59 protein-coding genes and 1 pseudogene (1 of these 60 only partly in view) are annotated in these 56,116 nt (G+C 59.6%); 25 read left to right on the forward strand and 35 right to left on the reverse strand.

The window, feature by feature from the left end:
- The 3 genes from V1290_RS01230 to V1290_RS01240 all read left to right on the forward strand — a co-directional run.
- Positions 1-400: the 3' portion of a DUF1236 domain-containing protein gene (locus V1290_RS01230; protein ID WP_334362604.1), read on the forward strand. 374 nt of this gene lie to the left of the window's left edge; the window shows 400 of its 774 coding nt (coding positions 375-774); its start codon lies beyond the left edge, outside the window; it ends in the stop codon at positions 398-400.
- A gap of 188 nt (positions 401-588) precedes the next feature.
- The gene (locus V1290_RS01235; RefSeq protein ID WP_442895042.1) at positions 589-759 is read left to right on the forward strand and encodes a DUF72 domain-containing protein; all 171 of its coding nucleotides are present in this window, start codon (positions 589-591) and stop codon (positions 757-759) included.
- Between the two features lie 81 nt (positions 760-840).
- Positions 841-2,445: an FAD-dependent oxidoreductase gene (locus tag V1290_RS01240; RefSeq protein ID WP_334362606.1), complete on the forward strand. Its 1,605-nt coding sequence runs from the start codon at positions 841-843 to the stop codon at positions 2,443-2,445.
- A 210-nt stretch (positions 2,446-2,655) separates the two neighbouring features.
- Here V1290_RS01240 and V1290_RS01245 read toward each other — a convergent pair whose 3' ends face one another.
- Positions 2,656-3,351: an HAD family hydrolase gene (locus V1290_RS01245; RefSeq protein WP_334362607.1), complete on the reverse strand. Its 696-nt coding sequence runs from the start codon at positions 3,349-3,351 to the stop codon at positions 2,656-2,658.
- A gap of 597 nt (positions 3,352-3,948) precedes the next feature.
- On the opposite strand from V1290_RS01245, the gene V1290_RS01250 reads away from it, so the two are divergent.
- Both V1290_RS01250 and V1290_RS01255 read left to right on the forward strand, forming a co-directional pair.
- Positions 3,949-4,527, forward strand: a complete 579-nt coding sequence (locus V1290_RS01250; protein WP_334362608.1) for a diguanylate cyclase — start codon at positions 3,949-3,951, stop codon at positions 4,525-4,527.
- Positions 4,524-4,790: a DUF2269 family protein gene (locus tag V1290_RS01255; RefSeq protein ID WP_334362609.1), complete on the forward strand. Its 267-nt coding sequence runs from the start codon at positions 4,524-4,526 to the stop codon at positions 4,788-4,790. The genes V1290_RS01250 and V1290_RS01255 overlap by 4 nt, the downstream gene beginning before the upstream one ends.
- A gap of 262 nt (positions 4,791-5,052) precedes the next feature.
- On the opposite strand, the gene V1290_RS01260 is transcribed toward V1290_RS01255, so the two are convergent.
- From V1290_RS01260 to V1290_RS01305, 10 genes are all read right to left on the reverse strand, one after another.
- The gene (locus tag V1290_RS01260; RefSeq protein ID WP_334362610.1) at positions 5,053-5,667 is read right to left on the reverse strand and encodes a hypothetical protein; all 615 of its coding nucleotides are present in this window, start codon (positions 5,665-5,667) and stop codon (positions 5,053-5,055) included.
- Between the two features lie 419 nt (positions 5,668-6,086).
- Positions 6,087-6,455 carry a hypothetical protein gene (locus tag V1290_RS01265; RefSeq protein WP_334362611.1) on the reverse strand — a complete coding sequence of 123 codons (369 nt, stop codon included), beginning with the start codon at positions 6,453-6,455 and terminating at the stop codon, positions 6,087-6,089.
- Positions 6,431-6,643: a hypothetical protein gene (locus tag V1290_RS01270; RefSeq protein ID WP_334362613.1), complete on the reverse strand. Its 213-nt coding sequence runs from the start codon at positions 6,641-6,643 to the stop codon at positions 6,431-6,433. The genes V1290_RS01265 and V1290_RS01270 overlap by 25 nt, the downstream gene beginning before the upstream one ends.
- 816 nt (positions 6,644-7,459) lie before the next feature.
- A complete protein-coding gene (locus V1290_RS01275) occupies positions 7,460-8,530 on the reverse strand; it encodes an ROK family protein (protein ID WP_334362614.1) in 1,071 nt (356 codons plus the stop codon).
- Positions 8,531-8,608: 78 nt separating this feature from the next.
- A complete protein-coding gene (locus V1290_RS01280) occupies positions 8,609-8,965 on the reverse strand; it encodes a hypothetical protein (protein WP_334362615.1) in 357 nt (118 codons plus the stop codon).
- Positions 8,966-9,101: 136 nt separating this feature from the next.
- Entirely contained in the window at positions 9,102-9,584 is a 483-nt protein-coding gene (locus tag V1290_RS01285; protein ID WP_334362616.1) for a DUF3147 family protein, read from the reverse strand.
- The gene (locus V1290_RS01290; RefSeq protein WP_334362617.1) at positions 9,581-9,928 is read right to left on the reverse strand and encodes a DUF3147 family protein; all 348 of its coding nucleotides are present in this window, start codon (positions 9,926-9,928) and stop codon (positions 9,581-9,583) included. The genes V1290_RS01285 and V1290_RS01290 overlap by 4 nt, the downstream gene beginning before the upstream one ends.
- Entirely contained in the window at positions 9,925-10,530 is a 606-nt protein-coding gene (locus V1290_RS01295) for a cupin domain-containing protein (protein WP_334368903.1), read from the reverse strand. Before V1290_RS01295 ends, V1290_RS01290 begins: the two co-directional genes overlap by 4 nt.
- Before the next feature lie 129 nt (positions 10,531-10,659).
- A complete protein-coding gene (locus V1290_RS01300) occupies positions 10,660-11,562 on the reverse strand; it encodes a YihY/virulence factor BrkB family protein (RefSeq protein ID WP_334362618.1) in 903 nt (300 codons plus the stop codon).
- A 538-nt stretch (positions 11,563-12,100) separates the two neighbouring features.
- Positions 12,101-13,090 (reverse strand): ABC transporter substrate-binding protein, encoded by a 990-nt coding sequence (locus tag V1290_RS01305; RefSeq protein WP_334362619.1) that lies wholly within the window; start codon positions 13,088-13,090, stop codon positions 12,101-12,103.
- Positions 13,091-13,527: 437 nt separating this feature from the next.
- On the opposite strand from V1290_RS01305, the gene V1290_RS01310 reads away from it, so the two are divergent.
- Positions 13,528-14,499, forward strand: a complete 972-nt coding sequence (locus tag V1290_RS01310; RefSeq protein ID WP_442894956.1) for a Bug family tripartite tricarboxylate transporter substrate binding protein — start codon at positions 13,528-13,530, stop codon at positions 14,497-14,499.
- Between the two features lie 175 nt (positions 14,500-14,674).
- On the opposite strand, the gene V1290_RS01315 is transcribed toward V1290_RS01310, so the two are convergent.
- From V1290_RS01315 to V1290_RS01335, 5 genes are all read right to left on the reverse strand, one after another.
- The gene (locus tag V1290_RS01315) at positions 14,675-16,441 is read right to left on the reverse strand and encodes an adenylate/guanylate cyclase domain-containing protein (RefSeq protein ID WP_334362621.1); all 1,767 of its coding nucleotides are present in this window, start codon (positions 16,439-16,441) and stop codon (positions 14,675-14,677) included.
- Positions 16,442-16,864: 423 nt separating this feature from the next.
- Positions 16,865-17,143 (reverse strand): DNA -binding domain-containing protein, encoded by a 279-nt coding sequence (locus V1290_RS01320; protein ID WP_334362622.1) that lies wholly within the window; start codon positions 17,141-17,143, stop codon positions 16,865-16,867.
- 985 nt (positions 17,144-18,128) lie between these two features.
- Positions 18,129-18,941, reverse strand: a complete 813-nt coding sequence (locus V1290_RS01325) for a hypothetical protein (protein WP_334362623.1) — start codon at positions 18,939-18,941, stop codon at positions 18,129-18,131.
- Positions 18,942-19,024: 83 nt separating this feature from the next.
- Positions 19,025-19,246, reverse strand: coding sequence for a hypothetical protein (locus V1290_RS01330; RefSeq protein ID WP_334362624.1), 222 nt, complete (start codon positions 19,244-19,246; stop codon positions 19,025-19,027).
- A 320-nt stretch (positions 19,247-19,566) separates the two neighbouring features.
- Positions 19,567-19,761, reverse strand: a complete 195-nt coding sequence (locus V1290_RS01335; RefSeq protein ID WP_334362625.1) for a DNA-binding protein — start codon at positions 19,759-19,761, stop codon at positions 19,567-19,569.
- Between the two features lie 192 nt (positions 19,762-19,953).
- Here V1290_RS01335 and V1290_RS01340 point away from each other — a divergent pair, with 192 nt between their 5' ends.
- The 7 genes from V1290_RS01340 (at position 19,954) to V1290_RS01370 (ending at position 24,651) form a co-directional block, all read left to right on the forward strand.
- Complete coding sequence (locus tag V1290_RS01340; RefSeq protein ID WP_334362626.1) at positions 19,954-20,400, forward strand: hypothetical protein; 447 nt, start codon at positions 19,954-19,956, stop codon at positions 20,398-20,400.
- Positions 20,401-20,431: 31 nt separating this feature from the next.
- Positions 20,432-20,698 carry an Arm DNA-binding domain-containing protein gene (locus tag V1290_RS01345; RefSeq protein ID WP_334362627.1) on the forward strand — a complete coding sequence of 89 codons (267 nt, stop codon included), beginning with the start codon at positions 20,432-20,434 and terminating at the stop codon, positions 20,696-20,698.
- A gap of 151 nt (positions 20,699-20,849) precedes the next feature.
- Positions 20,850-21,599 (forward strand): tyrosine-type recombinase/integrase, encoded by a 750-nt coding sequence (locus tag V1290_RS01350; protein ID WP_334362628.1) that lies wholly within the window; start codon positions 20,850-20,852, stop codon positions 21,597-21,599.
- A gap of 351 nt (positions 21,600-21,950) precedes the next feature.
- A complete protein-coding gene (locus V1290_RS01355; protein ID WP_334362629.1) occupies positions 21,951-22,709 on the forward strand; it encodes a DNA-processing protein DprA in 759 nt (252 codons plus the stop codon).
- Positions 22,696-23,382 carry a phosphoribosyltransferase gene (locus V1290_RS01360; RefSeq protein WP_334362630.1) on the forward strand — a complete coding sequence of 229 codons (687 nt, stop codon included), beginning with the start codon at positions 22,696-22,698 and terminating at the stop codon, positions 23,380-23,382. Before V1290_RS01355 ends, V1290_RS01360 begins: the two co-directional genes overlap by 14 nt.
- A 122-nt stretch (positions 23,383-23,504) precedes the next feature.
- Positions 23,505-23,747, forward strand: a complete 243-nt coding sequence (locus tag V1290_RS01365; protein ID WP_334362631.1) for a hypothetical protein — start codon at positions 23,505-23,507, stop codon at positions 23,745-23,747.
- A 76-nt stretch (positions 23,748-23,823) separates the two neighbouring features.
- Complete coding sequence (locus V1290_RS01370) at positions 23,824-24,651, forward strand: hypothetical protein (RefSeq protein ID WP_334362632.1); 828 nt, start codon at positions 23,824-23,826, stop codon at positions 24,649-24,651.
- On the opposite strand, the gene V1290_RS01375 is transcribed toward V1290_RS01370, so the two are convergent.
- Together V1290_RS01375 and V1290_RS01380 are read right to left on the reverse strand one after the other, a co-directional pair.
- Complete coding sequence (locus tag V1290_RS01375; RefSeq protein ID WP_334362633.1) at positions 24,608-25,084, reverse strand: DUF488 domain-containing protein; 477 nt, start codon at positions 25,082-25,084, stop codon at positions 24,608-24,610. The two genes, V1290_RS01370 and V1290_RS01375, sit on opposite strands and share 44 nt — an antisense overlap.
- A gap of 119 nt (positions 25,085-25,203) precedes the next feature.
- Complete coding sequence (locus V1290_RS01380; RefSeq protein WP_334362634.1) at positions 25,204-25,407, reverse strand: cold-shock protein; 204 nt, start codon at positions 25,405-25,407, stop codon at positions 25,204-25,206.
- 260 nt (positions 25,408-25,667) lie between these two features.
- Between V1290_RS01380 and V1290_RS01385 the strand changes: the two genes are divergently transcribed.
- Both V1290_RS01385 and V1290_RS01390 read left to right on the forward strand, forming a co-directional pair.
- On the forward strand, positions 25,668-26,081 hold the full coding sequence (locus V1290_RS01385) for a hypothetical protein (RefSeq protein ID WP_334362635.1): 414 nt from the start codon (positions 25,668-25,670) through the stop codon (positions 26,079-26,081).
- 4 nt (positions 26,082-26,085) lie between these two features.
- Positions 26,086-26,703, forward strand: coding sequence for an SOS response-associated peptidase family protein (locus V1290_RS01390; RefSeq protein WP_334362636.1), 618 nt, complete (start codon positions 26,086-26,088; stop codon positions 26,701-26,703).
- 11 nt (positions 26,704-26,714) lie between these two features.
- Here the strand turns inward: V1290_RS01390 and V1290_RS01395 are convergent, their stop codons facing one another.
- Together V1290_RS01395 and V1290_RS01400 are read right to left on the reverse strand one after the other, a co-directional pair.
- Positions 26,715-26,987 carry a hypothetical protein gene (locus V1290_RS01395; RefSeq protein ID WP_334362638.1) on the reverse strand — a complete coding sequence of 91 codons (273 nt, stop codon included), beginning with the start codon at positions 26,985-26,987 and terminating at the stop codon, positions 26,715-26,717.
- 312 nt (positions 26,988-27,299) lie between these two features.
- On the reverse strand, positions 27,300-27,503 hold the full coding sequence (locus tag V1290_RS01400) for a cold-shock protein (RefSeq protein ID WP_334362639.1): 204 nt from the start codon (positions 27,501-27,503) through the stop codon (positions 27,300-27,302).
- Positions 27,504-28,749: 1,246 nt separating this feature from the next.
- Between V1290_RS01400 and V1290_RS01405 the strand changes: the two genes are divergently transcribed.
- Positions 28,750-29,037 carry a DUF3551 domain-containing protein gene (locus V1290_RS01405; RefSeq protein ID WP_334362640.1) on the forward strand — a complete coding sequence of 96 codons (288 nt, stop codon included), beginning with the start codon at positions 28,750-28,752 and terminating at the stop codon, positions 29,035-29,037.
- 60 nt (positions 29,038-29,097) lie between these two features.
- Complete coding sequence (locus V1290_RS01410; protein WP_334362641.1) at positions 29,098-29,475, forward strand: hypothetical protein; 378 nt, start codon at positions 29,098-29,100, stop codon at positions 29,473-29,475.
- A gap of 365 nt (positions 29,476-29,840) precedes the next feature.
- Here the strand turns inward: V1290_RS01410 and V1290_RS01415 are convergent, their stop codons facing one another.
- Complete coding sequence (locus V1290_RS01415) at positions 29,841-30,269, reverse strand: helix-turn-helix domain-containing protein (protein ID WP_442894957.1); 429 nt, start codon at positions 30,267-30,269, stop codon at positions 29,841-29,843.
- A gap of 328 nt (positions 30,270-30,597) precedes the next feature.
- Here V1290_RS01415 and V1290_RS01420 point away from each other — a divergent pair, with 328 nt between their 5' ends.
- Positions 30,598-30,810 carry a PRC-barrel domain-containing protein gene (locus V1290_RS01420; RefSeq protein WP_334362642.1) on the forward strand — a complete coding sequence of 71 codons (213 nt, stop codon included), beginning with the start codon at positions 30,598-30,600 and terminating at the stop codon, positions 30,808-30,810.
- A 270-nt stretch (positions 30,811-31,080) separates the two neighbouring features.
- On the opposite strand, the gene rocD is transcribed toward V1290_RS01420, so the two are convergent.
- The 3 genes from rocD to V1290_RS01435 all read right to left on the reverse strand — a co-directional run bounded on the left by rocD (position 31,081) and on the right by V1290_RS01435 (position 35,232).
- Complete coding sequence (rocD, locus tag V1290_RS01425) at positions 31,081-32,295, reverse strand: ornithine--oxo-acid transaminase (RefSeq protein WP_334362643.1); 1,215 nt, start codon at positions 32,293-32,295, stop codon at positions 31,081-31,083.
- Between the two features lie 288 nt (positions 32,296-32,583).
- Positions 32,584-34,359, reverse strand: a complete 1,776-nt coding sequence (locus V1290_RS01430) for an adenylate/guanylate cyclase domain-containing protein (protein ID WP_334362644.1) — start codon at positions 34,357-34,359, stop codon at positions 32,584-32,586.
- 300 nt (positions 34,360-34,659) lie between these two features.
- Positions 34,660-35,232 (reverse strand): group I truncated hemoglobin, encoded by a 573-nt coding sequence (locus tag V1290_RS01435; RefSeq protein ID WP_334362645.1) that lies wholly within the window; start codon positions 35,230-35,232, stop codon positions 34,660-34,662.
- 451 nt (positions 35,233-35,683) lie between these two features.
- Between V1290_RS01435 and V1290_RS01440 the strand changes: the two genes are divergently transcribed.
- Positions 35,684-36,529, forward strand: coding sequence for an HD domain-containing protein (locus tag V1290_RS01440; RefSeq protein ID WP_334362646.1), 846 nt, complete (start codon positions 35,684-35,686; stop codon positions 36,527-36,529).
- 248 nt (positions 36,530-36,777) lie between these two features.
- Here the strand turns inward: V1290_RS01440 and V1290_RS01445 are convergent, their stop codons facing one another.
- The 4 genes from V1290_RS01445 to bfr all read right to left on the reverse strand — a co-directional run bounded on the left by V1290_RS01445 (position 36,778) and on the right by bfr (position 44,198).
- The gene (locus tag V1290_RS01445; protein ID WP_334362647.1) at positions 36,778-37,755 is read right to left on the reverse strand and encodes an ABC transporter substrate-binding protein; all 978 of its coding nucleotides are present in this window, start codon (positions 37,753-37,755) and stop codon (positions 36,778-36,780) included.
- A gap of 797 nt (positions 37,756-38,552) precedes the next feature.
- Positions 38,553-41,849 carry a peroxidase family protein gene (locus V1290_RS01450; protein WP_334362648.1) on the reverse strand — a complete coding sequence of 1,099 codons (3,297 nt, stop codon included), beginning with the start codon at positions 41,847-41,849 and terminating at the stop codon, positions 38,553-38,555.
- An 886-nt stretch (positions 41,850-42,735) separates the two neighbouring features.
- Positions 42,736-43,422: an alpha/beta fold hydrolase gene (locus tag V1290_RS01455; protein WP_334362649.1), complete on the reverse strand. Its 687-nt coding sequence runs from the start codon at positions 43,420-43,422 to the stop codon at positions 42,736-42,738.
- Positions 43,423-43,715: 293 nt separating this feature from the next.
- A complete protein-coding gene (gene bfr / locus V1290_RS01460) occupies positions 43,716-44,198 on the reverse strand; it encodes a bacterioferritin (protein ID WP_334362650.1) in 483 nt (160 codons plus the stop codon).
- Positions 44,199-44,836: 638 nt separating this feature from the next.
- Between bfr and V1290_RS01465 the strand changes: the two genes are divergently transcribed.
- From V1290_RS01465 to V1290_RS01475, 3 genes are all read left to right on the forward strand, one after another.
- On the forward strand, positions 44,837-45,586 hold the full coding sequence (locus tag V1290_RS01465) for a cupin domain-containing protein (RefSeq protein ID WP_334362651.1): 750 nt from the start codon (positions 44,837-44,839) through the stop codon (positions 45,584-45,586).
- Positions 45,587-45,698: 112 nt separating this feature from the next.
- Positions 45,699-46,553, forward strand: a complete 855-nt coding sequence (locus V1290_RS01470) for an NAD(P)H-binding protein (RefSeq protein WP_334362652.1) — start codon at positions 45,699-45,701, stop codon at positions 46,551-46,553.
- A 257-nt stretch (positions 46,554-46,810) separates the two neighbouring features.
- Positions 46,811-48,250 carry an IS1182 family transposase gene (locus V1290_RS01475; RefSeq protein ID WP_334362653.1) on the forward strand — a complete coding sequence of 480 codons (1,440 nt, stop codon included), beginning with the start codon at positions 46,811-46,813 and terminating at the stop codon, positions 48,248-48,250.
- Positions 48,251-48,485: 235 nt separating this feature from the next.
- On the opposite strand, the pseudogene V1290_RS01480 reads toward V1290_RS01475, so the two are convergent.
- Positions 48,486-48,909: pseudogene (locus tag V1290_RS01480) on the reverse strand (hypothetical protein).
- 310 nt (positions 48,910-49,219) lie between these two features.
- Here V1290_RS01480 and V1290_RS01485 point away from each other — a divergent pair.
- The 3 genes from V1290_RS01485 to V1290_RS01495 all read left to right on the forward strand — a co-directional run bounded on the left by V1290_RS01485 (position 49,220) and on the right by V1290_RS01495 (position 50,257).
- Positions 49,220-49,390, forward strand: coding sequence for a hypothetical protein (locus V1290_RS01485; protein ID WP_334362654.1), 171 nt, complete (start codon positions 49,220-49,222; stop codon positions 49,388-49,390).
- Positions 49,391-49,690: 300 nt separating this feature from the next.
- Positions 49,691-50,026 carry a hypothetical protein gene (locus V1290_RS01490; RefSeq protein ID WP_334362656.1) on the forward strand — a complete coding sequence of 112 codons (336 nt, stop codon included), beginning with the start codon at positions 49,691-49,693 and terminating at the stop codon, positions 50,024-50,026.
- 27 nt (positions 50,027-50,053) lie between these two features.
- The gene (locus V1290_RS01495; protein WP_334362657.1) at positions 50,054-50,257 is read left to right on the forward strand and encodes a hypothetical protein; all 204 of its coding nucleotides are present in this window, start codon (positions 50,054-50,056) and stop codon (positions 50,255-50,257) included.
- Positions 50,258-50,523: 266 nt separating this feature from the next.
- Here the strand turns inward: V1290_RS01495 and V1290_RS01500 are convergent, their stop codons facing one another.
- The 6 genes from V1290_RS01500 to V1290_RS01525 form a co-directional block, all read right to left on the reverse strand.
- Positions 50,524-51,090: a hypothetical protein gene (locus V1290_RS01500; protein WP_334362658.1), complete on the reverse strand. Its 567-nt coding sequence runs from the start codon at positions 51,088-51,090 to the stop codon at positions 50,524-50,526.
- A gap of 370 nt (positions 51,091-51,460) precedes the next feature.
- Positions 51,461-52,516: a HupE/UreJ family protein gene (locus V1290_RS01505; RefSeq protein ID WP_334362659.1), complete on the reverse strand. Its 1,056-nt coding sequence runs from the start codon at positions 52,514-52,516 to the stop codon at positions 51,461-51,463.
- A complete protein-coding gene (locus V1290_RS01510; protein WP_334362660.1) occupies positions 52,513-53,034 on the reverse strand; it encodes a hypothetical protein in 522 nt (173 codons plus the stop codon). The genes V1290_RS01505 and V1290_RS01510 overlap by 4 nt, the downstream gene beginning before the upstream one ends.
- Positions 53,031-54,593: a GldG family protein gene (locus V1290_RS01515; protein ID WP_334362661.1), complete on the reverse strand. Its 1,563-nt coding sequence runs from the start codon at positions 54,591-54,593 to the stop codon at positions 53,031-53,033. Before V1290_RS01515 ends, V1290_RS01510 begins: the two co-directional genes overlap by 4 nt.
- Positions 54,590-55,291, reverse strand: a complete 702-nt coding sequence (locus tag V1290_RS01520; RefSeq protein WP_212421727.1) for an ABC transporter permease — start codon at positions 55,289-55,291, stop codon at positions 54,590-54,592. Before V1290_RS01520 ends, V1290_RS01515 begins: the two co-directional genes overlap by 4 nt.
- A complete protein-coding gene (locus V1290_RS01525; protein ID WP_334362662.1) occupies positions 55,288-56,058 on the reverse strand; it encodes an ABC transporter ATP-binding protein in 771 nt (256 codons plus the stop codon). Before V1290_RS01525 ends, V1290_RS01520 begins: the two co-directional genes overlap by 4 nt.
- Positions 56,059-56,116: the final 58 nt, after the last annotated feature.

The raw sequence follows: 56,116 nt of genomic DNA on the forward strand, positions 1-56,116 counted from the left end.
TGATCAGAGCACGACACAAGGCCGCGAGCAGACTACGCCTCAGAAGGACCAGAAGGCCCAGGGCAAGGAAGACCGCATGCAGACTCAGACGCAGGGCGGAGCCGCGGGCCAAGACACGACCACGACGGGCCAGGCTGGTGCCGCGGGGAAGCTCTCGACCGAGCAGCGCACCCAGATCACCAGCGCGATCAAGGAGACCCGCGTTGAGCCGGTGACGAACGTGAATTTCTCGATTTCGGTCGGCACTAAGGTGCCGCGCGACGTGACCTTCCACACGCTGCCGGAGCGAGTGGTGACGATCTATCCGGAATGGCGCAGGTACAAGTACATCCTCGTCAAGGAGCAGATCGTGATCGTGGATCCGAACACCTACGAGATCGTGGCGGTTCTGGAGGCCTAAATCCGACGGTTAACTGCGACTCCAGGGCGGGCAGAAATGCCCGCCTTTCGTATAGGGGCATGCCTGCTCAAAACCCCGTATGCTGGCCCGCGGCTTCGATCTGAGGCTCATCCGCTGCGATCAACAGATTGAAATTGTTCTGGACGCTGCACTTGGCAAGCTCCAACGCGATTCCAGCGCCCGTTACGATGGCCCCACGGGACCCAGTGTCGTCCGCGAACCCTTCGGAATGGGCTCGCCGCGTCAGGTCCTGGAAGCGGCAAGGCTGCGACGTGTTTGTCTATCTCGACAACGACCAGAAAAGCGCGGCGCCGGCCGATGCCAGACGCTTGAGCGAGATGACGGGCCGGGCCCGATGACGGCGGAACTAATAGGAACCAGACCACCCGATCGGCCGTTTTGATATTCATGGTCATTGTCGACTGGATCGGGTTTTTAGGATGGTTCCTTTCATCGATCGGCGTAGCCAATCGCTTTGGATGGACATTGCGGTTGCCCCAAACGCGACACGACTCCAGGGCAGCAAGGAATGCGATGTTGCAATCATTGGCGCGGGTATTGCCGGCATTTCCACGGCCTATGAACTTGCCCTCCGAGGTTCGCGCGTCATCGTGCTCGATCGTGCGAAGATCGCGGGTGGCATAACGGCGCGCACCACAGCGCATCTGGCGCCGCTCTGCGATGATCTGACGTCCGCGATGATCGGCCTGCGGGGGGAGGACACATCCCGCCTCTTCTATGAGAGTCAGGCCGCAGCGGTGGATCGCATCGAGGAAATCCAGCAGCGGGAATCCATCGACTGCGATTTCCGGCGCCTGGACGGTTTTCTGTTTCAGGCGCGCGACACCGATGCGAAGATCATCGAGGATGAATTGGATGCGGTCCGCCAGGTCGGCGCGCCCGTCCATAGGCTGGTCGGCGTTCCCCTCGCCCATTGCGCGCAGCAGCACGTACTGCGCTATCCGCGCCAGGGCACGTTTCATCCTCTGAAATATCTCAGGGGTCTTGTCGCGGCCGTCGAGACAAAGGGTGGCAGCTTCCACTGTGACACAGTCGTCGAACGGATCGAGGAGCACGACGGCAAGGTTGTTGTGACGGCCAGCGGCGGTACAGTAACTGTCCAAGCTGCGGTCGTGGCTACAAATGCCCCGATCGTCGATCGATTCGCCCTGCATACCAAAATGGCTCCCTATCGCACCTACGCGATGGCGTTTTCGATCAGGAAGGGAGCTATCCCGGATGCGCTGTATTGGGACACGCTGGATCCCTACCACTACGTACGGCTGCAGCCCGGTGATGATCGAGCCGATTTCCTCATCGTCGGGGGTGGCGACCACAAGAGCGGCGAAGCCGATGACGCCGAGGTCCGCTTTCAGGCCCTTGAAGCCTGGACGCGCAATCTCATTCCAGCCGCGCAAGATGTCACCCACCGGTGGTCGGGACAGGTCCTCGACACCATCGATTACGCTGGCTTCATCGGCAGAAATCCGGGAAGCAACAAAATCTACGTACATGCCGGCGATTCTGGCCAAGGCATGACGCACGGCGTGGTGGGCGCCATGATCAACTCAGCACTGATCCTGGGGCGGGAAACCAAATGGGCCGACGTGTATGAGCCCTCGCGCAAGACGCCCGCCGCGATCGGCAACTTCCTGAGGGAGAATGTAACCGCCGTGAAGAACTTCGCTGAGTACCTCGCGCCGGGCGAACTGACCGATGTCAGCGACCTGAAAGCCGGACACGGCGCCATCATCCGGCAGGGTACAAGCAAGATCGCAGCCTATCGTGACCCTTCCGGCGCGCTGTACGCCCGCTCCGCAGCCTGTACGCATGTGGGCTGCCACCTGCACTGGAATTCCTTCGAGACGTGCTGGGATTGCCCCTGCCACGGATCTCACTTCGCGATCGATGGAACGCCGCTCAATGCTCCTGCCATCGGCCCGCTGGCTGAGGTAAGCATCAGGGCGGAACAACGCGGTGACGACAAGCTGGACAGCGAACCTGGGAACCTCAATCCGTTCGGTAGTCTCAATCGCCTCACCTAGATTGAAGGAGCAGCGGCGGTACACCTCTCGGAACGAGCCGACGCTGCTAGGCACGCGCCCGGTAAGCCGGCCATTCCACCGCCACGCCCGCAATAAAAACGTGACCGGCGGACGGGGCCTCTCGCACAGGCGCGCGGCATGGATGCGCCGCCGACCTTACCAACGCGAGCCACGCGATGCCGCGAAACAGTAAATCATCGGATGCCTGCTCTATGGAAGGCAAACCGGGCTTCCAGAGCCGTCCAAAGAACCTTCATCGCGCATACTTTCCAGACTCGTTAGAAGCTCGGGGAGATCGTCTGCAACGATGGAGCATCCAGCCTCCAGCAGCGCTTCCTTGGCGAATCCGCCAGTAAGGAGACCGGCGGCTGCCACACCGGCTGACCTCGCGGCCTCGGCATCATATGGAGTATCGCCAATCATGATAGCCTGCTTGACCGAGATACCTAACCTTAGAACCGCCAACTCCACCAGCCGAGGGTCTGGCTTGCCATGCTCGACATCGTCCCCACACGCCACACAGGAGATGAGGTCGTCGACATCCAGAAGCGATCGGTAATGTTTGAGTTCTGGACCTTTGCAATCCGTAGCCAGCGCAATTCGTCCGCCAGCCTTGGCTATCGCCTCAAGTACATCACGCACGCCCGCGAAGGGCTTTGCCATTGCCAGATATTTGCCGTCGTAAATTTTCTCCTTGGCTTCAAGCACTCTTTTGCGCTCTTCAGCGCTCATAGCGGGCGCAATGAGCTGAAGCGTCTCGTCGCCGTCCAATCCAGAATAGAGTTGCAAAATTTCATAGGGTACCGTTGCGCCAAAATTGGCCAACGATTCCTGCTGGCTCAGCAAATTCTGGCGCACACAGTCGACTAGCGTGCCTTCCACATCGAATATGTAGCCGGAAAACATACGGCCTCGCACACCTTACACCGCAAGCGCCCTGGATGATAAAGTTGTGCGGTCGAAACGGTTCCTAGACAAATGGCAAAGCAATCGTGTTTCGATCTGATGCGTCTTTTGTCGCGTTAGAGCTTCCGGTTTAGGCGAACCTGCCGCGAGATCAAGGCTCCCGCGGCGAGTCGACGGCCAAGCTCGCAAAACATCGATTGCTCGGTCAAGGCCAACTTTCCAACCTGGCGTTAGACGATTTGGGGTTCTTCAGCGTGGGACCAATGGCTGCTTGTACTCGTAGGTTGCATAGCGCGTTTCCTTCCGCTTTCGCCAATGCAGCGAGCGCGGCCGTCGAAACGACCTGGTTACGGTGCCCGTCAAGAGGGCCGAAACCAACGGTTACGAATTTCAATTCGACCACGGCGAGAACCACTGCTCGCGACCTAATGTTGCCCGAGCGATCACCTGGTATGGATTCGAGGCGGTCCCGCAGGGCGAGAGCCCGCGGAGATGACCGCCGCCTACTTCTGGCGAACTCCAAATGAGTTCCGCCAGAGGAACGTTTGTGGCGGCTGCTGATTTATCCGTACAGATACGTTTCAAAGGAGGTTTGACATGGGGCCCGACGAGGTCCTGCGGGGAATGTTGATGTATTTCGTGCTGCCGCTTTGGCTGGCCGCCGGCTTTGCCGATTATCTATGTCATCGCGCCGGCCATATCGAAAAGACAAGCGGATGGAGGGAATCGGTCCTGCACCTTCTTCAGTTCGGCGAAATGGCTCTTCCGGTGCTGGCCGCGCTTTTCCTTGAAATTACATCGGGCGTGATTCTGGTTATGATCGTGTTTCTAATACTTCATGAAGCGACCGCCATTTGGGATGTTCGCTACGCGTCGGCAATGCGCGAGATCGCGCCGGCCGAACAGCACATCCATAGCGTTCTCGAAATGCTTCCCCTGACGGGTTTGCTGCTGGTTATCGCGCTGCACTGGCCGGCTTTCGCTGCATTGTTCGGTTTTGGCATGCCGGATTTCTCATTCACGCTGAAGCAGCAACCGCTACCTGTAACTTACGTCGTAACGATGCTGGTCTTGACCGCGCTCCTGGAGGTTTTGCCCTACATGGAGGAGTTGATCCGCAGTCTGCGTCACCGGAACCAGCCAGCACAATTACGGGGGTCTGGCTCGCATGGTTGAGCGGCTATTCTCTCGGGGATGAATGGATCGCAGCTTCCATTCTGCTCTATACTGTGACTGGCGCTTTCTGGTTGCCGGTGGTCTGGATGCAGATGCGCATGCGGGATCTTGCCATCCGCGCCGTCGAGTCAAACTCATCGCTATCCTACGAGCATACGCGTCTTTTCCGTTGCTGGTTCGCCTTCGATTTTCCCGCATTCGCCGCCATACTTATCATCTTCTGGCTCATGATCGCCCGTCCTGCCATCCCCTATTGGGGCTAATCCTTGTCTGGTTCGTGCTCAGTACGGTCCGACCGGCGCGACGTTTTGGATGGGAGACAAAGGCGTCGTGTGCTGCGAACCGGCCCGTCTAACTCTTGAGACCGGCGACGCATATAAGCTCTAGCGGAAGCTATGCACTTAGCCAACTGAGCCGTTTTATTCGGGCGGCGGCATACCGCGCAAAAGAGCGAAGATTGGCACCAGCCCGGCCATGCGAGATGGAATGACCGTACCGGTTAACGAAATGCCGCGGCCCAATTCCCTAGGCAACAGGTCGTGCCGCTTCCTTGACGGCCTGACTTGTGGTCGCCATTCCGGCAGCGTACGCAGCACCCGCGCCGAGCAGCAGCGCGCAGAAGCTTGCAAACATCACATACGCAAAGTGTTTGCGTGCCTCTTCGATTTGCGATTGCGTCGGAGATCGGACGGCGGAGCCGACAGTTTCGCGATTCGGAACCCCCGACAAGGCCGCAACGCGGGCGCTGGCCGCGTATGACGGGCCGACCAGGTTGCTGGCGACACTGGTGGTGGACGTCGGGATCAGCGCCGCTGCCGCTACGACGACCACTGTCGCAACCGACCAAGCGGCCAAGGCCTGTCCTACTCGCCCGAGGCCGGTTTGATCGGGCGAATTGGCCGCCGCGACCGCGCCGCCGATAAAGGCGGCGATGACGCCCGATACAGCCCACCACACGAAGGCGGCCCAGCTGGCACCTGCAGGCGCGGACTGAGCGGTCGGGACATCAATCGCGAGCAGACCGATGCCGAATCCCAGCATGGTCAGTAGGACTTGGACAACCAATGAAGCAAATACTCCAGCCAGAACGGCCGACCAGGTCCAGCCGAAAAAGGCGTTAGGCACTGTACGCGGGGCCATGATGAACTCCTCCAGTTCAACAGTATTCGGTGCCCAACGCGGCGTTCAAACTTCTGTTCCCTTTCAGGAACTGCCGATGCTCTTCTCCGTTAGAATTCTAAGAGGGACCTATAACAGGAGTTGACAATGACGTTTGGCAGAGGCGCCCTGCTGTGGCTCTTGGGCATTCCCCTTCCCGTCATCCTGCTGCTCGCGTTGTTCTGGCGTTAGCTGCAGTGGCAGAAGCCGGTGGTCAGGATAGGTGTCCGACGGCTCTGTGCCGGAGGGACTGAATGCGGGGCATAAGGCCCAGAAGACCGAGACCCTTGCAAACAGCGGCACGATACTACGTTCGACAGCAGTGAGCGGGTGATGGTGGTGCCCAGGCTAACGCCGTCAAGAAGGATGGATTCTTGCTCGGAGATCTGCGAGGAAGGCCGTTAGCGCATCATCTGCGCACCTCTGCACTCGGGCGTCAGCAGCGTAATTCCCAGCGTGCGAGCATGGCCTGTTGCACGGCGTTCGATGAAGGCATGAACACAAACGAGCGCGGGCGATGATCCCGGTGGCCTGATCTTTCGCAGGTCTGCCAAATGCCGTGCAGAAGCAGCCGGATGTTGGGATCGGACATGCTCTATCCGATGAACAGGATGGTGCGAGCCAAGGCGTCCGCGCGAAACTTGATATCCAAGAGGGTCGAAGGACAATCGATTGAGAAAATCGGTCTCGGTAAGACCCAGCGACGCATCGTCTTCGAAGTCGTCATGATACTTGACGATATGCGTCACGCCATCCGCAGCACCCGCCATCTGCTTCGCGTTCGCTTTGCGTCATGCTTCTTGTGAACTTCGAACGCCGTTTCGAGATTGCGGTCATGGTTGGTGGTGTAAATGGTCGAAAAATCGAGCTCGACGATGAGTTTATGAAGCTTCGACTCGGCGACGCGATCCGCAGCGACCTTCCAGTTTCGATCCAGCCAACTTCGTAAAGGATCCATTTCGCCTTGCTCCAGGCGATAAAATTCAGCCAGCATCTGATAACCGTCGTTCATTCCATCGATTACGTCGGGACTGAGGTCGAGCTCTTTCAGCAGCTGATCGACGAGGCTTTGCTAAGAAGGCAACCTCACAGCCATCGAGACGCCTGCCAACGAACAGAATCGCGTGACGGCACTTGATGGCATCTGCCAAGACGTCCCTGGAAGATGACCTTTGCTGTGCTGCACTTGCTTCTGAAGTTGCCATCCGTTTCAAACAGGTCACCGTTTCAACAGGTCAGAGTTGCTCCTTTCGTTATTCGCAGCGGGCTTTGCCGAGGCGCCTAGCTGCAGGCCCGGAACTCGGAGGCTCCTCACTTGCGGCTTCGCAAGCTCGCGGCGATGACGAAGTAGAAAAGTATAAAATACCCCTTCATCTACAGATTCTTCACGCGGCTTCCACCTTGCGTCGAATTTGCTGAGCGCGCTCGCCGTTTAGTAGAACCAGCAAACACCGTTGTCTGTTCCAGTTAACTGCCGGCGAAGCTCTAAGTTCTTCCCGCATGATGGCTGACCCGAGGAAACATAAATGTTCCTCAAGTAGGAAGCAGAATATTCGAAGTCGGCAAGTAAGCACCAAGGCGGAGGTTAGGAATGGCTTACTGAGGCGCGATAGCCTACCCACAATCTTGATTGATACGCTTTCGCATCTTCGGCGGCGTTTATACTGCCGACTTTCGGGAAGGAGCTGGCTATCCATCGGCTATTGCAAAAATCGCCCTAGGAAGCGAGCGCTTCAGACGAGATCGTGCAGAATCTCGCCACCGACCGATAGCCTCAGCGTTCGCGCTTGCCGTTGCGGTTGGTGAAGCGGGCGTTGCCCAGACCGGTGCCGATAGTCAGTACGCCCCAACGCTTCACGTCCTGCATGAATGGGACCTCGGAGAGCCCCTGCACGAGGCCATCATTGTGCATGATGACGGCCGTGTCGTGCTCGCCGATCCGGGGGATCGCTTCGACGAGACTTGCCGGCAGATTGAACTTGCTACTCTCCCAGTTGCCCGGCAGGTTCTGCGCGCCCTTTCTGATCGTGCCGTCGCTCTCGATGACGCCTGGGCATGCGACGCCGATGAACGGCGCGAGCTTGAATCCCTCGTCTTCCGCCTTCGCGATCAGATCCTTGAGCATCTTGACGAGGCGCTTGACGGCGTTCTCACGGGTCGGCTCGTCGTCGGCATGACGCCATAGCTCGAACTTCCACACGCAGGCCCTGGAGAGGTCCGGCGCCTTCTTGCGACGCGTTTCCACGACGCCGCAGCGGATGTTGGTGCCTCCGATGTCGACGGCAAGGATGGAGTCATGAGCTTCGAAAATCCAGGATGGCGCGAGATGTAGCGCGCCGATAAGGCCTGCGTCGTCCGGGTGACGGTGGATCGGCACCATCTCGACCTTGAAGTTCTCGGCCTTGAGGACAATTTCGGCGCGCGCGATGGCGAGTTCGCCGAGCCGGCTGTCGCGAAAGCCGCCGCCCACTACGATGCGCTCGGTCTTGTCCCAAGCCTTGGTCTTGAGGAAGCGGCGCGTTACGTGGGCGAGTTCCTGCGCGAAGTCCTCGATGGTGCTGTGCACGACCGCTGACGCTTCGGTGTCGTCGCCGACCAGGATGGCGTCGAGTTCCTTCTTGCTGATGTTTTCGGAAAGCTCCTTCCCGAACGGGTCGTCGCCAGATTTGCGCAACGGCTTCCGCCACTCTTCGAGAGTTTCCCGGAAGGCGCCTTTGCTGGCGCGGTCCCCGAGGAATCCTTCCTCATCCTTCAGTTCGAGGTTGAAGCTGTCGATCTCAACCCACGGGAGGCGGGAGGCGCCGTGAGCGGCGATGTCGGTGGTCATGATCGTTTCGTCGGCCATGCTGAGCCTTGAACAAGCCGGGGGCAACTAGGCGGTTTGGCATTCAACACGCGCCCCGCACCGCGGTTCCTCGCGTTTTTAGGCAGGCTTCGCCAAATGCACGGTCCGGGATGAGGCGAACTCCTGCCGCACCCTGTTGACCCCCATCGCGGTCTCGAAAAGCGCTTCCTGAATGTCGCGCGCGATTTCGCCCCAGAACCTCCATCGCACACTGTGCCCAAGCGTGGCAAACTGTTCTCGTCCATCCGCCATTTCGTTCTCCCGATGTAGAATGGAACGTCCGGCGGCCGACGGCGGGAACGCCGATGAGATCACGGGCGAATCGAAGGACAAGGCATACTTGACCTGCCATCGTCGCCGCCGCTTGGGCCGTCGCGCGCTGTGAGAGCTACCGATATGGGACGTTTGATAGCCTGGGTCGAGGACCTCGGCCATGACGAGATCATGCGCTTCCTTACCCACGAACTTGAATGAACAAAACGCGGCCACCGCCAGACCTAACCGTGGGCGCTGCGCAAAGGTGTCTAGCCAAAATCTTCGACCGCGGCTCGATGCCGCCATCGTCGTCCGATCAGTCGTAGCGGTTTCGCGAATTCGTTGAGCCGCTGGTCTGTTCCACTGTCCGCACCGATCGCATCTTCCGGCGCGCGTACCAAGCCACCACCGCGATAGTCAGCCACGCGAGCGACGCGCCGATGAAGGCGGCCGGTACGCTGCTGCGTACTACTAGCATCGAAAAAGCGACTGCAAAGGCCAGCATGCCCAGCGCGCCGAGCGCGGCGCCAGCGGCGTCGACGGCGGCCGCCATTTGCCCGCGGCGCTCGCCGGCGAGACCCGCTTCGCGCTTGCGGCGGATTTCATGCTTCTCAATCAGCGTCGCGCTCGCGCAGAATATGGCCGGAAGCGCGAGAAAGAGGCCGCCGACGAATGCTCCATAGCGGCTGCTGACGAGGCCGGTGAAGACGGTCGCGGCACCGCCAAGCGCGAAGCGGATCAGATATTCGTACCAGTGTCCTTCCTTGAGAGATGACGGCGAAAAGCGGATCGGGGTCATGTCTGACCTCCGGCGAAGACTAGCAGCCCGAAGGCGACGATCAGCCAGACGACCAGCGACAACGAGGTAGCCGTCACCGCTCGCAACTTCGCGCGGACAAGGAGATGGCAGACGATGACACTGTAGATGGCGAGCGCAATCGCTCCCGCAATCATCGCCTGAGTTTGCAGGGCGGCGTAGTCTGCCCCGTGCTGATGCACCGCGATTCCAAGCGTGGCGAGCGCGACCGAGGGGGCTGCTCCGAACAGGCCGGCGAAGCTCTTTGGACGCAGAAGATCTCCCAGCATCGCGAAGGCCGATACGACGGCGCCCCCGACGAGGAAGCGGATGATGTATTCAGTCATTTCGCTCTCTTCCAGAGTTTCGAGAGCGGCCCGCCGGCCCCGTAGATTGGATCCTTGCGTGGCACAGGCACCTTCGGGATAGTTTTCAGCGCGCGCGGACGGTCCTCGGCGGTCGTGCACTCGTCGTAAGTACCGGTTGGCGGGTAGGCCCCGATGACGAGGAACTCATCGTCCGCTGAAAGACACTGATGGCCCGTGCCGGCGGGGAGAACGGCGACGTCGCCAGCTTTCAGCGTGAAGATCCTTCCCTTATTGCCGCCGAAGCGAACGCGGCCCTTGCCGCGCACGATGCCCAGAACCTCATGGATCCTGGAGTGATAGTGCACGTAGTCGTAGATGCCGTCGCGCCAGGTGTCGCCCCATCCGTTAGCTTCGAACAGGTCCTCGATCACCGCCGCCGGGTCATGGTGCTTGTCGAGATCGACGGCGCCGCGATAGATGATCAGCGGCCATCGCGGATGATTGGGAACGAGACCGTCGTCTTTAAAGCGGGCGGCATGGGGTTTTCTCGCCCGGACGTGTTCCGAAGCCTTTGGTTTCCCGGGGCGTCGGAGGCCGGTGGTGCGCTCAGCGTATTCCTTCATATCTTCAAGAATCGGCATCGTCATTCTCCACTGAAGCTTCGACTGGGTAAGGTCGTGGTATCCGACGAGCGTCCTCGCTCGCAGAGAATTTCAGGTCTGCTCGCCCGGACAACACGCTCGGCTGAACGTCGGCTGCGCTCGAGTGCCTCATTCGCGGCTCCTCGAACGCCGGTCGGAATGCGATAGCTGGTCCCCTTCCCCAGGACCCTTCCCCAAGTCGCGCCGTTTCAAGGAGCCGCCGTGCTTTGAGTAACTGTGGGTGACCTCGGCGCCCATCAGGATGATCTGCGACGTGTAGTAGACCCAAATCAGCACGACAACGATCGAGGCTGCCGCGCCATAGGTCGATTCGAGTCCTTGCTTACCGATGTAGAAGCCGATGGCCGCCTTCCCCACCTCGAAGAACAGCGCCGTGAGGAACGCGCCCAGCCAGACGTCGCGCCAGCCAACGGACACGTCGGGGAGCCATTTGAACATCATCGCGAAGAGCACCATCACGACGCTTAACGAAATCAGTATGCTGACGACGTGAAGTGCTCCCTCCGGCAGGTAGGTGGCGGCGTATTTGCCGGCCGCGGCGAGGCCTGCGCTCACGACGAGCGAGATCAGAAGGAGAAAGCCGAGTGCCAGCACGGCGGCGAACGACAGCACGTAATTGCGGACGAAGAGCCAAAGCCCGGTTTTCTCGGACTCGTCCACCTCCCAAACTACGTTGAGCGCGTCCTTCAGCTGCACGACGACGCCGATGGCGGCGAACAGCAAGGCTCCCAGGCCTAGGACTGTGGCCAGGATACCGGCGGCCGGGCGACTAGGCCCCGCCAGCATCGCCTCGATGGCCTTGGCCCCCGTTTCTCCGAGCATCTCCTTGATCGATGACATGACTTGGGAAGTGACCGCTTCATGGCCGAAAAGCAGGCCCGCTACCGCGATGGCAATCACAATGATGGGGCCGAGCGAAAACACGGAGTAGTACGCGAGGGCAGCCCCCTGCCTGGCATCCTTGTGGCTCGACCAGTTGGTCGCTGCCTCTTTGACCACCGTCCACCACATGTCCGGTCCAACAGAAGCCATCGTACCCCAACTAATAAAGGCCGTCCGAATGGAATGTTCCTGCGGAATACAACTGAGCGGAACTGGCACTGCGGCCGAACCGTTGCGTATCTTGGTTCTTGAAAGGATCGGGCGATGGCAGCCAACAAGCCGATCGGTGACAATGCGCGCAAGGGAGCCGTGCGCAAGCGCAGTCATCCTCACCAATTGGCGAGACCACCTGGACAACCCGTCGGCGCCGGAATCTATTTGATCAGCCACCTACATTAAAAGGAAGTCGGTCCTTGGTGTGATGCCTGACTACTCCTATTCAGCCTCACGCCACCCACGCAAGAGCCTCTGCCGACAAAAGGCAGGGGCTTTTTGCTTGGTAGTCCACGTTTGCTGAATTGCGGCGAATGGCGTCTATGCGTCAATCGCGTCGGTTTGGCCCTCAGTCGATGACTTCCGGTCCCCCTGTAAACTGACGTCGTTAGGGCCAGTGAGCATGTCTCAAAAGGGCCAACTTTGAACTCATGCCCCGCAGCAAACTACGCCCTCATTCGATCACCTCGTCGGCGCGGGCGAGCAGCGATGGCGGCATGGTCAGCCCGAGCGCCTTGGCAGCGCTGGGATTGACAATAAACTCGAACTTGGTTGGCTGTTGAACTGGAAGATCCGCAGGCTTGGTGCCCTTCAGGATCTTGTCTACGTAGGTCGCAGCGCGCCGGGACAAATCCGATAGGCTCGCGCCATAAGCGATGAGGCCTCCAGCCTCCACAAATTCCCGAACGCCGTGGATGGCAGGCAAGCGATTTCTCGCTGCGAAGTCGACAATCTGTTTTCGATAACCAACGGTGAGTGGGTCTTCGACCGTAATCAGGCCCTCTGGACGTTGGACTTTGGCAGCCTCGAACGCTGTATCAAAATCATCGGGACTGCGCACCTCAAGCGATTGCAGCGTAATTCGCAATGTCCGGGCGGCACGGTCCGTCTCTCTGAACACATCCGCCGCATAGGGATTGGCAGCATTCCACAGGATGGCCGCTCTGGAGACGTCGGGCAGAAGCTCCTTGAGTAGCTCCAACCGCTTCCCGCCCAAATCCGGAGCCATTAGGCTCAAACCTGTGACATTCCCGCCTGGTTGCGCCAAACTCGGAACAAGCCCGCTCCTGAGTGGATCGCCAGCAGGCGCCGTGACAATGGGGATCGTCGAGGTGGCTTGCTTGGCGGCGAGTGACGCCAATGTTCCGTTTGCAACGATGACATCGACCTTGAGGTGCACCAACTCTGTGGCCATGCCGGGTAGCCGATCCGAATGACCTTCTGCGAATCGGTACTCGAAGGCAATATTCTTCCCTTCCATCCAGCCCAACTCACGGAGGGCTTCAACGAAAGCTCGTTCCATTCCGGCGCCACCCTGCGCAGCTGCGGCGCCCGCGTTGAAATAACCAATACGGTATAACTTGCCTGCCGGCTGTGCTCCGGCATTGAGCGGCCAAGCAAGTGCCACGCCGCCAATGAATTTAACAAATTGCCGCCGCCGCATGGCCGTCTCTCGGATCAGGATTAGCCCCAATTCAAATTATCGCACTGAACGGGGTTCGGGGATAGCGTCAGCCGCGGTCGGCGGGAGGTGGCTGATGTCTCAATCGGGTCAATCGCGTCGGTTCGTCCCACCGCTGACCACTTCCGGTCGTCCCCCAACTGCTGACATCACGCATCGGGATCACCACTTCCGAAAGGTGCCATTTGCTGACTCGTGCGGTACAACATGGCTCTTAATTCTTGCCTTCCGCCGGTCGCGCAACTGATGTACCCTGATTGTGAGCTGCCGAGCGGGACACATGCCGAAGTCCCTTTTACTTAGCCGCAGCGCTCATGCCGTCGGCAGGCGCGCATCGAAAGTAAACCGACATTCGCGTGTGCGGGCTCCCGTGCGACCCCGCAGGTTCTCCGCATGCCAGCAGTTTGTGGAGGTCCGCCATGAAGGTTCCTCGCCGTCAATTCCTGCATCTGGCAGCGGCCGCTGCCACGCTTCCGGTATTATCCCGCTCCGCTAGCGCGCAGAGCTACCCGACGCGACCGGTGCACCTGCTCGAAGGCTTTGGCGCCGGCGGTGCACCTGACATTGTCGCGCGATTGATCGGTCGATCGCTGTCGGAGCGACTTGGACAGTCAGTTATTATCGAGAACCGCAGTGGCGCTACCGGCAACATCGCAACCGAGGCGGTCGTGCGGGCGTCCCCGGACGGCTACACGCTGCTGTTGGTCACCGCAACAAATGCGATCAATGCGACCATGCTCAAGCTTAACTTCGACCTCATCCGCGATATCGCGCCGATCGCAGGTATCGTTCGTGTGCCGTTGGTCATGGAGGTCCACCCATCGGTTCCCGCCAAGACAGTCGCGGAGTTCATCGCCTACGCGAAGGCTAATCCCGGCAAGGTCAATATGGCGTCAGCCGGGACCGGATCTACGACCCACTTGGCCGGCGAAATGTTCAAAACGATGGCCGGCGTCGATCTCTTTCACGTGCCTTATCGGGGTGCGCAGGTATTTCCTGCTCTCTTCACCGGCGAAGCGCAGGTCTATTTTGGTCCGTTACTCTCATCGATCGAATATATCAGGGCCGGCAATTTCCGCGCCCTGGCGGTAACGACGGTGGCACGCTCGCCAATATTGCCGGATATTCCAGCTCTGAGCGAAACCTTGCCCGGTTACGAGGCAAGTTCATGGTACGGCCTTGGCTGTCCTAAGCGCGCGCCGGAAGAAATCATCGAAAAACTGAACAAGGAGGTCAACGTCAGCATCGCCGATCCGAAACTCCAAGCGCGGCTTGCCGATCTGGGCGGCACGGCTCTTGGCGGGTCGCCCGCCGACTTCGCCAAACTGATCTCCGACGAGATCAAGAAGTGGAGCTGGGTGATTTTGGCGGCCAATATGAAACGGGAGTGAGCAGCAGGGGGGCTGCCGCACTGCGGATTTCGCCAGCATATGTCGGCTCAGGGTCCAAAGGCGCCGTTTTGACCTCGATCGACGACTTCCCGTCTACCCCAATCACAGATATTGCTAGTGTCCGTCGGCACGCCTCAAACTGCCAATAACGAACACTCCTGCTCGCCGGGTGCAGTCACTCCGGCAGTCCCGCTTTTCGCAGCCCCTCTTCATACCTAGCAAGATCTTCCGGGCGGCGAAACGGGATCCGATCCTTGACGTCGGAGATCCGATACGCTGAATCAAGCTCGCGCATGCGGGCCAAGGCCCTCTGCGCTCCCTCCAGTCGCCCACCAAGCGCATGGGATGCAGCAGCCAAACGAAATGCGGGCGCGAAATTCGGCGCCTGTGCAATCGCCTTCTCTGCCCATGATGACGCATCGTCATAGCGGCTTGCGCAGAAATGAGCGAGCGCGATCCCGTGGTACGTCCCAAAGATGGCCGGATCGCGTGGGTTCTGGCGGATGAAACGCGTAAAGCGTTCGATCGCCAATTCCGGCTCGCCAAGATAGATTTTCACCCAACCGCTGGCCCGCCACGCCGATGCCAAGTTCGGATTGAGCGCAAGCGCCCGATCGATTAGCGCGGCACCCGCGTCGAAGTCGTGGACCAGGTAGGCAAGTGCATAGCCGGACCTGCAGAGCGCGGTCGCATCGTAGTGGCCCAGCTCCGCCGCACGACGAGCGAGGCGCTGGGCTTCCGCGATCTCTTGCACGCTATTTCCCATCCAGCCATTCTGCTTGCGCGGGCAATAGCACGACGCAGCCATGCCATAAGCTGAGGAAAATTCGGGGTCGAGTTCGATGGCGCTGTAGAATAGACGCAACGCCTCCTCATTAGCCTCCCTGTTAAACCCCCTGGTTGCCCGATGATGGCTCGCTATTCCGCGCAGATAGTGGTCGTAGGCATCGAGGCTCCCGGTCGTCTTGTGCTTAGCACGCTCGATCTCGGCCCACTCCAACTGCGGCGCGATGGCGCCCACGACGTTCACAGTAGCTCGATCCTGCAGATCGAAGATGTCGTCGAGCGCTCCCTCGAAGCAATCCGCCCACAGATGCGCCCCGGTCGACGCATCGATGAGCTGCGCCGTGATGCGCACCCGGTTCCCCACCTTGCGCACGCTACCTTCGAGCACGTAGCCTACGCCCAGCTCGCGACCGACCTGCTTCACGTCCACGGCCCGGCCCTTGTAGATGAAGCTCGAATTGCGCGCGATCACGAACAGCCCACGGAAGCGCGATAAGGCCGTGATGATTTCTTCCACAATGCCGTCGGCGAAGTATTCCTGTTCCGGATCGCCGCTCATGTTATTGAAGGGCAAGACGGCGATCGACGCCTTATGGGAAACGGTAAGCGCCGCCGCTTTCGCGGCCCCTTCGAGCCGCACTCGATAGACCCAGACCGGCCGCGCGATATTCTTGAGCTGCTGCTCACCCGCGTCCTCGAAGGCAAGGTCGAGCTGGCCTTGTGCGTACTCCTTCACGCGACCCGATACGCAGATGCCACCCGGCTCAGCAAAGCCCTCCAGACGCGCCGCGACGTTCACACCATCACCAAAAATGTCACCGCTGTCGATTATGACGTCGCCAACATTGATGCCAATGCGAAACTCGATCCGTCTTTCCTGCGGCACACCGGTGTTGCGCTCGGACATTCCGCGCTGAACCTCAACGGCACAATGCATCGCATCCACTACGCTGCTGAACTCAGCCAGCATCCCATCGCCGGTGTTCTTGAACACGTGCCCGCGATGTTCGCTGATCTTGGGATCAACAAGGATACGCCGATGTTCCTTCAACTGAATGTGTGTGCCCTCCTCGTCCATGCCGGTCAGCCTGCTGTAGCCAGCGACATCGGCGGCGAGGATGGCCGTGAGCCGTCGCTCTACGTGCTCCCTGGCCATGTATGCCTCCGGGTGGGTAAAGGACAGTTTACTCCCCTTCGGGAGCGGGGGCCAGCAGCCGGTTTTGAAACACACGTTGCGGGGCACAGTCTGCTTCGCCGGGCCACGGCGCCAAAGATCCCGATGCCGAGAAGCCGAAACGCCAAATCAAAGCGATCCAAGCCCGATTGAGGCGGCCCACGGCCTTCCCTGCCGGCATAAACCGCTCGCGCCGGGACGGCACGGCCGGCCCTCGCGCGCAATGTCTCTTTCGGGTCAAAAGGCGATATCGTTTGGCTTTAGAGGCACTTCTGCTTTGCTCCCCAAGGCAGACATCATCTGGCCCGCTCGGCATGGCCATGAGGGCCAGTAGGCGACATGCCAAGCGAGGCATAGACTGCCTGGTGCTCTTCCTATGGCGCCGGGCGAATTAGCCGCGTCGCTTTAAGCCGACGCGCCACGACGTAGCAGGTGACGATAACCGTGCTCCGTCATCCATTTGGCGCGCGATAGATGACTGTCGAACGCCTTCCGGACCCGATCAAATTCGTGTTCCGGATCGAGATGCAGCACCACTCGTGCGAGTTCGCGCCAGTCCGCACCTTCCGCATGCGCATCAAGCAGGCGCAGGTACGTAACGAGGTGCTCCTTGTCGTAAGAGGTCAACGCGCTACCAGAGGGCGCAATATCGGCGACATTGGGATCAACTGGCGGCGTCTGCATGGACGTCCTCGCAATAGGTTTGTTGATTGACCAACTTTGCTTGTGACTCTTTGGCATATTGATGAGCGCTACAGACGCGCCGAACCGTGTGGCTCTCGAACGGAAACCTCCTGAATGCCCGAGTGGCTAACTCCCACCTACGGGCTGCGATGGGCTTGCGAGCCGCAGCCGGCGCCGGCGGTGTCGAGCGGGAGAGCTGCGAGCGAAGGAAGGCGATCACCCCTTCGAGGTGCGCAGTCTGGGCGTTGATCTCCTCGTCGGTCATTGCCGCTCCTGCGTGGCCAGGGAGAACGTATCGCGGTGACGCTGATAAGCGCTGCGCCGATATCGGCCGGATTTCACAACCTTGCCGCTCGCCACCAGATGCCGAAGCGCTCGGCGCACCGAGACGACCTCAGCATCGGTCGGTGTGCGCCACCCCGGTCTAGCCATCGGCCGACCGTGGGAATAGGCACACCCCGCTATTTCCGACGCGTTCAACCGGTCGCACCGCTCAAGGACGATGAGGATCGCCCGCCGCAACCCCTTGGGGCGATATGGGAACTTATTCCTGTGGCGCGGGCCGTACATTTAGGGACCTCGGCTTGAAAAGAAAAGTGGAATTTTCAAAACCTGGAATATGCAGAAATGCCGCGCGCGTCGCGCGCCGCGATGCGTATCCCTCCATACCGGTCCCTATGAAAATCTGCGCGAATTCGCCCGATTGCTGGGCCGTAGGCGGCCCGTGGCGTGCGTCGTCGATCTCGGCAGCGAGAACGGCGGGCAACGGCACAGTGCGCACCGGTGGCGATCCTGCGCGGCAAGTTGCTATTGATTACGGGGCTGCTGGTGCGTCTCTCCCCAACGGCGCGGTGGTCGCCATCAATGCACGGCAGGTGCTGGACAACCCGCTCAGTAGCTTGCGGTGCGCATGCCCTGCTGGGAGGTGGTGCGGTGGTGGAGCCTAAGACTCGATCGACGATGTCGCACAGCGGGTGAAGGCGAGTCATATGCCCTCTTCGGCAATCTGGCGTGGCCGACCTTCGCTTGCTTCCTTCCTTTCGTCGAAAATTCGAACTCTCAGCTTGCTCCGGCCTAAGAGAGCGTTGCCCGTGAGGGCGACGCTTAGGCCGAAGGCCGACGCCTCTTGGCGTCCCTCGAAAGCTGCAGGGTTACCGAGTGGCACTGAAATTCCGTAACGCTTTCTATTGTTATTTATGTCACGTGACGCATTTTTAGTGCCATTCTCACGCTTCCTCTGGCGATAGTAAGTGCGTCTGCTGATCCCGATTACTTCCCACGGCTTTGGACCCTCCGACTTCGGACGGCCACGCTTAGCGCATGTGCTGTTCTTGGCCCGGTGTCTTCGGGAGCGCTCGGCAGCCTTGGCGCGCTTGATGCCCAACCTGACTTCATAATTCGGGTCATCATTGGCGCCGATGAAACGCAGGCCGAGCTTGTGGCGGTCGCGAACGGTTATCCCGAGGACGGTTGCGCACTGGTCGTGGGCCCATCGCTTGTTCGAAGTGTTGGTGTAGGCGATAATCTGGCCTAGCTCAGTGGCGGTGAGCCACGGCACCCATTTCCGGCACCATCGGCGTACGGAGCGTGGCGGGTTGGACGGGCATGCCAGGTAGGCGTGATCCGCGCCCCACTTGAGGATCGGCTGGAGTCGATCATCTTTAGGCAGCGTCTTCCAACCACGGTATTGAAACCACTTGCGCGCGTCCGCGAGACGACCACAGGCAATTAGAGCGTTTTGATCGAGATTCTCGTCACTCTTGAATTTCAGCCCGTTCTTGGGCATACGCTTAGGCACTGAGGGTTTTCCTTTGCACGGGTTTACTCTCTCGAATTTGCGCCGGCGGGGCCCCTCAACTCCGCTGGCGCTTTTTTGTTGAGCTACGCCGACTCGCAGCCCACACGCGCGAGTTCGCCCAGCTCGTTCGCCATTCCTTGAAATCGATCAACGATTTCGTGCGCCGAGTAGCCCTTGCGCTCCAGGCGCTCAAGTAGTCGCACGATCGCGGCGTCGATTGCCAACTCGCGGAAGCCCTTCTGACGGATTGCCTCTGCCTCGTCGGCCCGGTCCTGGAATTGGCGCCGTAGATCGATCACGCTCATGGTGGATCTCCTTCAAACTTCAGGGGTGGAAGTCTTTGACCGAAACTGGAGAAGGTCATGCGACGCCCACCTGCGCGGCGCAGATGCCGGGTGCCGGACCCGTGACGCCCTGATCCGCGGCACGCGGGAACATTGTGGGCCCATCGAACCGGCGGCTCTTGCGGCTGTAGGACCTGCGCGCCAATCGTTTGCACGCGCCCTCTCTGGCGAGCCGCGGCGCTGAAAGAATCCACTGAAGTCCGTCCGCGCACCGGATGACGCGCCAATTCGAGTTCAGCATCACGGCGATGTGCGGTAACTGTCGGCAGTCTCCCGCAAGCTCATTTCGCGCCGGCCTGTTCAAGCATCTTGTGCCACGCCAGCTTGGGCACCCGGAGCAGCTTGCCAAACCGAATTACGGGTATTTCACCGCGCTTCACCGCCTCATAGCTGGCGTTCCGTGCGAGCCCGACCAGGGCGCCCGCTTCGGGGACGGTGTAGACAAGGGTTGCGTCGTTCTGAACTGGAGATTTCATTCGTCGTACCGTTTTATGGTGGTTCACCATAAATAAGCACGTTCGTCCTCTGTTCGCAATAGAATTATGGACGTTCACCAAATATCAGGCTAGTCTCTGTGCGTTATGGGCAGTCTGACTAGTCTTCTTCCGTCGCTCGCACCGCGACTGGGCCTCACGCCGGCTGCACTCTACGAGAGGCAGCGGCTCCTTGTGAGATTAAAGCTGCTGCAAAAGCCGATCGGAAGAGGTCGAGGCAGTGGAGCAGATGCTTCGGCTGAAACGGTCGCATGGGTGCTCTTGGCAGTGCTGGTCGCCGACAACCTTTCAGATATCGGCGGCCGGCTTAAGATATTCGCAAACGGCAAGATCGGCGCAGCGCGGGGACCGTTTAAGAAGGGTTGCACGTTGATCGATGCGCTGAGAGCGATCCTTGATCGGCCTGAGATCGCCTCGAAAATAAGCGTCTTCATTGTCAATCGACAAATCAATACGGCCCTGATCGGCTGGATGGTTGGAGAGACCCCCAACATAGAGAACGAGTACGTCTCTTTCGGGGAGTCGAATGAACCAAAGCAATTTCCGGATGTACTCGTTCGGGCAAGCATCACCTCTGACCTTTTGCGAGAAATAGCTAACAAGCTGCATGATGGGGAATAACTTATAGCGGGCCAACGGGAGTCGACGGGTCATGAAAGGTTCAATTCGCGAGCGCTCGCCCGGTCATTGGGCGATCATCCTTGATCAGCGCGATCCCGCCACCGGCAAGCGAAGGCGGAAGTGGCATTCGTTCAAGGGTACAAAGCGACAGGCTCAGATCGAGTGCGCTCGACTGATCTCAGAAATGAAGAACGGCGACTATGTCGAGCCATCCAAGCTCACATTGACGCAGTTCTTCGACCGCTGGCTGAAACACATCAAACCTAAGCGTCTCGAAGCGAACTCACGAGCGATATAGCGATCTTCTCAATAAGAACCTTGCCCCCCTGCTCGGCGCCAAAATCCTTTCCAAGCTCCAGCCGATCGACATCAGCGAGGCCTATGGGAAGGCGATCGAAAGCGGCCGCCGGGACGGCAAGGGCGGTTTGTCGCCCCGTACAGTCCACCACATGCACCGGGTGCTCTATTCGGCCCTTGGTCAGGCCGAGCGTTGGAAACTGATTTCTCGCAATCCTGCAGCCCTTCTGGAGAAGAAGGACCGGCCGAAGATCGAACGCAAGGCGGTTGCCACCATCGACCCGCCGACGACGGCGACGGTCTTTGACGCGGCTCGCGAGCGGCGGCTATTCATCCCGCTTGTGTTGGCTACCCTGTGCGGGCTCCGCCGCGGAGAGATAACCGCCCTGCGCTGGAAATCCGTCGATCTGGACAACGCACAGTTGGCCGTGATCGCCAGCACCGAGCAAACCGACGCTGGCGAAATCCGGGAAAAGGAAGCCAAGAGCGGGCGTGCCCGCACGGTCGCCCTCCCCGCCATGGCCGTCGAGGAGCTGCGCCGCTGGCGCGTGGCGCAGGCTCAGGAACTGCTACGGCTAGGCGTCCGGGCGGATGATACCTGGCACGTCATTACCCAAGCGGACGGCTCCCCACTGCAGCCGCGAAGCCTTACCCACGTCATGTCTGCCTTCCTCAGAGAATGGGGAATGACGCTCCACAAGATGCGCCACACCCACGCCAGCCACATGCTGGCCGCCAAGATCCATCCCAAGATCGTGCAGGAGCGCCTAGGGCACTCCTCGATCGCGATCACGATGGATATTTACAGCCACCTGATGCCGAATATGCAGGGTGAGGCCGCCGCGGCGGTTGACGGCGTGCTACGCGCCGCCATAAACAAGCGAACCGACGATGTTGGGTAGCAAAGCGGTAGCAGAGTCACAATCTGTTCTCTGTTCCGCGACGAAAAGCTAAGCAATTTCAAGGTCCGGAAGGGTGGCCGAGTGGTTTAAGGCACCGGTCTTGAAATACGGAATCTGCGCTCTCAGCTGATCCCGATTAGTATTGATTGGTTGAGATTTCAGCGACTTATCTCGCCCATTGGTTCGTTCTGGTTCGGATAGTTAAATGTCATCCCAGGAAGTTTGGGTCCAAAATTGGGTCCCGAAGGCTAGAACCAATCGGTGCCCGATGAGCAGGAAAATCCCCCCACTCCACGGTGACGCGCTCCGCAGCCGCCGGTAGACTGATTGGCCATCCGAAGGATTCGAAGCATGCCCCTCCAGGCAGCAGACCGGACGACCGGCGCCGCTATTGGGCGCCGCGGCGGATATGTGCCCCCGACGGAGGTGCATACCCATGCGCTGCCCGATTTGCTGGTCCGGATCGGCCGAGCGGCGCTCGAAGACCAACAACTCGACTTTTTACGCGACGCATCGCCTCGTCGCGAGGCTACCGTTTTTTACGCTGGCAATCTCGACATCCTCGACGCACCTACCGTGTCGATCGTCGGCACCCGCGAGGTCTCAGAAGCTGGATGGCGGCGCGCTTCGCAGCTGGCGCGCGATTTGGTCAAGGCTGGCGTGACGGTCATGAGCGGGCTGGCCAAGGGCGTGGACACGGCCGCGCTTACCAGCGCCATCTCGAACGGTGGCCGCGTAGCCGCGGTGATAGGTACGCCACTGGATAAGGCCTACCCCGCGGAGAACGGGCAGTTGCAACAGCAAATCTATGCTCATCACCTTCTGATGACGCCGTTTAAAGTCGGCGATCGCGTCTTCCGATCAAACTTTCCAACTCGAAACCGGGTCATGGCGGCAATCAGCGATGCCACCGTGATCATCGAAGCCTCCGATACTTCTGCGACATTGCACCAGGCGGCGGAATGCGTCCGACTAGGACGATGGCTTTTCATCGCGAAATCGGTTGTCGATGACGGCTCCCTCACCTGGCCGGAGCGGTTTGTCGGACAACCGAAGGTGGGCGTGCTGTCGTCGACCTTTGACCTGATCAACGCAATTGGCAACCCTTAAACTCATCAGTCTGTGCGCCTACCTCACCGACAGCGAGGCGGAATGGCGCGCGGAAGATCACCGGGCGACGAAGATGATCAAGGCCATCAAGGGCGACCCGATCAAAGGCTGGTTTCATAGCTATGTCGGTGGGCAGCGGCGAGTGTATGATCAAAACAACGTGCAGGATTTCGTTTCGCGGATCCCGCCAGCGTTAGCGAAGAACATCCTGCGACATCACGACGGTGAAGCCACCATCGTGCCGATACCCAATTCGCACGTCACTTCAGCGACAACGCCGGACTTTAAGACACTCGATCTCGCGCGCGAGATTGCCAGGAAGAGCGGCGGGATACTGAAAGTGGCCCCTGCCCTCGTGTTTCGGGAAGTGCAGAAAAAATCACGCGAAGGCGGTCCACGAGACCCGTCACATTTCGAGACTGCTTACAAGGTTGTAGAACGACCGAAGGGCCCGATTATTTTACTGGATGACGTCTGCACCACCGGCGGTCACCTAGTGGCTGCCCATTGGCTCCTGCACCGTCACCCGAGCCGTCCTGTGGTGCTGGCCTGCACCTTCGGCCGCACGACCAAGCAACAGCATGATGAGCCGATTGGCTCCGGGCAGAAGATCTCGACGTTGCACGGCGCCGCTAATCACGGCGGCCCGCATTCTCAATCGCGTTTACTTTGACAGCTTGGGTTGGGCCTGGAGAGCTAGGTCCGTAATTGCGCGGGGCGATATCCGACTAGACTCTTTGCCGGAGGCGTGGTTGCATGCGGCCTTTCATAAAACTATTTGGGGAGGGCTAAATAATGAAGCATCTGGTCCTGGCTGCCGCGCTGACGCTCATCCACACCGGCGCCCAGGCGCAACTCTACGGCACCGGCTCGAACTCAAGGAGCCATAGCGTCCAGGGCCATATAACGAGCAGCGGCACCTACGTGCCGCCTCACACCGCGACAAATCCGAACAGTACGCAGATGGACAACTACTCTACGCGCGGGAATGTCAATCCCTACACCGGTGCCGCCGGCACGCGCACGCCACGGTATTGATGCAGCGACGTAGTGAGTTGCTGGTCCCGACCTAGATCGGTCGGGGCAGCGCCGCCCTCACCCGAAGCGACGTAAAATGGCTTCCTTCGAAACTGATATTTTGATCCTTTGCAAGACGTATCCTTCCCCAAGCGGACGGTATGTCGAGACATCATGCGTCGCCGGAATGAGACCGAACGGATCTTTGATCCGCCTGTTCCCTGTACCTTTTCGTCTGATCGACGGTGCTCATCAGTTCAAGAAGTGGCAGTGGGTCAACGCTCGCATTGGGCGCGCTTCAGCCGATCGACGCGCCGAAAGCCATAGGCTCTTCGTGGACACCATAAAATTCTTGGGCGAACCACTGTCGACTTCGCGTAAATGGGAGGCTCGTCGCGAAGCCATCGGCAAACTGAATGTCTTTCAAGATTTTGCAGCATTGGAGGCCAGCCGCCTTAGTGCGGGAACTACATTAGGACTTCTCCGACCCAGCGCCATCAGCTCGTTCGAGATCACGCAGGTGGCAAAGCCGGACTGGTCAGAAGACGAAAGAGCGAAGTTATTGCAAAGCCAACGTCAGGGCGGACTGTTCGATGATGCGGACGCCAAGGCTCTCAAGACACTTAGGAAGCTTCCGTTCGACTTCCACTACCGATACGCTTGTACCATCGACGGAACGACGAGGGAGTATCGTCACAAGATTGCGGATTGGGAAGCTGGTGCACTTTACTGGAACTGTCGGCACCGACACGGCACCGCCTGGGAAGCGTCTTTCCGAGCGAAGATGGAGGCTCAATTGCCGTCGGGTGATTTGATGTTTTTGATGGGCACGATCCATCGGTTTCCGGACCAATGGTTGATCGTCAGTCTTATCTATCCGCCTAAGCGGCCGGCCGAACGCCCGCAGTTAACGCTGTTCGGCTGAGATGGTCGACGGATAAGCCGGCAGAGGCAGCCACTGCCTCGGCAACGAACTTCCGGTGGCATCTCTCAAAGTCGGCCTCGAAGCAGACTAGACATGCTGCTGCATCCTTGGAGACCGTGGCGATCGCGGCGACGTCATCGCCTCGGCTCTTCAGGTACTTCATAAACGCGATCGTATAGGCGCTCCAATTTCCGTCCGCCCTATAGCGGTCGCGGATCGTCTTCGGGCAGCCAACACCGGGCGCGTGCATGTACTGGATGCCCGCCTTTTCGAGATAGGAGGCAAACGCCTTCTTCGAGAAGCCATGCTTTCTCGACAGGGGATTGGCGCGCACGTCGATGACGATCCTAGTCCCCGCCCCCTTCAGATGTTCGATGAAGGCCTGAATGGTCAGGCCTTCATAACCAAACGTTTGAATTTGCTTATTGATCATCACCGCGCTTCCTTGCCTGAGGAAACAAATATTCTCAAGCAAATGATTTAGTTCGCGTTACTTCCCGAGCCGACACAATGCTTCCTCACCGATGCTTCCATCTTCTGATGGCCTACCGTTCAGCCAACCCTCAAGTTCTCGGCCGAGATCTTGCCGCGGTGCTCTTGCACCTCGTAGCTGACCTTCGCGCCTTCGTTCAGCGTGCTGAGGCCAGCTCTTTCGGCCGCCGAGATGTGTACAAAAACGTCTTTGCCGCCGCCGTCGGGTTGAATGAAGCCATATCCATTGGTCGGGTTGAACCATTTTACAGTACCGATCGCCACGTCACTTCTCTCCTTGGAGTGGGTTGAGGGTCGCAGCCTACGGTCTCCGGCCGGTTGCAGGCAAGCGGCGCGCAACAGCGCCGCTCTCGGCATGCGGGATCGGACGTGCAACCCACCTGTGCTCTGACGCCGTGCGGGCTCGACCGCAAGGTTAACGTCGCTGAACCAAAGGTCCTTGACCGTTCTCTTGCGCTCGAGCGCCTGTTGGGCCGCCAAGGGTAGCGGCTTGTCGATGGCCCGCCCGACATGACAATCTCCCCATGACCACGAAGTCACGCCAGCAGATCTATGGGAGCTCCATCCACGCATCGGCCGAGCGCGCCGCGGCGGCGCGCAAGGAGGCCGATCGGCTCGCCTGTAAGCCTTGGAACGATCGAATGCTCGGATATCAGGGACCTGCCCAGCCGTCCCCTGCCCTCGGCGATGCTCTCAATGCGGGTTTTCTATATCTCGAAGTCAAGTGCCTCGGCTGCAGCACGCATCAAACGGTGGCGCTGAATACGGAGAGGCGGCCGAAGATCACGCCGATCCACGAGTTGGAACGCTACCTGCGCTGCAAGGAGTGCTCACGGCTCCAAGGGCGACCGTTCAAGCGTAGCCATCTGGTGGCACTGCGAGCGACCAAAATCTCCGCGAACGATCCACCGTCGACATGGTGGCCGGGGGAACGCTGAGCAGATGTGCAATCTCTATTCGATCACGACGAACCAAGAAGCGATCCGCGCCCTCTTTCGCGTGGTCAATCGTTATGTCGGCAACCTGCCGCCCATGCCCGGCGTGTTTCCGGATTATCCTGCTCCTATCATCCGCAACGCCGGCGCCGAGCGCGAGCTCGTCCTAATGCGCTGGGGCATGCCTCCACCCCCGCGGACCGGCGGACCGCCGGTCACCAACATCCGGAATACCTCGTCACCGCATTGGCGCGGCTGGCTTAAGCCGGAGAACCGCTGCCTGGTGCCGTTCAACAGTTTTGCCGAGTACGCGCCCGAGCCAAACCCAGAGACGAAGAAAAAGGATGTCGTCTGGTTCGCAATCAACGACGATCGGCCGCTGACCTGCTTTGCCGGCATCTGGACCGAGTTCAACGGCGACCGCGGCACCAAGTCGAAGCCAGTACCGGGGCAGCATCTGGTCTATGGTTTCCTCACCACCCAGCCGAACGCCGTCGTCGAACCTATCCAGAGTGCGAACGTCTGGATACGCGCGCCCTGGGACGAAGCCAAGACGCTGCAACGGCAGTTGGCGGACGGCGCGCTGATGATCGTCGCCCGCGGCGCGGACAAGGCGGCCGCGTGAAGCCTAACGATCTATGATCGTCGGGAATCGATTAACAAACAGCGGAGTTCATCGATCCGCCGCGCGAAGTCCAACGCATTGGCCTTCAACACCTCCATGGCGTGGCCGCGATGACGTTCGTTTTCCAATTCTATGATTCGGTCGTTAAATTCGTCCAGGTGCTTTTGCAGTTTCTCGATTTCGTGTTGAATAGGAAAACGCGCAGCGGGATATTGGTCGACCTTGGCCTGGATCTCTGCGCGCATCGCCAAGAGATTGCCGAGTCTCGGCTGCCGTGCGGTCATGGCCCCTCCGAATCGCGCGGTTGACCACATCATCCTATAACCAGCCCGGCGGGTGTGACAGCGCGTCATCGGGACGCCGCAACGAGCCGCATGGATACCGGCCGAGAATAAAAATGGCCCCAGCGCGTAACGCGCGCCGAGGCCATCCAAAATATTCACATTTCAAACAGCCAGATAGGGTAGTGGGTACCCATCTGGCGCGCTAACAGGAGCGGGAAAAGCTGGCAACGTCTGCACAATAGTGAACAGAGCGTGGAAGATTGTTTGAGTGTGGCCCGCCAGCGTGGCGGCCCCCTCTACGATCCTCGACTATCAACCTACCCTAAGGTTTTCGGCGGATTCTTTCCCGCGGTTCGCTACCACGTCGTAGCTCACCTTGGCGCCCTCATTCAGATTGCTCAGACCTGCCCTCTCGACGGCTGAGATATGGACAAACACGTCCTTGCCGCCAGTGTCGGGCTGAATAAAACCGTAGCCCTTTGTCGCGTTAAACCACTTCACTGTACCTATCGCCACGTCAATTCTCCCCATTGATTCTAAAACACGAAAAGATGGCGACCGAAATCCGGCGAAAGAAAGGGCCCGGCAGCGTGAATCCTCGCACGCGAAAGCCGCCGCTGGGCCGTATCAGCGACGGCTCTTACGCATTACTCTCGCGGCGATGACCTCCGCGATTGCTCAAATCGTCTCGGCCGGCAGTTTAGGAAGGGTTGGCCGCTTGGATCCTGGGCAACGCCCGCGCATGGGAACGGGAGGCACTTGAGCGCGTTAATGCTGGCGCTATGCCATCCGGCGCTGGCGCGTTGGGATGACGGCCCCAGCCTACAAGCCCCCAGGCTGGGGCCGTTTCCATTAGGGAGCCGACGATGCTCCGGACATCTCTCATCCTATGCGCCCTATTCCTGATGGTCTCGGCCTGTGCGAGCGGTCCCCATGTAGCCGACATGCCGCATTGGATGGGCGGACTGCCGCCGGGCGCGCCTCCGCGTCCGGCTACGCCAGAATACGACGCCTGGCAGGCTGAGCGGGCGAGGGAAGCCGCGAGGCCAAAAGCCGGGAGTGCCACCCAGCCGACACGATGATTGAGTCAGAGGGTTGGAACGCTTCAGGCCCCCGGCGAGTCGTTGAGCCGGTATCGTTCACGCGTTTGGACGGGCCGTGGACAAAGCGGCCGCCTATGCAATCTCAGCCGGTCTCGTCGGCTTCGGCGTATGGATCGCTATTGCTGGCCTAAGCTCCAGTGCACCGGCTTTATGGATTTGCGCTGCTCTCGTCCCCATAGCGGTCGGGCTCATCAGCGCTGTCGGCCCCACTTAAAACCCATCCCCCTTTTGGGGGCGCCTCGGATCCGCAAGATTTCCACATGGACGACACGCTGTAGCTTCGTGCTACTTCGGTCCCCAAGCGATTGATAATTTGCGCGATCTCGTCGGCGCGGAATCATTGCTGATGACTTCGCGGCACGACACTCACGATGGGCAGGCAAGTACCTGCCAAGCGGCCCTGCAGACTGGATTGCGAACGGGCACGTTACTTGTTGCGTTCAGTGCCCTCGGTGAACGCGATCGGCGTTTAGTGGACGTCTGGTTGGGATACCCTGCCCCAGGATCAACCTTGGTCGGTGGTCGGCTGGCGCTTCTTCTGCAAGCAGTGCAGCACGGCTGGCTCAGTGACTCATTGCGCGGGCCTGAACCATTCCGAGCACATTGATTATTGCCCACCATCTAAGCACGGCTGTTGTGCCGACTTCGAGGAAGATCCAATGCGCACTTTGGCTTTGACGATTTTGACGATGAGTATAGCCCTAGCAGACGGGCAAGCCCGGGCTCAGACATATGGCCCGGGTTTTTATGGTTCCCCCTTGGCTTATGAGAGCGTACCGAATAGCTACTGCCTGCGAGGGCGGATATGGGGCTATCCGGGCAACTGCCAATTCTCCAGCTACGCCCAATGCATGGCTACCGCGAGTGATACCGACGCCTTTTGCGGGATCAATCCCCAATACGCTTTCGCGCTCCGGCGGCGCGGCGACTACCGACCCCGATACTGAGCGGCAGTGAAGCATCATTGCGGCAGCCTTGGCCACAGCCGAGCGTCTTGATGACAGATATTGGCGTACGACTGGCGAGCGCGACCGACAGGCTTGCGTGGCAGGGGGACATACGACTACCGGCAGAACGGGATTGGCTCGGCGAATGGCCGCGCCTACGACAATTTCATTCGCATCTCGAAATCGAAAGAGGCCGGCATGCTGGCCATCAAGGGCGAGGCCACATGGGGTTCAGGCAGCCGCACCCATACCGGCGGGTTCGATTACGACGCAAAGCCTTCTGCCGATAAAATGAGCTTCGGCGACGGGACGGACGAAATCGACTGCCAAGTCACTCTGCAGCTCGTCGGCAAGTTACTGGTTGTCGGCGACAATCTCCATTGCGGCGGCGCAAACGTGTCGTTTTCAGGGATCTACCAAAAGAGACCCAAGCGATAAAGGAGTGTGCAACCGGCAACATAGGTAACAGTTCAGACCGACGACATAGGTAACACAATTCTTGTTTCGTTCAGGTCTGTTGTTGTTGGGGCTGTGGACCCTGTGGGGAACGCGCAGCGTTGCCCACAAGTCCACAGCCCTGGCGTTTGGGTTGCCGCAGCCGGTCGCCACGATGCGCGATGGTTCCTAGCATGATCGGTCCATAGCTGACGGTCCAGCCATCCTCGTTTTCGGCAAGGGCGACAGGTTCGCCGACCAAGGCTGCACTGATGTAAATCATGTTGCCGTTCAGCTTGATCTCGCCGTTATGACGGACGCGTCGCACGTCGTGGTCATCGCCATATTCCGGCTCGCGCAGGATGCCGTCAAAGCGCCGCGCGGAAACCTGATAGCAATCGGCGGGCGTGGCATTGTCGAGCGCCTGGTGCGGCCGCTCCTCGTTGTACTGCCGCTGGAACCCCGATCGTGCTCGCCACAGGCCACTCCGTCGCAGGAGCGCGACGTTCCAGATAGGCCCGCACCTTTACCGGTCCCCAGGTCGGATGCGCCCGCCGCACCTCTAGGCAACGCTCGGCAATGTTCGGTGCCATCGCTTGCGGATGATGCAGCGGAGTTCGCGAACGGTCGAGCAGGCCGGCAGCCCCTTCCTCTTCAAAGCGCGCAAGCCACTTGTACCCAACCCGACGGCTCACACCGAACCGCCGGCAGATCGCCGCAAACGACTCCTCACCCTTCTCAACCGCCACCATAAAGCGCATCCGCTCTTCCACGGCACAGGTCTCCTTCCACCCCATCGACAAGGTCCTCCTTGCCGACCAGTTGACCTGTTACCTATGTCGCCGGTCTACTCTGTTACCCATGTAGCCGGTCAGGACCGGAGTGCTAGTGGGCCTTGGGGGGAAACAAGCGCGTGGCAAAGACACATGTGGTAGATCCGACTTCGATGCCAATTGTGATCTCCTCTGGAGTGGTCGGCCGATCGATTGCAGCAGCGCATACAAGAAAAGCCATTCGAACTCTTGATGACCCGGTCTCGTGTCGGAGCGAGAGTGAGGGCGCCGCTTCCGGATGCGCCGACGATGACATCCGCAGCCCTCGCATGGCCTGATTTCGGAGGCAACTATGCCTACGGCGAAACTCCATGCATTAACAATCCTTGGCGCGCTCGATGAGGCCCGGTCTGAGCTTGTCGGCAAGGCCGTAGTTCTCACTGATGGAAAGGCCGGGACAGTAGAGAACGTTTGGCTTGACGAGTTGCACGGCCTACGAATTTCGATCAGTGGCCACGATGGAACGTGGCCCGTCTCAACCATCAAATTCGCGCAGACCGGCTGAAACGGCTAAGGCCGAAAGACTGTCTCGAACCGGCATCGCATCGGACCGGCGGTTTCGTCATCAGCGATCCCGCGCACAAGAGATGGCCGAGCTGTATCCCTCCACCAGCAAGCACTCGAGACCAGTAGCTCGGGGAAGGGAAATAGCTCAGCAAGCGCGTGCATCCGCACGCGAGTTTTGAAATGGGTTTTCGGCATACCGAGAAGATGAGGCATGCGGGCGTGTATCGAGACCAACAGAACGACGGCAATCGGCGGCGCTGGCCAGTGGTCACGAGAAATCCTGCCACAAAGTGGCGGCGATCTGTTCCAGCGCCCAGTCGACCTGATCGCTGGAGATAACAAGCGGCGGGGCGATGCGAATCGTGTGCCCATGTGTGTCCTTGGCGAGGATGCCTCGGGCCTGCAGGGCCTGACAGTAGCGACGAGCACCGCCTGCTTCCGGGTGAAGCTCGACGGCCAGCATCAGCCCGCGTCCGCGCACTTCCCGGATCGTGTTGCTGCGGATGCTGCTCAGGCCATCGAGAAAGCGGGTGCCCTGGGCGGCTGCGTTCTCGATCATCCCTTCCTCGACCAGCACGCGCAGCGCGGCCCGAGCCACCGCACAGGCCAGCGGATTGCCGCCGAAGGTCGAACCATGCTGGCCAGGTTTCAGGGTGCCGAGCACCGCGTTGTTCGAAAGCACGGCCGACACTGGGTAAAAGCCGCCGGACAACGCCTTGCCGAGCAGCGTGACATCCGCCTCGATGCCCTCGTGCTGTTCCGCAAGCAGCTTGCCGGTGCGGCCGAGCCCGGTCTGGATCTCGTCCAGAATCAGCATCACGTCGTGCTCGGTGCAGAGTTGGCGCACCGCTGTAAAGTAATCTGACGGTGGGATGACCACGCCCGCTTCTCCCTGAATCGGTTCGACCAAAAAGGCGACCGTGTTGGGCGTGATTGCCTTCTTCAGCGCCGTGGCATCGCCGAAGGCGATGATCTTGAAGCCCGCCGCGAACGGTCCGAAATGGTCACGTGCCGCCGGGTCGGTGCTGAAGCCGATGATGCCAAGGGTGCGGCCGTGAAAATTATCGGCGCAGACGATGATCTCGGCCTGCCCGTCCGGCACCCCCTTCACCTCATAGCCCCATTTGCGCACCGACTTGATCGCACTCTCCACCGCTTCGGCGCCGCTGTTCATTGGCAGCACCTTGTGGGAGCCGGTCAGCGCCGCGATCTCTTCGTAGAAGAGGGCGAGTTGGTCGTTGTGAAAGGCGCGCGACGTCAGTGTCAGCCGGCCCGCCTGCTCCACCATCGCGGCCAAGATCTTCGGATGGCAGTGGCCCTGATTCACCGCGGAATAGGCGGAGAGGCAATCGAGGTAGCGATGGCCTTGCGTATCCCAAACAAAGACGCCCTCGCCGCGCGACAGGACGACGCCGAGCGGTTCGTAGTTCCGGGCGCCAAAGCGCGCTTCCCTCGCGATGAAATCAGTGACCGATGGATCCATGTTTCGTCACTCCAGTTGGAGCGAACTGGCAGGCATGGGCTATCGCCATTTTCCAGCCTGCGAATGCCCGATGATCATCAAATTACCACAGGCAGTTTGCTTGCGGACGCATTGGGTGACGGCCGTTTGGGGCCTGCCCAAGGGGGTCGGCGCCCCCAGTTATCCTCGCGCTGCATGATCCCTCCGGCGAGACAGCCTGTCTAGGTGTATACCGACGACGTCCGCTCTACCCCCTATAAACAGACATCGTTACCGTGCGTTGGCATGTCTCGAATGGGCCAATAACGGTCATTCCGGCATCCCCGCGATCCGGAAAGCCTGCGCCAATCTGTCGATATCTTCCGCCCTGCGAAATGGGGTTCTGTCCCTGATTCGAGAAATTCGTGGGGGCGGGTTCAGTTGCGCGCAGATCTCTCGTGCTTCCTCAATCCGTCCAGACATCGCATGGCATGCCGCCAGAATAAATTGTGCGCTCCGATAATTTGGTTGCTGCCGAAAAGCAGTTGTCGCCCATAATGTGGCGTCCGTGTTGCGGCTAGCGAAAAAATGAGCATAGGCCAGCCCGGTCTGGACAATGAAGATCCGTGGATCCAGCGGGTTCAAACGCGAGGTGACCTGGAATTGCTCGATCGCAGCATCTACGTCACCGAGATAAAGGTGGACCCAACCGCTCCAATGTCGTGCGGTAGCCAGATTTGGGTCTAGGTTAATCGCGCGCGAGAGGAGCGCTGCGCCCTCCTCGACCTCACCTAGGAAAGCGAGCACATTTCCGGCCCTTGCGAGCACCGATGGATCGTCTCTATCGAGTTCGATCGCCCGCCTCGCGAGCCGGCGGGCTTCAACTCTTTCCTGAGCCGCGGTGCTCCATCCGAATGTTTTCCTTTGTACATAGCAACGAGCGCCGAGCGCGTACGCCGCCGCGAATTCGGGATCGATATCGCTGGCAATTTTTTTGGTGAGCTTGAGCGCTTCAATGTTCGCTTCACTGGTGAATTTACGAAAGTAAGCGAGCGCGCGAAGATAATAGTCGTAGGCCTGAAGGCTCGCAGTCGGCTTGTGCTTTGCGCGCTCGATTTCGGCGCGTTCAAGCTGAGGAGAGATTGCGCCGATCACGCTCATGGTGACCCGATCCTGCAGATCGAAAATATCATCGAGTTGGCTGTCGAACCGGTCCGCCCAGAGATGCTTTCCTGTTGCGGCATCAATGAGCTGTCCCGAGATGCGAACGCGATTGCCGGCCCTGCGGACGCTGCCCTCCAGCACATAGCGGACGCCAAGCTCGCGGCCGACCTGTTTGATATCGAAGGCTTTGCCTTTGTAAGTAAAGGTGGAGTGCCGCGCGATGACGAAAAGCGATTTGGACCGCGACAGACCGGTAATGATGTCCTCGACCATGCCGTCGGCAAAATACTCCTGTTTCGGATCGCCGCTCATATTCTCGAACGGCAGCACCGCAATGGAGGGCTCGTCGGGGAGAGGGAGCGGCTGCGCAGTCTCGCTCGATAGGTTTGTTACCATTGCCGGAGAAGAGATAGCGGCAATGCGCACGCGCCAGACCCGTATCGGTTCGGCGATATTCTTCAAAGATTGCGAACCCGTGTCCTCAAAAATGATATCTACCTTGCCACGAATTTGCCGGTGAGCATCGTCGGAAATGCTAATGCCGCCCGGTTCTGCGATCTCTTCGAGACGCACCGCAATATTGACCCCGTCACCAAAGATATCGTTCTCTTCGATAACAATATCACCGACATGAATGCCGATGCGAAATTCGATCCGCTTGACCTGCGGCACATCGACATTTTGTTCGGCCATGCCGCGCTGAATTTCGACGGCGCAGCGTAGGGCATCTACGACGCTCCCGAACTCAGCGAGAGCGCCGTCCCCGGTGTTCTTGACGATGCGCCCGCGATGATCGCTGATTTTGGGATCAAAAAGCGTCTTTCTCAGAGCTTTCAGTTGCGCCAGCGCGCCTTCTTCGTCGATCCCTATCAAGCGGCAAGAGCCCGCAACATCCGCCGCCAGAATCGCTGCCAGTCGCCGCTCTACGTGCTCTCTGCTCAAGATGCACCCCCGGGGCTCGGGGAAACTTAATGTTCATATAGCACAATTGTGGACCAATGTCTGGCTAAGCTGATGTCCGAAATGGGGTCATTCGGTACCGAAACGCGAAGTCCGCGCGACGTCCGCTTCTACCCTGATAGCGACCACACCGCGGATGCACCGACACGTCGCAAAAGTGCCAAAAACAGACTCGTTGTACCGGAGCTAGTAGGTTTCATTCGGTCATCTCGTCGGGCGCAGCAACACTTCCCGCCCAGCTTTGGCTGAGCGGGATCGCATGGACTGAGCAGCACAGCAGCTTCAGCCGCGCTTGGCTGCCGCGACGTAGCCGGCCGTGACCTCGTCCTTGTGGGCGGCGAAGGCTGCCAGGACTTCGGCCTTCTCGCGTTTCGGGACCTTGGCGAAGTCCAGCGTCCGTCCAAGTTCAGCTGCGACCTCATCGAATTCGGCTGGGGAGATCCTGAGATCCCGATGGGCCTCCTCAAGGCCGAGCGGCGTCCTGCCAGGCTTGGTGGCCATGAACTGGAAGGGCCCACCCGAAATGTTGCAGACCCACAGTGTCCGCATGAACTTGAGGCCGGGCAGCCTTTTCAGGTTCTTGGTGTGCCATTCCCGCAGTTGCGGGTTCTTGGACTTCTGGCCGACGACGGGGTTCTTCACGATGGCGTCGCTGAAGTGATCCACCACCCCCGCGATGGCGAATACGCCCCCCAGCCGCTCATACAGACTTTTCTCAGACGTGGTTTCCTTCGTGGTTTCCTTGGCCTGCGCGTAGGCGTTATTTGCCCTCGCCAAAGCGACTGGGGCGGCGCTCACCGCCAGCCCTGCGACTAGGCTTCGTCTTGTGATGGAAGTCGAAAGATCCTGTGCCATTGGTTGTCCTCCTTTGTTATGTTCGAAGGCGTCCCGAGCCGCGTGCGCGCTGTACGAACTCGGTATTGTCCGATGCCAACGGGTCCGTCCGCAGGTAACTGGACCGTCGCATCGGCGCTTTCCTCACTGCTCACCTTGGATGGTCTTGAGGGCAAGAGGTTCCCGTCAAAAACCGGAGGGGCGTCGGATCCACAGGACCGCAGGGCGCAATGGCGAAACCCCGATGAGCAGACAGTTTCTGAGCCGGTGGGCACCGCATTCGTGCCAAAAACCGGACTCATGCACCGCAGCAACCAGCGAGCGTTTCGATCACTTCATCAGCTCGAACGAGAGGCGTCTGTCAACGTCAGACCGAGCGGACTGCGTTCACCTTGGAAGCGTAACGACCGACGTTTTTCGCCTTCCAGATTCTTCGCAAGATGCTAGCATCTTGCCGTCCTGGAGATGGTCGGTGAAGACGATCACGGCATTAGCAGCCAAGAAGTTGGGCAAATTTCTCGCCAAAGATTTCCGTCGTATTTTTGGTCCAGCACAGGACGATATGGCTGAGCGTTTAGGCTCCTTTGCGCGCAGTACCATTGAATGTCTGGCCAGAAGCGATGCTCTTTACCACAATTACGAGCACACCCTACAGGTCACGATGGTCGGACGTGAAATTCTAGCCGGAATGACACTTTCACAAAGAATAGAACCCACTGATTACAGCCATCTGATCGTCGCTTGTCTGTTGCACGATATCGGCTATGTGCGTGGCGTTCTGAGCCGTGACACGGAAACCGAGTTCGTGGTGGACGGGAGCGGAAACAAAATTACACTTTCTCGCGGCGCATCAGATGCAGCCCTCTCGCCTTATCACGTCGATCGATCGAAGCTGTTTGCCTTTGAGCGCCTCGGAAATTCCCCCATTCTCGACGCGTCCCGTATCGCAGCCGCAATTGAAATGACGCGCTTTCCAGCACGTCTGGATCGCTCGAACGCTAATGAGAGCATAGAGCCAAAACTAGTCCAAGCTGCCGACCTCATCGGACAGCTTGGGGATCCAATGTATTCGCGAAAGGCCAATGCGCTCTATAGCGAGTTTGAAGAGATCGGAAAAAACCGTCAGCTTGGATATGCCTCGCCAGCTGATATTATCGACAAATATCCCACCTTTTTCTGGAACAGCGTTTCGACGCACATCGAGGACGGTCTAAGATATCTGAATATGACGGTTTCCGGCCGACAATGGATAGCTAACCTGCATCATCACCTCCTATGTGCGGAGCATGCCCATCGCTTCATGGGACCTCAGCGTTGACAAGTCAAAGTTGTCGCTTTGCGACCCTTCGATCAACGTGCTGCGGTACGGTCTGCTTTATGCGCAAGGTCTTATTCCCGTAGTCCACTTGGCCATTTTAACGAACCAGCAGATCCGCTTTTTGTAGCGCCGTTTTCGCCGTCCGCTGAGCACTTCCGGTCGTCCCCCGACAGCGGACATCGTCAGAAGCGGTCGGCATGTCTCAAAAGGGCCAACTGCGGACTCATGCACCGCGGCGAATAACACGCCTATTCAATCACCTCGTCCGCGCGGGCGAGCAATGTTGGAGGCACACCGATGTTCAAGGCATTAGCCGCTTTTACATTGATCACCAACTCGAATTTTGCCGGCTGTTGGATGGGAAGCTCGGCAGGTTTGGCGCCTTTGATGACTTTGTCTACGTAGGCAGCGCCTCTCTTGAAGAGATCGACGAGGTCGGGGCCATAGCTCATCAGCGCTCCCATCTCGACAGCATCGCGATAACCAACAATCGTGGCTAATTGTGCCTCCCGTGTAGCATCAACGATATTACGTCGATACGTCCACAGCAGACCCTCTGGAAAAACAATGAGCCCCTCAACGCTTCCGCGAAGCGAATGGAACACAACATCGATGTCCTCGGCCCGGCGCACATCATAAGCCTTGAGAGTGAGGTTTGCCGATTGTGCTGCGTGCCTTACCGCATCGAGGTAGAAACGGCTGCCAGGATTTGCAGAATTCCAAAGCGCACCAATTCGGGTGATTTTAGGGGCTGCTTCGTGCAGAAGCTGGAGCATTTTCGCGTTTGTTTCCGGCGTGACCTCCAAAGAAAAGCCGGTCAAGTTGCCACCGGGATGGGAGATGCTGGCGGCTAGGCCACCTCCTACGGGATTAACAACGGCAAGCGCGACGATTGGTATCTGTGCTGTAGCTTTCTTGGCAGCAACAGCCGGGGGATGGCCTGCCGTGACAATCACGTCCGGCTCACTTTCGGCCAACTCGCGCGCTACATCGTCGTATTGGCTCTCATGACCAGCCATCCAACGGTACTGGATCGACAGGTTGTGCCCCTCACTATAACCTAACTCGTTCAATCCTCGCCTGAAGGAGTCAGCAAGAGGGTTCGGACCTGCCGCAACTGAAAAGAAAACAACTCGCCACACTTTTCCTGATCGCTGCGCTCTAACAGATAGCGGCACGAGCATAGTGGTAACCCCACCCATAACGAGGCTTCGTCTATCGATCATGCGACGGTCCTCCTGAAGGCGCGCCTTACGCCGTTGCTACGGCACGATACACGCGTGTCCCCCGCTCGTTATGCGTGAAAGAAGGTCGCAGCGCGAGAAGTGAATTAAGCCGGTCGGCCTCGCCGGATAATTCCGGTTTGGGTCATTCGCGTCGATTTGGCCGGACCACGGCGACTTCCGGTCTACCCCGGTGAACGGACATTCTCAGGATAGGCGGGCATGTCAAGGTGCCACTTACGGACTCATGCACCACAGCAAACGACGAGTGCAAATGGTGCCTTGTTCAATACGTCGTCGGCGTGCACCTACCGATCCGGGTCCGTTCGGCAACCAAGATATGTGGCCACCATAAGCGTGATGCCAGCGAGTGGGCACGCCGCTGGGGATGTGGCGCTGCTTGGCGGAATCGTCTACCCGAAACCGCTCGCCGGGCACGCGATGACTGCTGGCTGGTATACGTCGGGGTGTCGTAATCTGCTTGATAACGAACCCCCGGGTCGGGGCGGTGTGCAGCGGCGCGTATTCCTCTCGCACGATGAAGAGGTCTGAATCGCTGGGAGGCCGATGGCAAAAGTAAATGTCACCTCGGTCAGGTCGGCAAAGGAATCAGCTGAGGTCCGAAATTGACTAACGCAAACTTTATCGACCAGGGGGATCGCAATTCTGACGCTATGATCATCGCTACCTAGATCACCGCGCTGAACGCGACACTATTGGTCCCTTGTGAGAAAATGGTGAGTCATCTCACAAATTGAGCAGTGCTGCGCCGCCCACTTAGAGCGACGCAGCATTTGGTCTTATGCCCAGTCTCGATGGTGCAATCCATTCGGCTTTACGTCCAGCAAATCGATGGTGTCGTCGTCGCCGACTTGCAGCAGTGTTCCGCCGTGATGGTCGGAGGATACTTTGACGTAAACGTCGTTCAAAAGTTGCAGCTTGTCCACTTTCGGAAAATCAGTGATGGTTGCGGTGTTGTGTTCACCCTTGAGAGAGTCAAGGTTGAACACAAAGGTGTCGGCACCGTCACCGCCGGTCGCTTCAGCTGAGCCGTCTGCCAAAATCATCTTATCAGCAAATTGCAGGCGTTCGATATTCTGCAGCGTGTCCGTGCCCTCGGCACCGACCTTGTCGGTGACCGTGATTGAGCCATCGGCATTATGATCGATCGTGTAGTTCTTTGCCCTACCCGAGAATAGGGCCGTGTCCGTGTCCGGGAGCGGCTCGCCGAACGGATTGCCGTTATCACCGATTAGGTGGTCGTCGCCCTGCCCCCCCTTCATCCAGTCATCGCCCTCGTTCCCCAGCAGCTCGTCGTTGCCGGCGCCTCCAAAGATCTGATCATTGCCGAGGCCCCCGAAGACCTCGTCGTCGCCATCGCCGGCTTTGATGCGATCGCGGCCCTCCAGGCCGACGAGCAGATCGGAGCCTGCGCCGCCCCATACCTTGTCGTTTCCGGCGGCGCCGTTGACGAAGTCGTCGCCGTCGCCGCCGGTCAGGCGGTCGTTGCCGTCGCCACCGATCACGGCATCGTTGCCGAGGGCGCCGTCGAGGACATCGTTGCCACCGTCGCCCCAGAGCGTATCGTCCCCGGCGCCGGACTGAATCCTGTCCGTCCGGTCGGTACCGCCGATCACGACGTGATCGTCGCCAAGAAACCCTAGCTTGCCTCCATGCTTGGTCATCACTAATGGATTTCCGGCAGCGTCGACCGGATAGGTTGACGGGTCGCCGGCTTCGATCGTGTAGGTGGGCACCGCGAAGACGTCGAAGGGAAGGTGAGTGGTATCAGTGTTGCGCATCACCAGCTCGGAGAATGAGGTGCCCTCGAGCTGATTTAGGAAATTCGTACCTTCCAACCGCGAAAGGTAGTAAAAGCGGTCACCATTCTGCAAATTTTCCATCTGAGTCTCGAACACGAAGTTGAAGGTCGAGCCCAGCAGCCCGCCCGACGCCAGCGGCTTCTCCGCCAGGCCCCCGATCCACAGATCAACGTCATTGAGACCAGTCTCGACGCCGGCGAAGGCTCCAGTGCCGTTGAGAAAATCAGTGTCCGGGCCAACGCTCTCGTCTGCCGCCGTGGTCGGGTCATCCGCCGTCCCATAGACAAGCGTGACGGCCGCGTCACGTTTCTCCGCCACCGTGGCGGCATCAGCGAGCAACGGATGAACGCCGTACGCTGCAATGAAGTTCACAAGAGACTCTGGGTGCTTAATGCCGCTCCCGAATTCCGCCCAGCTCGCATATGGCTTGAGATCGGGATCTCCGGTTGTTGCGTAGAACTGCTCGCGGACACTGTTGAGCGGTGCCACGCCGGTGTCACGGCCGCGCGCGAGGTTGATTGTCGCAAGGTCCAGAGGCAAACCGAGAAGATTGTTGCGCAGCGCACCGGTAACGAATTCGTCGACGCTATTGGCGACCTCGCCCGTTGCTCCGCGCACGATCTCCGCTGCAGCATCGCCGTCGGCGCCACGCTCCGCATAGGCGAGCGGATTGAGGAAGGCGTCAATCAGGCTGAGCTGCTGATCGCCCGCCACCTCGGCATTGGCGTCGACCACGTTGCCGTCGGCATCCAGACGGTCAACAGTCTCGCGCAGCAGCGAGTGCCCGAACCGATAGACCGTGTGCGCGAACTCGGCGACGATCGCCGGATCGATGGTGACGTCGTGCGCCTCGAACTCATCGATGTTCGGCTGGATGCTGCGTGCAAAGTCCTCGAAGACAAGATGCTGGTATTGCATCTCGGTCGCAAATCTGCCGGCCTGGAACAGGTACTCGCCATTCCAGTCACTGTCCTGGATGCCGTCGGACATATCCGCTCCCGGCTTCAGCCACGGGCTCACGAATGCTGGATCATTGTCCGCTTCGGCCAGGATCACCTCCTTCAGGTGCCCGATCAGCCGGTTGTGTTCCGCGTGGAAAACGTGATGAACGGCGGTCAAGCCAATATTCTCATTCCCGCGTCCGTCGCCGGTGATGTAGTGGGCATCGAGCAGCTCATTGTCGTAGTTGCCGCTCGTATCCGACCCGTCAAGGTTCGAGAGGCTGACCTCCGTGTCGCCGTCCGCGACCTTGTCGGTCGGAACGGCATCATGGGCAATATCGTTCAGAAAGGCGTGTCCGGTGCGGATCGCCCCGGTGGTGCTGATGGGATTGGTGGGGTTGCCTTCTGTCAGGATGTCGTCGGGTGTGCCCGCAATGCCGTCAGCGCCGGGCATCACGAGTTGGGCGTATCCATGAGCTCCGGCCAGGAAGCGCCCATAAGAGTCGGTTGCCAGCAAGGGAATGTTGGTCACATCGGCATCGGTCAGGTCGATGCCGAGCAGCTCCCGCGCTTGCGCCTTGACGTCAGCCCATGTTGCCAGGCCGCCATTGACGCCTTCGAGCAGACGCCCGGTTGCCACCGGATTGCCGTTGGGGTCAAGCATGTACTCGCGCAGAAAAACCTGGTGTGACGGATGCGACGTGTACGTCTGGTTCTGATCGATGAACGGTGTCGTCTGGTTCGTGTGCTCGTGGACATCGTCCGAAGTTCCCACGACCCCGTCTGCCCCGGCCAGGTTGGTCGCACGCGTCAACACCATGAAATTGGTCGGGCTGCCTTCAACGTAGAGAGGGTCGTCCGGCTGCAGTGGGATAAACACTGTCCCGCTGTCGCCCTTGTTCACCAGATCCAGGCCATGGTCGAAGAACTGGCCGAAGAACGTGAACCACTGATTGAACGGCGCCGCGCCATCGGAATCCGCGTTCGGAATAACCCCGTCGCCATCGCTGTCGACTGCGGCGGCCGCCGGGTTGCTGTTCGCATTCTGGTCGGCAATCAGATTGCTGATGATCCGCGGTTGGGCGTCGATCACTGTATCTTTGGTCTGGGAGTAGGACGTCCCGAGATCCGCTTCGCGGAACACAGGATCGGTCATCCGCGGGAACACCCGATCCGCGGCGCCGAAGTCCGACTGGCCTGGCACCACGCTGTTGTTCGTGCCGTCAACCGTCCGCAGCCCGAACGGAAGAGAAGGGTCCTCCAAACGAGCGCCGGTTTCGGCGAATCGAATTTGCGCGAGAATGAAATCGAGGTCTGATCGAATGAGTTGCATGTCCGTCTCCCTGATTTCCGAGCTGTGGAATTCCGGACGCCTCTGCGAAGGCATGCAGGCTGGGGAGCGGGAGCCCACTCTGTGGCGCTTTAGAGATGACAATGCGAAAGGATGAAAGCTTTATCGCGCACAGGCAGCCACATATTTGGCAGCAACCGACGCCGACGCGGTCCGCAACATTTCATAGAAGTCGCCACGTTATAGCCGCACTCGCAGGCTTCGTCCGATAGCGCCTGGGACATCGCGTCGATGGCTTCAGGCTCGATGCGGCGCGGTCGCCGAGATAGATCCGCATCTGCGAGCGCGTGTGGATGTCGTAGACCGTGACCGACCAGAACATGATTTCCGTTGACTGAAAAATGTCGGCGAACTTCGGTGGTGGGTCGCGATAATTAAAGGTCCGCCGATAGCGGCGCGAAAGCGAGTCGGGTCAAAAGCGCCGGTATTGGCCATGGGCAGTCAGGTCCGGACTACCCTCAACTTCGGAAATATTCAGGCGTCGCGCAAACCGTCGCGAATGGGCCAATAGCTGCCATTCGCTACCCGCACTCGGTAGTCATCCTTGGCAACCGTCGGGTTGCCACGGCTGTTCGGTTCACGAGTCGCAAAAATGCGGTGTCGGATCGAATTGTCCGCAACGCTCGCCGGCTCGGCCCGCCCGATAACGCCGCGCTCGTTGAAACGCGACGCAAATCTGTGCGTTGACCTGCGGAAGCCAATCCGCGGGTTGGGCCAAAATCAGATCGGCTGATTGGTGCAAGCCGCCATTCAGTCACAAGCCGACCGACGCCATGGCTCTACCAATCGGCCGGCCTGTGCTGCTGAGAACGGATCCAGTTCTTTTAACGAATAGACCCAATCCAGGCTGCTGCTCTATACGAGAGGACTAATTTGTCAGGCCGCTCTCATACGCAAGAAGGCGCTCAGTCAGTCCTCTGGGATTCGATAGCGCGAGCAGATGACCGCCGGGAATTTCCTCCACCTTCGTCCGGAGCCTTTCACGCGCGACACGCCGTTGAAATTCGATCGGGAAAAAACGATCGTCTTTTCCTGCCAGAACGTGAATGGGGATATCCGGCCAGCGCTCAAAATGGCAAGGCTCGCCGAAGACGATCTCGGCTTCCTCGCGTGGTTGCTGCGGACCCGTGCGCAGCACGTCCTCCGGCACGTCGTGCAGAAAATAGGTCGCCAAATCGAACTCTGTCGCATAGCCGCGGCGCTCCGCGGCTTTTCTACGCGCCTCGACGGCTCCCGTTGCGTCCCACCATGCGCCAGCGGCCTCGCTGGGCTTCGGAATCATCGCATTGACGAACACAAGCATCCGCACGGGCGCCCGCGCGCAAACAAGCGGCGCCGTGAAGCCTGCAAGGGACTGAGCGACGAGAACAACGTCATCTCGTGCCGCGATCGCGCGTGTGACGATATCCGCATACGCCTCGAGACCGGCATGCTTGCTGTCGCCAGGCAGGTCGACGGCAATTGCTTCGTGCCCCACCGCGCGAATGAGCGGCACCACGCGGTACCAATACCAAGCCATGCCGCCTGCCCCGGGGACAAGAACGAATGTTGCCATATGAGTTCTCCTCCTTGCTGCTGGATTAGTTGCTCAACGAGCTTGCCCGCTTGATCAGAATTGATCTTACTACGATGTGAGGTGGGGCTGGTTATCGCCTTTGGGTCATGCGCGTCACTTCGGCTGGGCACTAATAACTTCCGATCTACCCTGATGAACGGACATTCTGGTCGTCCGCGGGCATGTCTCAAAGGTGCCAACAACGGACATTCCTCATCTGGCTCTGGCTCGCGAGAGCTATCGATAGTTGGCCGAGTCTGGCTTGGCTGCTCGCACGTATCGACCTCAACACCTCAGTCTTCGCCAAGTTCTCCGATATGATGTTGGGCATAGAGCTCGGGGCCGATCTTCGTGACGAGATCGACCTGGGTTTCCAGAAAGTCGATGTGCTCTTCCTCATCGTGCATCAGGGTCTCAAACAGGCTTCGTGTCCCGTAATCTTTGACCGAATGGCAATGGGTCGCGGCTTCAGCGTAGAGGGAGTGCGCTGACAACTCGGCCTTCAAGTCGCTATCGAGCACAGCCTTCACGGTTTTCCCGATATGAAGGGACTCCAGCGTCTGCATATTGGGAAATCCATCGAGGAAGATGATGCGTTCGATGAGCTTGTCAGAATGCTGCATCTCTTCAATGGATTCCTTGCGCCATGTCTTGGCGAGCTCTTTGTAGCCCCAATTGTCGAGCAGACGGTAATGCAGCCAGTACTGGTTCACCGCGGTGAGTTCGTGGCGCAGCGCTTTGTTGAGGTATTCGATAACGTCTTTATCGCTCTTCATACTCTGCTCCTTTCGCGGGTGCGACTTTGAGTGATTTATCCACGCTCTAGCTTACCACACACGGCAGGCTCAAAAATCGGGAAAGCGGACGCGGCCGCCTCGCACCGGCTCGCCGTTCAGCGGGATCCCTGCTTTCGCAGGGAAAAGTATCGACTACAAACGGCGCAGGAAAAACAGGAGAGTTCTGTCCATGATCGAGGGGATCAGCGCAGTCACACTGTGCACCCGCGAAATGCGACGAGCTGTCCGGTTCTACCGCGCGCTAGGGTTCGAGGTCCTGCATGGCGGCGAGCAGTCATCATTCACAAGCTTTCGAGCGGGACGAGCTATCTCAACCTCATCGCCCAACCTACCGAGCGGCGCTGGTCCTGGTGGGGCGGGTAATCTTCTACGTCGCCGATGTTGACGCACTTTACGACCGTGCGCTCGTACGGGATTGCAGCCAGCTACCGTGCCCCGCGACGCCGAATGGAGTGAGCGCTTCTTCCACCTCGTCGACCCCGAAGGCCACGAACTCAGTTTCGCTCGGCCTTTGCACCCGGATTCCGTCCAATAGCAGCCCAAAGCGAACCGCCATTCCAAGAGGCGCCGGGAGGGCGTATGGTGCTCCGATTTTCCGCTGACCCTGGGAGGCAATCATGCAGTTCAGGACAATCGGACTAATGTTGCTCGGCGCATTGGCGCTTCCCGCCTCCGGGACCGCACAAACCACCCCTGCTCCACCGGCAATTACACGAACGGTGGTCGCCGCAACCAAACTGGCGACCGTCACGGACGTGCCGCTCTATTTCAAAGCGGTGAGCGTCACCCTTCAACCGGACGCGATGAGCGCCATCTCGGCGGCCGACGGCATCCTCTACCAGATGTCAGGTACGACCCAGGTCGCGCTCGATGGTGGGGCCAAAAGGCTCAACCCCGGTGAGGGGCTGTTTATCGCCCGCGGAAAGATCGCGGCGCTAAGGGCAGGCGCCAACGGGCCATCTACTTTCCTCCACTTCTTGCTCGCTGCCGCCGCAGACCTGGATCGGCCTGCCGAAGCGGCACCTGCGGCCGTGACAGAATTATATCGCTCAGCGAACCCAATTCCCGACCTGAAGCCAGGTAGTTATGATCTCAATCTCACGCGAGTCATATTTCCGGCGGGGATGCCCTCCAACCCGCCACACCATCGGTCGGGCGCGGCGCTATACTTTATCGTCTCCGGCACCGGGGCCAACACGGTCGATGGCAAGACGGAAGCAAGGGGACCGGGTTCCTTGATCTATGAACCGTACGCCCTCGTGCACCAATGGGGAAACCCAGGCAACGAGCCGTTGATATTCCTGGCCTTCAACATCAATCCGGAAGGTATGGCAGCCGTGCTTCCGAGCTCGCCTGCAAATCAATAGCGACTTTGTTCAGGAAGTTGGGGGGCTTGCTGAGACAGAAGGGCCGTCACCCTGACATCAGCTTCGGCTGGGGCTATGCTACGGTCTCTCTGAGCACCGAGAAAATCAAAGGATGGCAACGAACGGTCGCACCGTCACCGTGTTCGGCGGAACCGGCTTTCTCGGCCGCCGCATCGTTCGGCATCTGCGCTCTCGCGGATTTCCCGTTCGGATCGCGTCAAGGCATCCGGATCAGGGGCACAGGCTGTTTAGTCGTGATGATCCGCAACTTCAATCCGTAGGGGCCAACATTCACGACGAGCGATCAGTCGCGGATGCGCTTGCCGGCGCCTGCGGCGTTGTAGATGCGGTAAGGCTTTACGTCGAGCACGGACAGGAGACTTGTCATTCCGTTCACGTCGATTCTGCCCAACGGGTAGCGGCTCAAGCGCACCGTACCGGAGTCGATCGGCTGATTCACATCTCAGGAATCGGCGCCGATGCCGTTTCGCAATCACGGTACATCCGAAAGCGCGGCGAAGGCGAACTGACGGTCCGGGCCGCGTTCGTCGAGACACCTTTCATCCGCCCGGCCGTGATGTTCGGACCGGATGACGCGTTTCTCACGACCATCCTCAAGCTCCTCCGCCACCTTCCAGTCTATCCGATGTTCGGCCGCGGCGTGACCAGATTGCCATCGGCCTATGTGGAAGATGTGGCGGAGGCGATTGCTCGGGTCATGCAGCGAGCAGAGACGCCTTCAACGACTTCGAGTTCGGCGGCCCTCGCGTCTACACTTACGAGGAGTTTCTTAGAGCCGTTGCGCACCAGGCTGGACTTGCGCCCCGACCGATTCCAATCCCGCTTGCCGTTTGGCATGCACTTGCGTGGGCGTCGAAATGTTGCCGAGTCCGCTCCTCAGGCGCAATCAAGTGGAACTGATGCAGATCGACACCGTGTCTTCGCCGAAGATGTCCGGATTTGGTGAACTTGGGATTTCGCCGCACTCGGTCGAGACCACACTCTAGGAGATGCTGTCAAATTGCGGATGAGGAGGCTCCTCGGTCAATCCGCTTCAACGGATAACGGTGTCACACGCTACATCCGCCGGCATTCCGCATTGGGTCAGAAGTAGTCATGGCGGCTCTGGGCTTGAAGGTCCGCTTTGGGTCCTGGTTGTGTGAAAACGTGCGGATTGAAGTGATTCTCGGAGTATGATTCCCACGCGATTTGCGGGGGGATCGGATGAAGCGCTTCGTTGAGGGCCTGGATCGCGGGCAAAGCACGCTGTTTCCCGAATGCTTGGAAGACTGGATTGGCGAGGATAATCCGGTTCGGGTGATCGACGTCTTTGTCGATCAACTCGACCTTGGCGAGCTAGGGTTCAGTGGGGTCGATCCCGAGAGGACTGGTCGGCCTTCGTATCATCCCTCGGCGCTGTTGAAGCTCTATATCTACGGCTATCTCAACCGGGTTCAGTCAAGCCGTCGGCTCGAGCGTGACGCCGGGCGCAACGTTGAGGTGATGTGGCTTACGGGCCGGCTCGTTCCAGATCACAAGACGATTGCGGATTTCCGCAAGGACAATGGCCGTGCGATCCGCAAGGTGTGTGCACGCTTCGTCGAGCTCTGCCACGAGATGGGCCTGCTGACGAGAGCCAGCGTTGCCATCGACGGCAGCAAATTTAAAGCCGTGAACAACCGCGATAGGAACTTCACCCGCGCGAAGGTGGAGCGGCGCCGGGCACAGCTTGAAGAGAGCGTTGCGCGGTATCTCGGTCAGCTCGACACGGCCGATCGACAGGAGCCTTCCGAGACCCTCGCGCTCAAGACGACGCGGCTCAAGGAGAAGCTCGCGAAACTCGAAAGTGAGATGCAGCGCCTCACAGCGGTCGAGAAACAGATGCTCACCTCGCCCGACCAGCAGATATCGCTGACCGATCCTGACTCCCGTTCGATGGCGACGAGCGGCCGAGGCTCCGGCGTCGTAGGCTACAACGTCCAGGTCGCCGTGGACACCAAGCATCATCTAATCGTCACGCATGAGGTGACCAACATCGGCACCGACCGGTCGCAGCTCGCCAACGTGGCCAAAGAGACGAAAACGACGCTGGAAGCCACGAGCCTCGATGTCGTCGCCGATCGCGGCTACTTCAGCAGCGGACAAATCTTGGCATGCGAGGAAGCTGGCATCACGGTCACGCTGCCAAAGCCGATGACTTCGAACTCAAAGACGGAAGGGCGCTTCGGCAAGCAGGACTTCCGCTACGTCGTCGAGGAGGATGTTTACATTTGTCCGGCGGGAGAGCGGCTCGCCTACTCCTTCACGACCGAAGAAAACGAATTGGTCCTGCGCCGCTACTCGACCAACGCCTGCCAGCGCTGCGCCATCAAGCAGAGCTGCACCACCGGCAAGGAGCGGAGAATCACCCGATGGGAGCATGAACACCTTCTCGAAACCGTTCAGCGGCGACTCGACGAGCATCCGGAGAAGATGCGCCAGCGGCGCGAAACGGTCGAGCATCCCTTCGGCACCATTAAGGCCCGAATGGGAGCAACCCACTTCTTGATGAAGACGCTGCCACGGGTTGCCGCCGAGATGGCACTTCATGTGCTGGCTTACAATCTCACGCGCGTCATGAACATCATGGGTATCCAGCCGCTCATGGCGGCGATGAGGGCGTAGTCGTCGCAGATATGCGTTCGTCTGCCCGTGACGAACCGCCCAAGACCGCTCATATCCGCATCAGAGTGCGGCCATATCGAAAAAGCCGCCAAACTCGGTAAATGACTGCGCCCTGCCAAGTCGCCAAGCTCGCGACGCGTCTATGCTTCCGCTAGGACGTTTTTACACGACCAAGGTCAAAAGCTGAGAAGCCAAGTAACCGTCACGGATGTCCGCTTCTGCTTGCAATGCGGTCTCACCGCTCCTCATCAGGATGTACCCACTTATAGGGCGTAATCTCCCGCTGTTCGGTCAACTTGATAATGCGGACCGGCGGCTTATAGCGGCGCGTGCCGCAGGACCGACATCGGAAGGACGGTTCTAGCTTCCAGATCGGCGTATCGCGCGCCCTGCGGATGGCATCCAACGGCAAGCTCGCCCGTGTCTTGCATCGGCAGCATTCGATCTCCAGCCAGCCATAACCGCCGTTCAGGCATTGGCCGATCGTTGGAGACGGCTGAGCCGGACCGCCATAACCTTCCATGCGGACCGACCACGCTTCCGCCTCGGCTCGATCGGCCACACGGGCCGCCGTCCTAGCGTTTCGGCGGGCCGTTTCGGCGCATGTCCGCGCCCATGATCCGCCCGCCCCAGATCACTTCACGTTTCTTGGTGCTCATGGGTGGCCATTACAGCGGCATCAATGCCTCTGAGCAATCCCCGAGACCTAGCTGTCCATCGAGCCTGCGCCGCTTTCGCTTGGTCAAGCGCTCTCTTGCTCACCGTAAAAATACGGAAGCCGCCGCGCAAACGCCGCTCGACCGGTGTCGTAAGGTTGAACAGTTAGCTTAACGCGCAACATGCGTTGCTCTATCGAAACGTTGAGCTATCAGTGGAACACCGGCCAATTGCCCTCGTCCGGTCTCTCGGCAAAGTCGCCAGCGAACATACTCCGCTCGGCGGCTTCGTCTTTTAAGGAGCGCTTCACCAATGGCTCGCAAGTCATGGTCATTTGCAGATGATCGTCGCGTTATCGAACTCGCCAAAGCGAAGAAGTCGCTAGAGGAAGCCGCTCGCATCATGAAACGCACGCCTGAGCGCATTCGCAAAGTTTCAGTGCGGCTGGGTGTTTCATTCAAAGCCGCTGATAAGAAGAAATAATTTGTCACCAGCACTGGACTACGCACGCGTGCTCTAGCGGACCTGGGCCGTGTACTGATAAATCGGCTGGGCTGATCGATGTCCGCTTGCACTCCAACAGCGGCGCGAAAGCGGACATTCCCCGACTTCGCATGTGGGCCAACAGCGGAAATGGTCGATCGCGGCTTTAATGTTCGCAAAGAGCATTCGGACACTTCGAGAACTCCACAAATTTTCGTAATTTGGTTCAGATCGCCGTTAGGTTGTTGATGGTATAGACCTCTCGCACAAACCGATTAGCCGGTCGTGGGCGGACAAGGCATGGATACAGTCACGAAAATAATCGCAGCTCCGGCGGCTCTTTGGGCAGCCGTGGTCGGCCTCGTCGCCCTGCTTCCGCTTGGCTTGGGAATCTACTGGCTCTTCAACAAGCAGGCCAGATTGGGAGATTTGGCTGAGTTGAGAAAGAAACTTGATGAACTAAGGGTCTCTGATCCTGAGTATGGCGCTGTCAGGGCGCTTTACACGTCGATGATGGTCGATGCGGAGCGCTGGGGTTTTGTTAAATCTGGCTCTGGATCGGGCGGCGATGGTGAAAGCGCCGACCACAGCGTTGGTGGTCATGTGGGCGATGGCAACGCCGGCAGTGATCACTGATGGTCGAGATGAGCGACGGAGGCTCAGATGGCTGAGGCCGTTGTTCGTCTTATCGGTGCATTGATCCAGGCGGCGTTTGAACTTCTCGTCCATCATACGGGCAAGAAAGTTCTGTCTCTTTGGGGCCGCAAGTCGAACCCGTTTATCGAATTGCTGATCGGTCTGGTCGTCTGGAGCGTCGCCGGACTTCTGTTGGTCGCTGCTATTGCAGCACTCGCCTCAAAGCCATGATAGGATGCTCGCGGCAGCGACTGAGGGTGCCGCAAGAGATGCCGGATGATGAGCGGGCAGCAAATGTCGGAGATGGGTCAAAGCCGGAAATGCTCCCGGCGAGCAGATGTTTTCCGCTTCACCCCCTGAAAGCGGACATCCGGCGGACCGGCCGAGATGCCGGTTCAGTGCCACGAACGGACATTGACGGAACGCGGGTCGTTCCCCAGGATCAAATCCGTTCGTGGGGCTACCGGGGGTAAAGCGGACGTGCTCCGCGCTGGTCGTCACTTCTTACTCTGACCCACCGTTGAAGCTGGCAACCAGTACTCACCCTCGGTTTTTAGCAGGTTCACGTTCTTGTCGAGGTCAAACACAACGTTCAACTTCAAGAGTCCGCGAACGCCCTGGTATAGTCCGGTGCCGCCGGTGTATCGAAGGACACCTGTGAAGGTGCTTTTCGTTGAACCATCGGGCGCGACCGTGGTTTGGCTCGTTCCATCAAATTGAGAAAAGATCTTGTCGCCATTTTCGAACGAGATTACGTCGTATCCCCAGGTTCGGCCATTGCGATCGATGTAGTCGGAATAACCTCGGCTCCATGACTCGGTGCGCTTGAGGTTCTCGCAGTTTGGCTTGTCGTTCGCATAGGTACGGTGGAGCTCGTAAACGCGGATCTGATGCCCAGGTACATCACCGACGTCCAGCACATGTTGCTGAGTATATTTGGAGTCAGCGGCCGTGGCCTCGTCACTGACCTTGCATCTTTCTTGAGCCGACACTGTGGAGAAACAAATCGGGGTTAGCGCCAGACCGAAAGATATGGCGTACATCAAGGGTGTCTTGTTTGACATAGCGTTCCCTCCGGTTAAGGAGCGCGTGCCCATTCGAAGCCGGATTGATCCGTCAAGCGGATGCTACGGCTCGGCACGATGTTTTATTGGAACGAGGTTCGTCGCCGACACTGCCTCGAATGCCGAACGCGCTAACCCAGCATGGACCCCGTCCGAGGGGGTGTCAACGGCCGCGCGGCTGCAGTTGCGATGTCTGAGTTGGGTCATTCCCGTCATTCTGACCGCCGGCGGATCACTTCCGGTCTACCCTAGGAAACAGACATTCTGGTCGTCCGTCGGCATGTCTCAAAGGTGCCAGAAGCGGTCGTTCCATAATTGCTCATTCCGTAAATTGAGCCATCCAGAAGTCCGGCTTCGGCAACAGCGATCCTCAACCGACAAAAATGCGTTCGACCAACCAGTAAGTGCCGATTACGGCTACCGTCAGCGAGGCGATGCGCGGGGCCAGTCGCGAGCCGCGCCCGCGCGACAGACACATCAACGCCGGCAGGAAGACGGCAACGAAAATTAGTTGTCCGATTTCGACTCCCACATTGAAACCCACCAGCCCACGCACCAGTGTCGCCCCCTTCAAGCCGAGTTCACCAAGTACGGAGGCAAACCCGAAGCCGTGCACCAGGCCGAAACCGAAACTCCAAATCCACCGCCTCCGGTCGGGCTCGGCCGCGAAAAGATTCTCCAGCGCGACCCACACGATCGTCGCCGCAATCAGCGGCTCGATGACGCGGTCGGGAATCGTCACAATGCCCAGCGTTGCGACCGACAGCGTCACGCTGTGGGCCAATGTGAAGGCCGTGACGATGCGCACTACCGACCACACGCCTCGCGCGGTGGCCAGCAGTGCAACGAGGAACAGCAGATGGTCATAGCCGGTGAGAATGTGCTCGATGCCGAGCTTGACGAAATCGAACCAGCCTGTCCCAACGGTGCGGTCGATGTCCTCAGTGACGGACCTCGCTTCCTCCCCGAAGATCACCGGCCGCTCGCCGCTCGACGTGCGGAGATTTCCGAGGGTCTGGTAGTGCTCGCCCAGAAAGGCGCGCCAGTCCTCGGTAATGTCGAGGCGGCCATGGGAAGCGTCGCATGTGAAGTCGATCTCGACCGTTGCGCGGGTCTCGTTGGTGCCGGCGCCACCAATGCGCACTCGTCCCGCCCGGCAGCGTCCGCCGTCGAGGTCGACCGTGACGCTTCTGCGCGCCGCTTCGGCCACCGTTTCCGCTGCGGCGCGGTCGCCATTGGCGGCAGCGGTCAGCGTGGCCGTCGCTGGGGCCGGCAGCTCGGGCAACGCGACGGAAAGCGCATAGAGCATCCGGCCGCCTGTGAATTCGATGCGCAACAGTCCCGTCGTGGTCACATGCGCAAGGGCGCCGCCGCAGACAATGAGCGCCAGCCAGAGCACAGCCCATCGCATCAGCCTCGCCGTCACGGCGTTCCTCCCGTCCGTTCCCATTCCTCGGCAACGAAGGCCGGCAGCAGCGCAATCTCCGGACTCCCGTTTAGCCTCGCATAATGCGACAGGCCCATCGGATTGGTGACGCCGAACGAAATGGCGAAGACGGAGGCGCCGCGGCCGCTGACGACGATGCGCAGCCGGGGCGGCGCGAGGCCAAACTGCGCCGTGCCGGCTTGGGCGACTTCCGCAGCCGTCAGAATACGGTCCGGCCCCGAATTGCGCAGGAATTTGAGCGCGCTGTCGAGCCGCGCCTCAAAACCCGCGGTGGCTGTTCCCTGCGTCGCGCGCCAGCCCTCGGGGGTGCGCACGAAATGCCAATGGCCACGGGGGGCGGTAACATCGACCTCGCGCACCTCCTCGAGAGGAATCATCATCAGTCCTTTGGGCTTGAACGGCTGAAGCCCTGGGCCACCGCGACCGCCGGTAAACGCCAGAGCCGCGAGAAAGGCTGTGGCGCCGAGCGCTGCGGCTGCCCAGGCCAGCCGGCTCATCGCCGCCACCACCACATCGCGCTGCCGGCGAATGCTATCAAGCCGGGAATCAGCAGGACCGTGACGAGGAAGATGCCGCGCATCTGCTCGCCGGTAAGGGAGACCATGGGCAGCACCTCGACCGGCGGTCTCATCGCCGGCGCCCGTTCCTCGCGCGTCAGCCAGGAGATTCCGGCCAGCACGGCGTCCGAATTGGCCAGATAAGGAAAGAAGGAATTGGAGGCGAAATCGGCGTCGCCCGCGACAATCATGCGGAATGTCGCTGCCGCCGATCCATCCAGCCGCCCCTCGGCTGCAAGCGCAATGATCTGCGATGAACGGGGGCCGGACTTCGATTTCGAATGGGCTCCAAGACGATTTGCGATGACGTAGCTGTCGCCGCTGCTGGCGGCCAGTGGCGTCACCTGCACGCCCGGCACCGCCAATATCTCTAGCGGACGCGCGCCTGGATAGAACGAGAGCGCGAGTCCCCGCGTGGCAGGGTGTGGGCCGTATCGCGATACGGCGATCATCTGCTCGTCGGTGAAATAATGCTCGGTCGGATCGACGATCACGCCATCGTGCACCGCGATGCCGAGGCTGGCAAGTAGGGCCGCGATGCTCTCATCGAGGATGTAGTCCGGCTCGATCAGCAACATCGCAGAGCCGCCGCGTTCCAGATAGCGGCGCAGCACGTCGGTTTCGCCGGGGCTGTAGCGGGTCCGCGGATTGGCTTCGACGATCGCCGCGCAATCGTCCGGGATCGGCTGCCCAATGGCGAAGGAGACCTTTCGGGCGACCAGGCCGAGCTTCTCGATGGCGCGTCTCAGGCGGCCGATGCCGTGCTGCTCCATCTGCACCACCCCGGTGCCGGAGACGTTGTGGCTATGATTGTGGGCACCCTCAAAATGCGTGTGGAATTCGAAATTGTCGATGTCGTATTCGCCGTGGCCCGAGGCGAAGCAGATCACCACCTCACGGGTCCGCAACAGCCGCAACACACCGAGCGCGATCTCGCGGTCGTCTGTAGTGATCACTTCGACACGGCGTTCGCCGAGGCGCAGTACGGCGGAATTATAGGTTCGCACGCCCTGGCTGCTGGCCAGCGCCGGATTCTGATCGGCGTCGATCTGCTGCACGCGAAAATTCGCATTCTGCCGTTCGAGTTGCCGCAACATGGCGCCGAGCGCCCGCGCCGCCTGGTTCTGCTTCTGGTAGAAATAGACGACGTCGATGGGTTCGCTGAGCCTGCGCACCACTTCGCCCGCCTCCGCCGACGGCGTGAAGGCTTTTTCGTGCGTGAGGTCGAGGTGGGCGTCATGACGGAACAGCGCGACATTGGCGAGGATCGTGACCATGACGGCGGCGGCGATGACAAGCGTGGCGGAGGCCATGCGGCTGGCGAAGGCGAGCCTCGCCGGCACTTTCAGCCCAGCCGAAAACAACAGCACCAGCGCGAGCACTACCCCGGCAAACCAGCCGAGATTGATCCAGTCGAGCGACTGCAGCGGCTCGAGAAGGCTGTGAAGAAAGCTGGTATCCCCGGCCGGCAGATCGGTCAAACCTTGCTGGTCGCTCATCGCTGCGCAAGCCCCCAGGTGGTCAGGAAAAGCGCAAGCATGCTCGCGGTGACGAAATAGCCGATGTCAGACAGGAATACCGAGCCGCTGACCATCGGTTTGAAGTGGCCTATCAAAGAGAGGTTGATTGCAAAGCTGTCGAACGGGGGTGGCAGAAGATAGGACACCGAATCGGCAAACCAAAGCATCAGGAACGCGCCGATCGACAACGCCGCGGCCACGACCTGGCTCTCGGTAATGCTCGACATCAGGAGACCGACGGCGACTAGCAGCGAGGCGTGGAGCGCGAGCGCCAGATAGCCGGCATAAATCGGCCCCCAATCCGGTTCGCCGTACCGGCCGAGGATCACGGCGTAAATGAGCGTCAGCGCGAAAATTCCGAGCACGAGCGTCAGCGTCGCTGCATATTTCGCCAGCACGACCGAGAGCTCGCGAACCGGCGCGGTGAGCAGCAGTTCGAGCGTTTCCGATCGCCGCTCTTCGGCGAAGGTGCGCATGGTCAGAACGGGCACCAGCAGGATCGACAGCACGTACATCTGGTGAAAGATGTATTGGAGGTTGGCGACCTTGGTGACGAAAAGCGTCAGGCTGAAGGTATAGCCGAGCACGAGCAGAAACACGGCCGCCACCGTGTAGCCGATCGGCGACGTCAGCGTCGCGTTCAGCTCCTTGGCGAAGAGGATGCGCAGCGTTCTCATGTCAGCGACAAAAACCAGCCTTCGAGATCCGGCGTATCGGCCATGGCCTGGACACCGAGCAACCGGCCGTCGAGCATCACCGCCACGCGGTCGGAGATTTTCTCCACCTCGCTCAGGATATGCGAACTCATGAGCACCGTGTGGCGCCTGGCAAGCGAGCGGATCAGTTCCCTCATTTCAATGATCTGGCGTGGATCAAGCCCATTGGTCGGCTCGTCGAGGATGAGAATATCAGGATCGTGGATCAATGCCTGAGCGAGCGCCGCCCGCTGGCGATAGCCACGCGACAGGGCCCGGGTCGGCTTGTCCACCACAGCACCTAACGCCAGTCGGTCGACGACACGCTCCACGGCGGCGGCCACCGTCCGTTCAGGCAAGCCGCGGAGCCGGGCCATGAATGCGAGGAATTCGCCGACGCGCATTTGCCGGTAGAGAGGCGCCGATTCCGGCACATAGCCGATAAGCCGCCGCACCGCGAGCGAATCGCGCACGGTGTCGAGGCCTGCCACCGTGAGCCGCCCTGCAGACGGCAGCAGGTAGCCCGCGAGCAGCCGCATGAAGGTGGTTTTGCCGGAGCCGTTCGGTCCCAACAGGCCGAACACTTCGCCGCGGCGGATGTCGAGCGTGAGCCGGTCGAGCGCCGTGACCGAACCGTAGCGTTTGCTTACGCTGACCGCTGAGATGGCCGGAGTATCCGTCGTACGGATTGGCGCATCGTCGCGCGGCGCCGCGTCGATTGACGAGATGGTCATGCAGCGCCCCGACAAGGCAGCGTCTGCCTTGCAGACAGGCCTGCGACTGCGTCGCCCCGGCAGGCTCGCGTGG

It is taken from the genome of Bradyrhizobium sp. AZCC 1578 (assembly GCF_036924675.1).
Classification (GTDB): domain Bacteria; phylum Pseudomonadota; class Alphaproteobacteria; order Rhizobiales; family Xanthobacteraceae; genus Bradyrhizobium.

Bases quoted from the DNA above. Each gene is read 5' to 3' on its own strand.
- V1290_RS01235 (WP_442895042.1), top strand. From the start codon at position 589: ATGGCCCCACGGGACCCAGTGTCGTCCGCGAACCCTTCGGAATGGGCT.
- V1290_RS01240 (WP_334362606.1), top strand. From the start codon at position 841: ATGGTTCCTTTCATCGATCGGCGTAGCCAATCGCTTTGGATGGACATT.
- V1290_RS01245 (WP_334362607.1), bottom strand. From the start codon at position 3,351: ATGTTTTCCGGCTACATATTCGATGTGGAAGGCACGCTAGTCGACTGT.
- V1290_RS01250 (WP_334362608.1), top strand. From the start codon at position 3,949: ATGGGGCCCGACGAGGTCCTGCGGGGAATGTTGATGTATTTCGTGCTG.
- V1290_RS01260 (WP_334362610.1), bottom strand. From the start codon at position 5,667: ATGGCCCCGCGTACAGTGCCTAACGCCTTTTTCGGCTGGACCTGGTCG.
- V1290_RS01265 (WP_334362611.1), bottom strand. From the start codon at position 6,455: ATGGCGGGTGCTGCGGATGGCGTGACGCATATCGTCAAGTATCATGAC.
- V1290_RS01270 (WP_334362613.1), bottom strand. From the start codon at position 6,643: ATGGATCCTTTACGAAGTTGGCTGGATCGAAACTGGAAGGTCGCTGCG.
- V1290_RS01275 (WP_334362614.1), bottom strand. From the start codon at position 8,530: ATGGCCGACGAAACGATCATGACCACCGACATCGCCGCTCACGGCGCC.
- V1290_RS01280 (WP_334362615.1), bottom strand. From the start codon at position 8,965: ATGGCCGAGGTCCTCGACCCAGGCTATCAAACGTCCCATATCGGTAGC.
- V1290_RS01285 (WP_334362616.1), bottom strand. From the start codon at position 9,584: ATGACCCCGATCCGCTTTTCGCCGTCATCTCTCAAGGAAGGACACTGG.
- V1290_RS01290 (WP_334362617.1), bottom strand. From the start codon at position 9,928: ATGACTGAATACATCATCCGCTTCCTCGTCGGGGGCGCCGTCGTATCG.
- V1290_RS01295 (WP_334368903.1), bottom strand. From the start codon at position 10,530: ATGCCGATTCTTGAAGATATGAAGGAATACGCTGAGCGCACCACCGGC.
- V1290_RS01300 (WP_334362618.1), bottom strand. From the start codon at position 11,562: ATGTGGTGGACGGTGGTCAAAGAGGCAGCGACCAACTGGTCGAGCCAC.
- V1290_RS01305 (WP_334362619.1), bottom strand. From the start codon at position 13,090: ATGCGGCGGCGGCAATTTGTTAAATTCATTGGCGGCGTGGCACTTGCT.
- V1290_RS01310 (WP_442894956.1), top strand. From the start codon at position 13,528: ATGAAGGTTCCTCGCCGTCAATTCCTGCATCTGGCAGCGGCCGCTGCC.
- V1290_RS01315 (WP_334362621.1), bottom strand. From the start codon at position 16,441: ATGGCCAGGGAGCACGTAGAGCGACGGCTCACGGCCATCCTCGCCGCC.
- V1290_RS01320 (WP_334362622.1), bottom strand. From the start codon at position 17,143: ATGCAGACGCCGCCAGTTGATCCCAATGTCGCCGATATTGCGCCCTCT.
- V1290_RS01330 (WP_334362624.1), bottom strand. From the start codon at position 19,246: ATGAGCGTGATCGATCTACGGCGCCAATTCCAGGACCGGGCCGACGAG.
- V1290_RS01335 (WP_334362625.1), bottom strand. From the start codon at position 19,761: ATGAAATCTCCAGTTCAGAACGACGCAACCCTTGTCTACACCGTCCCC.
- V1290_RS01345 (WP_334362627.1), top strand. From the start codon at position 20,432: ATGAAAGGTTCAATTCGCGAGCGCTCGCCCGGTCATTGGGCGATCATC.
- V1290_RS01350 (WP_334362628.1), top strand. From the start codon at position 20,850: ATGCACCGGGTGCTCTATTCGGCCCTTGGTCAGGCCGAGCGTTGGAAA.
- V1290_RS01355 (WP_334362629.1), top strand. From the start codon at position 21,951: ATGCCCCTCCAGGCAGCAGACCGGACGACCGGCGCCGCTATTGGGCGC.
- V1290_RS01365 (WP_334362631.1), top strand. From the start codon at position 23,505: ATGAAGCATCTGGTCCTGGCTGCCGCGCTGACGCTCATCCACACCGGC.
- V1290_RS01370 (WP_334362632.1), top strand. From the start codon at position 23,824: ATGGCTTCCTTCGAAACTGATATTTTGATCCTTTGCAAGACGTATCCT.
- V1290_RS01375 (WP_334362633.1), bottom strand. From the start codon at position 25,084: ATGATCAATAAGCAAATTCAAACGTTTGGTTATGAAGGCCTGACCATT.
- V1290_RS01385 (WP_334362635.1), top strand. From the start codon at position 25,668: ATGACCACGAAGTCACGCCAGCAGATCTATGGGAGCTCCATCCACGCA.
- V1290_RS01390 (WP_334362636.1), top strand. From the start codon at position 26,086: ATGTGCAATCTCTATTCGATCACGACGAACCAAGAAGCGATCCGCGCC.
- V1290_RS01395 (WP_334362638.1), bottom strand. From the start codon at position 26,987: ATGACCGCACGGCAGCCGAGACTCGGCAATCTCTTGGCGATGCGCGCA.
- V1290_RS01405 (WP_334362640.1), top strand. From the start codon at position 28,750: ATGCGCACTTTGGCTTTGACGATTTTGACGATGAGTATAGCCCTAGCA.
- V1290_RS01415 (WP_442894957.1), bottom strand. From the start codon at position 30,269: ATGGGGTGGAAGGAGACCTGTGCCGTGGAAGAGCGGATGCGCTTTATG.
- V1290_RS01420 (WP_334362642.1), top strand. From the start codon at position 30,598: ATGCCTACGGCGAAACTCCATGCATTAACAATCCTTGGCGCGCTCGAT.
- rocD (WP_334362643.1), bottom strand. From the start codon at position 32,295: ATGGATCCATCGGTCACTGATTTCATCGCGAGGGAAGCGCGCTTTGGC.
- V1290_RS01435 (WP_334362645.1), bottom strand. From the start codon at position 35,232: ATGGCACAGGATCTTTCGACTTCCATCACAAGACGAAGCCTAGTCGCA.
- V1290_RS01445 (WP_334362647.1), bottom strand. From the start codon at position 37,755: ATGATCGATAGACGAAGCCTCGTTATGGGTGGGGTTACCACTATGCTC.
- V1290_RS01450 (WP_334362648.1), bottom strand. From the start codon at position 41,849: ATGCAACTCATTCGATCAGACCTCGATTTCATTCTCGCGCAAATTCGA.
- V1290_RS01455 (WP_334362649.1), bottom strand. From the start codon at position 43,422: ATGGCAACATTCGTTCTTGTCCCCGGGGCAGGCGGCATGGCTTGGTAT.
- bfr (WP_334362650.1), bottom strand. From the start codon at position 44,198: ATGAAGAGCGATAAAGACGTTATCGAATACCTCAACAAAGCGCTGCGC.
- V1290_RS01465 (WP_334362651.1), top strand. From the start codon at position 44,837: ATGCAGTTCAGGACAATCGGACTAATGTTGCTCGGCGCATTGGCGCTT.
- V1290_RS01470 (WP_334362652.1), top strand. From the start codon at position 45,699: ATGGCAACGAACGGTCGCACCGTCACCGTGTTCGGCGGAACCGGCTTT.
- V1290_RS01475 (WP_334362653.1), top strand. From the start codon at position 46,811: ATGAAGCGCTTCGTTGAGGGCCTGGATCGCGGGCAAAGCACGCTGTTT.
- V1290_RS01485 (WP_334362654.1), top strand. From the start codon at position 49,220: ATGGCTCGCAAGTCATGGTCATTTGCAGATGATCGTCGCGTTATCGAA.
- V1290_RS01490 (WP_334362656.1), top strand. From the start codon at position 49,691: ATGGATACAGTCACGAAAATAATCGCAGCTCCGGCGGCTCTTTGGGCA.
- V1290_RS01495 (WP_334362657.1), top strand. From the start codon at position 50,054: ATGGCTGAGGCCGTTGTTCGTCTTATCGGTGCATTGATCCAGGCGGCG.
- V1290_RS01500 (WP_334362658.1), bottom strand. From the start codon at position 51,090: ATGTCAAACAAGACACCCTTGATGTACGCCATATCTTTCGGTCTGGCG.
- V1290_RS01510 (WP_334362660.1), bottom strand. From the start codon at position 53,034: ATGAGCCGGCTGGCCTGGGCAGCCGCAGCGCTCGGCGCCACAGCCTTT.
- V1290_RS01515 (WP_334362661.1), bottom strand. From the start codon at position 54,593: ATGAGCGACCAGCAAGGTTTGACCGATCTGCCGGCCGGGGATACCAGC.
- V1290_RS01520 (WP_212421727.1), bottom strand. From the start codon at position 55,291: ATGAGAACGCTGCGCATCCTCTTCGCCAAGGAGCTGAACGCGACGCTG.